Source organism: Curtobacterium sp. MCJR17_043, assembly GCF_003224315.2.
GTDB lineage: Bacteria > Actinomycetota > Actinomycetes > Actinomycetales > Microbacteriaceae > Curtobacterium.
On the sequence record NZ_CP126259.1, the window covers coordinates 2,519,392 to 2,577,062 of the forward strand.

Genomic DNA, 57,671 nt, shown 5'->3' on the forward strand with positions numbered 1-57,671 from the left:
TCCAGGTGCTTCGGCAGCACGTAGACCCCGGTCGGGTAGGCGTCGAGGCGGGTGTGCAGCTCGATCTGCGCGAGCACCTGGTTCGTGAACGAGTTGCTCATCACGAAGGACGGGTGCCCGGTCGCGTTGCCGAGGTTCATGAGGCGGCCTTCACTGAGCACGAGGATCGAGCGGCCGTTCGGCAGGCGCCACTCGTGCACCTGCGGCTTGATCTCGACCTTCTCCACTCCCGGCAGGGTCTCGAGCCCGGTCATGTCGATCTCGTTGTCGAAGTGCCCGACGTTCGCCACGATCGCGAGGTGCTTCAGCGCCAGCATGTCCTCGACCCCGACGACGCCGAGGTTGCCCGTGCAGGTGACGACGATGTCGACCTCGCCGGCGACGTCCTGCAACCGGGCGACCTGGTAGCCGTCCATCGCGGCCTGCAGTGCGCAGATCGGGTCGACCTCGCTGACGATGACGCGCGCGCCCTGCCCACGGAGGGCCTCGGCAGCGCCCTTGCCGACGTCGCCGTAGCCGACCACGAAGGCGACCTTGCCGCCGATGAGGACGTCGGTGGCCCGGTTCAGCCCGTCGGGCAGCGAGTGGCGGATGCCGTACTTGTTGTCGAACTTCGACTTCGTCACGGAGTCGTTCACGTTGATCGCCGGGAACTTCAGCTCGCCGTTCCGGGCCAGCTCGTACAGCCGGTGCACGCCCGTCGTGGTCTCCTCCGTGACGCCCTGCACCTCGGCCGCGATGCGGGTCCAGCGGTCCGGGGACTCCTCGAGCGAGGCGGCGACCGTTGCCAACACGATCTTCCACTCGGCGCTGGCGTCCGCACCGGCCTCGGGCACCCGGCCCGCTGCCTCGGCGTCGGCACCGGTGTGCACGAGCATGGTCGCGTCACCGCCGTCGTCGAGGATGAGGTTCGGCCCGGTCCAGTCGGCCCCGGCCGCCGCGGCCTCGGCGCTCCAGTCGAAGACCTGGGTGGTGCACCACCAGTACTCCTCGAGGGTCTCGCCCTTCCACGCGAACACGGGGACGCCGGCCGGGGCATCGGGCGTCCCGGTCGGGCCGACGGCGACGGCCGCGGCCGCTTCGTCCTGCGTGGAGAAGATGTTGCAGCTGGCCCAGCGGACCTGGGCGCCGAGCGCGACGAGGGTCTCGATGAGGACGGCCGTCTGCACGGTCATGTGCAGCGAGCCGGCGATGCGCGCGCCTGCGAGGGGCTGTGAGGCGCCGAACTCCTCGCGCAGGGCCATCAGGCCGGGCATCTCGTTCTCGGCGAGGCGGATCTGGTGGCGTCCGGCCTCGGCGAGCGTGAGGTCGGCGACGCGGAACGGGACGGCGGCGCGGGTTTCGATCGGCATGGGGACCAGTCTCCCACGGTCTCCGGACCCGGGTCAGGACGGGGTGCGGTCCGGGGTCCTCGGCGGCGGGTCGCGGCGGACGACCTGCCATCCCCGCGGCACCCGGAGCGTCGCGGCGTGCCGGGCGCAGAGGTCGTAGCCGTGCGGTTCGACGCGCGTGGACAGCGGTCCGACGACCACCATGGAGTCGGCGTAGTCGTACGTCAGGGTCGCCGAGGCGCCCGCGCCACAGGCGACCTTGCTGCAGATCCGTACGTCCATACCGTCTGCGACCCTACCGGCAGCCGCCGTGGGGGGCCGCCGCGTACGATGGGCGGATGCGTCGCAAGCCCCCTCCCGTCCCGCGGGTCGACCGTGCTCGCGGGCGTTCCCGGCACGGCCGGGGGGTACCGCTCGAGCGTCACCGGTCCCGAACTCGCACCCGTGACGACCCGCGCCGAGGTCTTCGACCGCGTCGTCGGCGACACCGCGCACTACCTGGTCGGCCTCTGGCCGGAGGAGCTCGCCGGGGTCGTGTTCCAGGTCGCGGACATGCCGCACGACGCGACGCTCCCCGACGCTCTGCCGCGGTGGCGGATCGACCGGGACGGCCGCCGCGTCACGGTGTTCCGGATCCCGGTGGAGCGCGTGACGCACAGCCCGGAGAAGGACGACGTGGACCGGCGCATCGTCGTCGAGACCGCGGTGTTCCGCGCCGTGGCCGAGCTCATCGACAAGGACCCGTGGGACCTGGCACCGGACCGCTACCGGCACTGGTGACCCGGGCCTCCCGGCCGGCACCGCGCGCCGGCGACGACCGCCGGCCGATCCGGCGGACGCACCAGCGGCAGACCCGCCAGCGGCAGACCCGCTAGGGGTAGACCCGCAGCGGGCTGGACACCTCGGTGGACGGCCGGACCGGGAACCCGGCGATGCCGTCGTCGCCCTGGTACGTGACGCCGGCGACCAGTCCCGCCGCGCCGGTGATCCGCAGCTGCTGCGTGCTCGGCACGCTGACCGTCGCGGTCGACCCGGAGGCGACCTCGACCTCCTGGGAGTCCTCACCGGACGCGATCGTGACGGTCGCGTCCTCCCGCGTGGGGTTGACGAGGTTGAGCCTGGCACCGGAACCGGGGGGCGACGGCGGTGACCGTCGACGCGCCGAGCGGTTCCGCCGAGGCGAACCAGCCGAGGTCCGTCCGGCCGTCCTCGGTCGGCGTGGTCGTGCGCGCCGCGGCGACGATCGGCACCGTCGAGGTGATCGTGAACGAGTACCGGCCGTCCGGGAAGTCGTCGAGCGGCACGTCGGTGACGATGCCGGGCTCCGCGGTGGCGTCCACGGTGGTGCCACCGCCGTCCGCCGTCGTGATGCCGAGCGTCACCCTCGCCGCCCGGTCCCCCCGGCACGTAGAGCCGGAGCGCGGGTGCCGCGTCCGCGGTGTCCTCGCCACGCTGCGCCCCCCTCGGCGTCGTCGAGCACGACACCCGGGATGACCTGCGTGCGCGCGGGAGCGGCTCCGCCCGAGACGATGTCGAACCCACCGGGGGGTGAGCGTCCGGACGACGGTCTCCTGCATGTGCGCGACGATCTGGCCCCCGGTCGAGGTGACGTGGACCACCGTCGCGCCCTGGTCGGTGACGAAGCCGGAGAGCGGGACGACCTTCTGGGAGTTCGGGGCGACGACGATGCCGGTCGTGCCGGGCGCGCTGACGGTGCCCTCGGCGTCGGCGATCGCCAGGTCCACGGTCGCGTTGACGTCGGTGGGGTTGGCGAGCGTGACGAGGCTCGTCCGGCCGGTCTCCGTCGAGCCGCCGACCAACCAGGTCGACTGCGACGGGTCGTCGCACGACGCCGCCCCCATGCCGACCAGGTCGCCGTCCGAGACGCTCTGGACGCTGCTGCCGGCGACCTGCGGCGCGGTGTCCCCGGCGGGCGCGGTGAGCAGGGTCGGGTCGCTGCTGCCGGTGCTCGACCCCTCGAGCTGCGTGCGCTCGACGGTCCCACCCGTGGTGGCGCTCGCGATCTCCGGGGAACCGACCGCGCTCGCCCGGGTGGCGTCGTTGCCGGCGTCGTCGGAGAGCCGCAGCGCGCTCCCCGCGCAGACCCGTTCCGCCGCGGCGGGGACGGGCGTGACGGTCCGACCCGCCGGGTGCCCGGGCGTCTCGCTGGTGCCGATGGTGTGCGCGGCGGCGATCGTGCCGGCCGCGACGACGACGGCGACGGCGGTCGCGGTGCCGCGGAGCGCCCAGCGGCGCGCGGTGCTCGTGCTCATTCGTCGCGCTCCTCGTCGAAGGTGGTGGCGGGTTCGTCGGCCTCGATCACGTTCGAGGTGGCACGGCGTCGACGCGGCGCGGTCGGGACGGCGAGCAGTGCGGCGGCACCGAACACGATCCCGATCACCACGAGGTACAGCACGTGCGTGGCCTTCGCGGCGGCGGACCCGGTGCTCGTGCGGTCGACGTCGCCCTCGTAGTGGAAGAGCGCGCCGTTCGTCGTCTCGCCGATGCTCGTGAAGAGCGCGTTCTGGCCGATCGCCCCGGCCGCGCGGTCGTGGACCGCCCGGGCCTCGGGGTCGTCCGGCGCGTCGTCGAGCAGCACGAAGCTGACGCCGAGTTCCCGGAGCGCCGGCTCGGGGTCGTAGCCACTGCGGCTCGCGAGGTTCCCGGCCAGCGTGGCCAACCGCGAACCGGACCGGCTGAGCGACAGCGCGGTCGCGTCGAGCGTGGACTGGTCGTCCAGGGTCGAGCCCTGGCCGCGCTCGAGGGAGACCGCGAGGGACCCGTCGGTCTGGGGCTGCACGACGAGGGTGCCGACGTCCGGGTTGGCCTGCGCCTCGGCGTTGACGTACGCGCTCAACACCCGTCCTGAGGTCGGCTGGATCGCCGCGCGGTCGAGGTAGAAGGCCCCGAACGCAGGCGCGACGGCGACGGCCGCGAAGACGCTCGCGACGAGACCGACGACCGGGGCCGCACGTGGCACGGTGTCGATGCCGATGCAGGCGGCGATCACGAGGGCGAGGGCCATGACGGACAGGGCGCTGCCCGGCCAGACGATCGTCGTCGTGGACCCGACACCGGTGACGGCGAGGTGGGTCGCGCCGAACGCGGTCGCGTACCCGAGGAGTGCGGCGACGAGCGCGGTGCCCGCGAGGGTCCAGCGGTGCCCGAGCACGGCGCCGAGGGCGCTGGCGGCGACCGGGAGTGCCAGGACCGCCATCGCGACGGGCAGCACCGCGCTGCCGAGGCCGAGGGGCGCGGTGGCGGACAGCCAGCCGTTCCAGTCCGGCAGCGGCTGCCCGATGGCGAGCTGGAGTGCGCTCGGCGCGGGTGTGGCCGTCGGTACGCCCGGGTCGGCGAACACGGCGAGCGGGTTCCCCCCTGCCCACCTGCGCGAGGACCAGCGGCAGGAACAGCACGGCTGCCGGGACCGGCACGAAGACGCGTCGGTGCGCGTGCCGGAAGCCGACCACCAGGGCGACCAGCCACCCGACGAGCAGCACCGGCAGGAGCGACGGGGCGCACGCGGCGACGACCGCGAAGAGCAGCGCGGCGCCCGACGCGGACGCCCACGAGCGGTGCGCCTCGACGAGCGTCAGGAACAGCCAGGGCAGCAGCACGTGTGCGATCACGGCGCCGAGGTGACCCGAGGTGACCGCGCCGACGAGCGCGGGGGCGAGCGTGTAGAGCACGGCGCCGATGACCGGGACCCAGGTCCGCGTCGTCACCTTGCGCACGGCCGCCCAGGCGCCGAACGCGGCGAGCGGGAACGAGAGCAGCATCACGACGACGACCGAGGTGGACGGCGACCAGAACGTGATCGACCCGAGGACGGCGAGCACCGCGGCGAACGGGTCCGACGGTCCGGTGGAGCCGGTGCCGAGCGAGTGCCAGCCGTACCCGACGTTCCGCCAGAGGTCACCGACGTCGGTGCTCAGCGGCAGGAGTCCCCCGCCCGTGAGCGCCGGCGAGCCGAGCAGGGGGGAACAGCGTCACGACGCTCAGCACGACCGCGGCGAGCACCACCCAGACGCCGCCGTCCCCGAGGAAGGACGCGCGGGCGACCGGTGCGTCCTCCGCCCGCGCGAGCTCGACGTCACGCGATGTGGTGCGGTGTTCGTGCACCCTCCGCCAGCTCACGCGGAGCGGCTCGATCGCCGCCCACCCGGTCTTCCGGTTCGCGGCCAGCGTCCGACGGGCACGTCGGACGCCACCGCCGAAGGCGACCGCGAGCGCGGCCGCCAGTTCACCGGCGACCGCCGCGGGGTGCTTGGCGACGAGGTGTCCGACCGCGCGGCCGACGGCGAAGGGCAGGAGCGTGAGCCAGTGCAGCCAGAGGACGCCGACGGGCGCGTAGGTGAGGCGCCGGTGCAGCTGTGCCTGCCGGTGCATCCGCACGCGGCGACGCTCGGAGACCTTGGCGCGGCCGAACTCCTCGATCGGCCCGGCGCTGGTGGCGCGGGCCTCGGGCACGACGGCGACGCGGTGCCCCGCCAGGCGCGCGCGGACGGAGAAGTCGAGGGCGGCGTCGACGTCCGGCAGCGCCGGGTCGAACCCGCCGAGGCTGTTCCAGACGGACCGCCGGACGAGCATGCCGCCGGCCGAGACGCCGAGCACGTCGGTCTGGCGGTCGTGCTGCCCCTGGTCGAGTTCGTCCTGCACCAGGGTGACGGAGCGCCCGAGCCGGGTCATGCTCTCGCCGAAGGCGGCGATGCGCGCCGGGTCGTCGACGTGGACGAGCTTCGGCCCGGCGATCGCGACCGACGGGGCGATCTCGACGGCCGCCAGGAGTGCCGCGAGCGTCCCGGGCGTCGGGGTGTTGTCGTGTCCGACGAGCCAGAGCCACTCGTCGACGCCGTCCTCGGCCTCGGCGCGGGGCGCCACCCGCTCGCCATGCCGCACGGCTTCGCCGAACGGCCGGCCGGCCGGGATCCGGGAGAGCTGGGCGCTGCCGCCGAACGAGAGTTCCGAGGTGGACCCGTCGGTGGACCCGACGTCGACGACGACGAGCGCCTCGGGCGGACGGGTCTGCGCAGCGAGGGCGTTCAGCGTGCGGTCGAGGTGGTCAGCCGCATCGGCGGCGACGAGGATCGCTGTGACGCGGCGTGAGGAGGCACTGGGCTGCATGACGGCGCCACTCTACGGGCCGGGAGGCTCGGTTCCGGTGGGCGGCGGCGGCGCGTTGCGAAGGTGGCCGGACCGGCGCCGGCCGGCGGCGACTCAGGCGCGCTTGCGCAGCTTCCGCCGTTCACGTTCGGAGAGGCCGCCCCAGATCCCGAACCGCTCGTCGTTCTCGAGCGCGTACTCGAGGCACTGCGCCCGGACCTCGCACGAGGTGCAGATCTTCTTGGCCTCGCGGGTGGAGCCGCCCTTCTCGGGGAAGAACGCCTCGGGGTCGGTCTGCGCGCAGAGCGAGTCGACCTGCCAGGAGAGCGGGTTCTCATCGTCGGTCTCGGTCGTCCGACGGACTCCCGGCACACCGAGCGCCACCGGGTCGACGTGCCAGTCGTCCGGCACTCCGGCTTCGAAGTCGGATGCACTCACCCTGATCACCCCTTGACGTCTCGGTTGCGGCCCTGACGACGATGCCGTCGGTGTAATTACAGCGGTGTGATTCCCCGGAGTCAAGTCGCGGATCATAGGAGCCCCTCCGCGTTCCGCCGTCGCATGTCCCCCCATTCGGGCGTGTCGCGCCGTGTCCAGACCCGATCCGGGGGGACACGGAACGACCCCCCGCGGCCAGGACGACCACGGGGGCCGACGGCGCGGCGACCGGTCAGGCGGCGTGCCGCCGGGCCTCCCAGGCGCTCGTCACCATGTCGTCGAGCGAGTGCCGCATCGCCCACTCGAGGTCCCGCGCGGCGGCCTCGCCGGTCGCGACGATGCGGGCCGGGTCGCCGGCGCGCCGCGGGGCGACCTCGGGCCGGAAGTCGATGCCGGTCCCCCCGCGCCATCGCGTCCATGATCTGCCGGACACTGACGCCGTCACCGCTGCCCAGGTTGTAGGCGCGCTGCAGCGGTGCACCGGTCTCGAGCTTCCGGGCCGCGACCGCGTGCGAGTGCGCGAGGTCCGCGACGTGGACGTAGTCGCGCACGCAGGTGCCGTCCGGCGTCGCGTAGTCGTCACCGTTGATGCGCGGCGTCCGACCGGCGAGCAGGGCGTCGAAGACGAGCGGGAACAGGTTGTGCGGGCTCGCGTCGTACAGGTCCGGCTGCCCGGAGCCGACGACGTTGAAGTAGCGCAGCGAGGTCGTGGTGAAGCCGCGTGCGACCTCCATGTCCCGCAGCAACCACTCGCCGATGAGCTTCGACTCGCCGTAGGGCGACTCCGGGGCCTTCGGGGTCTCCTCCACGACGACGTCGACGTCCGGCGTGCCGTAGACCGCCGCGCTCGAGGAGAACACGACCTTGTCGACGCCGACCTCGGCCATGGCCCGGAGGAGCGTCGCCATGCCGGTGACGTTCTGCTCGTACGTGTGCAGGGGCCGCTCGACCGAGACCCCGGCGTACTTGAACCCGGCGACGTGCACGACACCGGTCACCGCGTGGTCCCGCATCGTCCGCTCGAGGAGCGTGCCGTCGAGGACGGTGCCCTGGACGAACGGGACGTCCTCCGGCACGAACGCGCGGAACCCGCTCGAGAGGTCGTCGAACGCGACCGTGTCGATGCCCGCCGCACCGAGCGCGCGGACGACGTGGGACCCGATGTACCCGGCACCGCCGGTGACCAACCAACTCATGCCGCCACGCTAGCGGAACGGGCGCCGGCGGCCCGGTGGCCGCCCGTCAGTCGCTGGTCAGGCGCCGATCAGGCGCCGGTGGCGATGAACACCGTCGCGGTGGTCCCGCTGCCGGCGTCGGCCTCGACCGTCACGTCGCCCTCGTCCGGCGTGATGTAGCAGGACTCGCCCCGGCGGAGCAGGGTCGCCGAGTGCGCACCGACCAGGGTCACGACCCCCCTCGGTGCAGATCGCGATCGACGGCCCGTCCAGGGGCGCGGTGCCACCGGCACCGACCGGTCGCCCGTCGTTCGTCACGCGCACCAGTGCGAAGCCGACGCCCTCCGGCGCGAACCGGTCCACCGCGGGCGCGAGGTGCTCCGGCTCGAGGAGCGGTGCCGGGTGTGGGGTGAAGTCGAGCACGCGCAGGAGCTCCGGCACGTCGACGTGCTTCGGCGTCAGGCCCCCCGCGGAGGACGTTGTCGGACGGCGCCATCAGTTCGATGCCGAGCCCGTCCAGGTAGGCGTGGATGTTGCCGGCGGGCAGGTACATCGCCTCGCCGCGGGCGAGCGTCACCCGGTGCATGAGGAGCGACACCACCACGCCCGGGTCCTCCGGGTAGGCACGGGCGAGGTCGGCGGCGGTCGCGGTGTTCGGCGTCACCCGACCGTCCGCGCCTGCGGCGGCGACCGCCTCCGTCGCGAGGTGCCCGACCGCGCCGATGACCGCGCGGGCCGAGTCGTCGGTCTCCTCGAGCCAGCGGACGGTGTCCTCGAGCCCGTGCTGCAGGTGCACGACGAGCGGACCGAGCCGACCGGAACCGGCGTCGAGCACCTCGACCTCGGCGAGCGCGTCGGCGACGGGTCGGAAGCCGCTCAGCGCCTCGAAGCGCTCGCTCAGGGCGACGACGAGCTCGGGCTTCGGGAACGGGTCCTTGTAGTTGCGCGCCGGGTCGTCGAGCGGGACCCCGGCGGCTTCCTCGCGGTCGAAGCCCTCCCGGGCCTGCTCCGGGGTCGGGTGCGCCTGCAGGGACAGCGGGGCCGCGGCGGCGAGGACCTTGAGGAGGAACGGCAGCCCGGACCGGTCCGTGCCGAGGGCGGTCTCGGGCTCGGCGGTGATCCAGTCGAGCACCGTGTCCGCGCCGCCGACCATCGCGGGGTTGACCACCACGCTGGGGCTGCCGGCGTGGGCACCGAGCCAGAGTTCGGCCTGCGGGACGCCGGTGACGGTCCGTCCGAGCAGTTCGGGGATCGCGGAGACGGAGCCCCAGGCGTAGTCGCGCGGGGTGTTCGTGATGCCGAGGAACATGGTCCGAGCGTATCCGGCCGACCCGACGGTCACCGCCCTGCGACGCGGGACGCCGCAGTTCTTCCGTAGACTCTCCCGGATGTCCGAGACGAGCAGTACGCGAGCCCGCCCGACGGACGGCACCCGCTGGGACGTCCAGGCGCTTCGTGCCTTCGCGGTCCTGGCGGTCGTCGTCTACCACCTGTGGCCGCACCGGCTGCCCGGCGGCTTCGTCGGCGTGGACGTCTTCTTCGTGGTCTCCGGTTACCTGATCACCGGTCACCTGCTCCGCGAGCTGCTCGCCTCCGGACGCATCGCACTCGCCCGGTTCTGGTCCCGCCGTGCGCTCCGCCTGCTGCCGGCGGCGTTCCTCGCGATCGCGGCCACCGGGGTCACCGTGCTCCTCGTCGTGCCGTCGGTGCTCTGGGGGCAGTACGGTCGGCAGTTGATCGCGTCGACGATCTACCTGCAGAACTGGCAGCTCGCGTCCGACGCCGTCGACTACCTGGCCGGCGACGACGACCCGTCGCCGTTCCAGCACTTCTGGTCGCTCTCGGTCGAGGAGCAGTTCTACATCGCGCTGCCGCTCGTCCTGATCGGCACCGTCGCGCTCGTCCGGATCCTCGCCCGCCGCGCGGTGTCGCCCGCGGTCGTGGTCCGCGTCGTCCTCCTGGTCGTCGTGGCGGCCTCGCTGGCGTGGAGCGTCGTGCAGACGCAGACCTCGCCCGGGGTCGCCTACTTCTCGACCGCCACCCGCGCGTGGGAGTTCGCCCTCGGTGGCCTCGCCGCGACGCTGCCGGTCCCGACCACCGGTCGCCGACGCGTCGCCCTGCTCCGGGCGACGGGGACGTGGGCGGGCGTCGCGTTCCTGGTGGCGTCACTCGCGGTGCTCGACGGCGGGACGCCGTTCCCGGGGTCGGCCGCGCTCCTGCCGGTCCTCGGGGCGACGCTCGTCGTGCTGCTCGGCGGGGGGGGACGGCGCTCGAGTCGATCGGGCGGTGGGCCCCGGTCGCGCACCTCGGGCGTACCTCCTACGCGATCTACCTCTGGCACTGGCCGGCGATCGTCCTGGCACCGTTCGTCCTCGGGCGGGACCTCGACCTGACGGGCCGCGTCGTCGTGCTGGTCGGGTCGGTCGTCGTCGGGACGCTGTCCACACTGCTGGTCGAGGAGCCGTTCCGCTTCGCGTCCCGCGTCCGCCGCTGGCGTCCTCGTCGCGTCGCGGTGACGGCGATCTGCGCCACGGTCGCGGTGGTGGCGCTCGGCGCGGGCACGCTCGGGACGCTCCAGGTGCAGCAGACGCAGGCGCAGGAGGCCGCCCGGCGGCTCGAGCGCGGCGACGTCCGGTGCTTCGGCGCCGCGGCGGAGATCGGGTCCGCGGACCCGTGCGTGAACCCGGACCTGCGCTCGGTGCGTGTCCCGGCCCCCCGCGAACGCCAAGCGCGACGACGCGAACCGCGACGCCTGCTGGTCCGACGGGGCGGGCCAGTTCGCCCGCTGCACGCTCGGTCCGGAGATCGGCTGGACGAAGCGCTTCATCGCGCTCGGGGACTCGCACAACAACGCCCTGATCGACGTGTACCAGCGCATCGCCGAGGCCAACGGCTGGCGGATCGACGTCGCCGGTCACCCGAGCTGCTACTTCACGGCGGCGGACCAGTCCGCTCCCAGCGCCGGGCTGCTCGCGAGCTGCACCACGTGGAAGCAGCGTGCGATGGCGTACATCGAGGAGAACCACGAGGACCTCACCGCGGTGCTCGTGACGCACTCGGCGACCTCCCGCCCGGTGCTGGCCGCCGGGGACGTCTCGGCCGAGGACGCCACCGTCGACGGGCTCGTGACCGCGTGGCGGACCGCGACCGACGCGGGCGTGCCGGTCATCGCCATCCGCGACAACCCGGTCCCGGCGAAGGGCGTCGTCACCTGCGTCGCCCGGATGACGGGGCCGACCACCACCGCGTGCGACCAGACCCGTTCAGCGGGCACGGCGCCCTTCGACGGCCAGGAGCAGGCGGCCAAGCGGATCGGTCGGCTGGCGCAGGTCGTGGACCTGACCGACCTGTACTGCACGGACACGACGTGCCCGGCCGTCATCGGCGGGGTGCTCGTGTACCGCGACAAGACGCACATCACGAACACGTTCGCGAAGACCCTGCGGCCCTTCCTCGAGCGCGGCATCGAGCGGGCCCTGCAGCGCGCCGAGTGAGCCGGATCGGGGGGTGTGCGGGCCCGTAGACTCTCGGCGATGTCCGCGACCGCCCCCCTCCGACACCGACACCGTCCCCGGCACGCGCTGGGACATCCAGGGGCTGCGCGCGTTCGCCGTCCTCGCCGTGGTCCTCTACCACCTGTGGCCGAACCGCCTGCCGGGGGGCTTCGTCGGCGTCGACGTCTTCTTCGTCATCTCCGGGTACCTCATCACCGGGCACCTGCTCCGCGAACAGATCCGCTCCGGCCGTGTCGAGCTCGGCTCGTTCTGGGCACGGCGCGCTCGTCGGCTCCTGCCCGGTGCGTTCCTGACGATCGTCGTCACCGGTGTGGTGGTCCTGCTGGTCGTCCCGAGTTCGCTGTGGGGGCAGTACGGGCGCGAGCTCATCGCGTCGACGGTCTACCTGCAGAACTGGCAGCTCGCCTCCGACGCCGTCGACTACCTCGCCAGCGACAACCAGCCCTCGCCCTTCCAACACTTCTGGTCGCTGTCGGTCGAGGAGCAGTTCTACATCGCGCTGCCGCTCCTGTTGCTCGTCGCCGGCTGGGTCCTGCGTCGGACCCGCGGCGCGAGCCCCGTCCGCACGGCGCGCCTCCTGCTCGGTGTCGTCGCGGTCGCCTCGCTGGTCTGGTGCGTCGTCGAGACGCGGACCGGACCCGGCATCGCCTACTTCTCCACGGCCACCCGTGCGTGGGAGTTCGCACTCGGCGGGCTCGTCGCGACCGTCCCGCTCGCACTCGCGGACACACCGCGGGTCCGCCTCGTCCGGACGGGAGGCGCGTGGCTGGGCGTCGCGGGACTCGTCGCGTCCGTCGTCGTGATCACACCGGCGACGCCGTTCCCGGGCACGGCCGCACTGCTGCCGGTCCTGTCGGCCGCGCTCGTCGTCACCGCCGGGGGGTCGCAGCGGCCTCGAGGTGCTCGGTCGGCTGGCGCCCGTCGCGTTCACCGGCCGGATCTCGTACGCCGTCTACCTGTGGCACTGGCCCGCCGTCGTCGTCCTGCCGATGGTGCTCGGACACCCGCTCGGCACGCGGAGCAAGCTCCTGGTGCTCGTCGGTTCGTTCGTCCTCGCCGCCGTGACGACGCTCGCCGTCGAGGAGCCGCTGCGGTCCTCGGCCCGGGTCCGACGGCTGCGGCCCCGCCGCGTGGCCCTGTTCGGGCTCGTCGCCACCGTCGCCGTCGTCGCCCTCGGCGCGGGGACCCTCACCGCGCTCCAGGTCCAGCAGCAGCAGGCCGCGGCGTTCGCGGAGCGGCTCGAGCGCGGCGACGTGCCCTGCTTCGGCGCCGCCGCCCGGATCGGCTCGTCGGACCCCTGCGTCGACCCGCGGCTCGCCGACGTCCGTGTCCCGGCGCCCGCTGCGGGTCGCGCGCGACGACGCGAACAGCGGTGCGTGCTGGTCGAACCGCACCGCGGACTTCAACGTCTGCCCGCTCGGGCCGGAGACGGGGTACCGCCGACACCTCCTCGCGGTGGGCGACTCGCACAACAACGCGCTGATGACCGCGTACCGTGCGATCGCGGAACGCGAGCACTGGCGGATCGACGTCGCCGGGCACATCGGGTGCTACCTGACGACCGCCGTGCAGGAGGCCCCGACGCAGGGCTACACGGACAGCTGCCAGGGCTGGAAGCGCGCCGCGACCGCGTGGATCGCCGGGCACGCCGACGAACTCGACGCGGTGGTCGTCACCCACGCGACGACCAAGAGCCCGGTCGTGGTCCCCACCGGCAGCACGAACGACGAGACGGTCGTGCAGGGGCTCGTCGACGCGTGGCGGACCGCCACGGACCGCGGGGTCCCGGTGATCGCGATCCGGGACAACCCGATCGCCCGGGACGACGTCGTGGCCTGCCTCGCGCAGATGCAGGGACCCACGACCGGGGACTGCGACATGCCACGGGAACAGGCCCTCGCCGCCTTCGACGGGAACGAGGAGGCCGTCCGGGTGCTCGGCGACTCTGCGCGGTACGTGGACATGACCGATCGGTACTGCACCGCCACGGTCTGCCCGGCCGTGATCGGCGGGGTGCTGACGCACCGTGACCCGACACACCTCACGGCGACGTTCGCCACGACGCTCGCGCCGGCACTCGGCGACCGACTGCGCGCTGCGCTGGACTCGCTGGCACCGTGACCCCGCGCGCTAGCCTGTCCCCCGTGACGAACACCTGGCCACTCGCCCGCGGCAGCGTCTCCGAGCGCGAGGCGTTCGCCCTGGCGACCACCGTCCTGCTGACACTGTCCGCCGGCGACGCCGTCCCGAACACGATCACCTGGTACGGGGCGGCACTCGTCTGGGCCGCCGAGGGGGGCGTGGGGTGTGAGCGTGGTCGTCCGTGCTCGCCCGCCGTTCGTCCGGGTGCCGCCCGCTCTTTGGCTCTTCCTGGCCTGGTGCCTCGTGACGGTGCTCTGGTCGCACTGGCGCTGGGCGACGCTCGCGAGTCTCGTCGCCCAGGTGGTGTGCGCGCTCGTCGCGTTCGCCATCGCCTCCACCCTGACGTGGCGCCGGATCCTGGACGCGACGAGCCTGGCGTTCCGGTGGGTACTCGGACTGTCGCTCCTCTTCGAGGCCGTCGTCGCCGTCGTGGTCCGGCACCCGATCGCACCGATCTGGACCGACTACGGCGACCGCGACGTCCCGGACGCGTTCTACTCCTCCCGCGCGGAGTTGCTCACCGGCGGACGGATCCAGGGGCTGCCCGGGAACGCGAACCTGCTCGCGATGGTGGCGCTCGTCGCCGCGATCGCCGTGGCGGTGCAGCTCACCGAGGGTCGGATGCGCCGCAACCGCGCGATCGGCTGGCTCGTCGTCGCCGTGCTCGTGCTCGCGCTCACCCGGTCCTCCACGGTCATCGTCGCCGCCGTCGTGGTCGTCGCCGTGCTCGCTGCCGCCCTCTGGATGCGCCGCGTCCCGGACGGTCGCCGCGCTCCCCGGTACGCGGGACTCGTCGGCGTCGCGGTCGTCGTGGGCGGTGCCGTCCTGCTCGCGCGCGGCCCACTCACGGAGCTGCTCGGGCGGTCGTCCGACCTGACCGGGCGCGGGACGATCTGGCAGGCGGTCTGGGGGGCTCGTCGAGCAGCACCCGGTCGTCGGCTGGGGCTGGATCGGCTACTGGTGGCCGGACATCCCGCTGCTCGCGCAGCTCGCGCCGCGGAACGGCGTCACCTACCTGCAGGCACACGACGCGGCCCTCGACGTCTGGATGCAGACCGGCCTGGTCGGGCTGGTGCTGTTCGCCGCCTACGTGCTGACCACCCTGAGCCGGTCCTGGTCGAGCGCGACGCGCGCCGGGTTCGGGCCCGACCTGGCCCCGCGGCCGTTCGACCCGGTGACGCTCTTCCCGTTGCTCGTCGTCGTCGCCCTGCTGGTCCAGTCCGTCGCCGAGTCGCGGCTCCTCTACCAGGGCAACTGGGTGCTGTTCGCCCTCCTCGCGATCAAGGCGCGCACCGTGCTGGTGACCGAGGAGCCGGTGTCCGTGGGCGACGGCGTCCGCACCCCGTCCGCCCGACGCGAGTTCCGGTGGGCCGCACGCCGCTGACCCGGGGACCGTGCCGCCGACCCGGGGACCGTGCGCTGAGCAGCGGACGGACCGGTCGACGGGGGCCGGTCCCGTCGCTGGTACCCGCGATCGCGGCGGACCGGGCCGTCACCGCGGACCGGGCCGTCACCGCGGACGGAGCTGGTCAGCCGCGCCGCAGCGCCCGGACCGGAGTCGCCTCAGCGGTCCCGGAGGACGAGCGCGCAGGGCACGTGGGCATCCCAGGGCAACGCCCGGACACGCAGCACCGCGTCCGGGTCCGCCCGGCACCGGGCCTCGGCGTCCGCGAACTGGGGCTGCCACGCCGGGCCGACGCTCCGTTGCGCGACGCCCGGGAGGTTCGCGACCCACGACGTGACGACGAGCGCGACCACGCACCACCCGGTGGCGGCGAGGACGACGCGCGCCGCGCCTCCCGTCCGTCCCGACACCCGTGACCGGAGGACGTGGCCGTCGACGAGCACCGAGGCGGCCACGACCAGCGCAGCGGTGAGGAGCAGGCCCGCCGCGGCGGCGTAACGGGACGGCGTCGCGTCGACGAGGGACCCGGGTCCGGACCGTGACCAGTGGCCGTCGGCCGAGGCGTTGGCGACGAGTGCCGCGGTCCAGGTGGCGGCGGACCCGACGGCGAGGGCGGCGGCGAGCACCGCCGCCCGACGGCGGCGCGTGACGGCCGCGAGCACCACGGCGATGACGACGACGAGCGCGATCCCCACGGCGGGGAGTGCCACGACCGACCACCCCCCGGTCCAGGACCGCGCGACCGACCGACGCGACGTCGGCTCGCCACAGTCCCCCCGACGGTCTGCAGGAGCCATCCGCTGAGGACGTCCCGCGCCGTCGGGTCGCCCCGTTCGGACTCGCGCTCCGTGGTGAGCGCCGTCACGACCTGCGCGGCCCCCCGTGACCACCGCGGCGACGGTGACCGGCAGCGCCAGGAGGCGGCCGGACGTGCCGCGCCGCCCCGGGGTACCGAGCTGGTCCGGAGAGCCGGGCCGACCCGGGGTCACGGGTCCTCCCGCGGCGGCAGGCGCGACCGACCCGGTCGGCGACGGCAGCCAGGAGAGCACGAGGAGCGGCAGGAAGAGGACCGCCTGCGCCTCGGTGCCGACGACCAGGACCGTGACCGCCGCCAGCGCGACCGCTCCCACCCAGGTCCGGACGCGGTACGCGAACAACCACGGTGCCAGGAACAGGCCGAAGGTGTGCAGGTTCGCGGCCGTGCCGGAGACCTCCCAGGGGGGCGGCCGGCAGGAGCACGGGGACGGCGGCCAGCACGAGGCGCAGCGGCCAGGAGGGCACTGCGTCCCGCGCGAGGACGAACACACCCGCACACACGGCACCGACCAGACAACAGCAGATGGCGGACACGGCGAGCGCGTAGCGGTCGACGGGGAACAGGAGCGCGGCGTCCACGACCGACCGCGGTCCGAGGTGCAGGTACCCCGCGTAGGGCCGCAGGAGCGTGTCGACCGGACCGAACGCGATCCGTTCGCGGAGGAAGAGCCCGCCGTCCTCCGCCCAGGCGGTCCCCCGCGCCACGGCGCCGAGGCGTGTCCAAGCCGTCCAGGCGGCGAGCACGCCGACCAGCAGGACGGCCGACGCCGTCCAGGGGCCCGAGCGTGAGAGAGCCATCCCGCGTGACGGTAGCCGTTCATGGACGATCCGTCATATCGACGCTCCGCGATGACGGACGTCGGCCTCAGCCGGGTGCGACAAGATGGACGGATGACGGACGCCCGGACGACGCGACGCGTGCGCGCGCGCCGGTACCTGTCCGCGTGGATCGGGTTCTCCGCCGGCGGACGGTTCAGCCAGGCCCTCGCCACCGCGATCGTGCTCTTCGCGTTCGCCGAGCCGACGGTCCGCGTCCTGGTCGGTACGGCCGGCACCTGGGCTGTGCTCGTGACCCTGGTCGTGCTGGCCGGACTCAGCCTGCTCGGACAGCGCTACCGCATCGAGTGGCACGGGGTGCTGCCGCTGTCGCTCCTCGCCCTCGTCGGGTACTGCGGCCTGAGCGTCCTGTGGAGCGAGTACTCCTGGGTCGCACTCCGGGGCTTCACCGCGACGGTCGGGTTCGTCGGGCTCGGCCTCTACCTGGCGCTCGGACGCGACCTCGTCCAGGTCATCCGCGCATGCGGCGACGCGTTCCGCATCCTGCTCGTCGTCGCCCTCGGACTCGAGGTCCTGTCCGGGCTCGTGCTCGACGTGCCGATCCCCGCCTTCGGCATCCGTGGCGACATCGCCTACGGCGGCCCGATCCAGGGCATCGGCGGGACCCGGAACTTCATGGGCTTCATCGCCGCCGTGGCCCTCGTGACGTTCGTCGTCGAGTTCCTCACCCGGTCCGTCACGATGTGGCGCGCGATCGGATCGACCGCGACGGCGGTCATCACGCTCATGCTCGTGCAGTCACCGATCACCGGACTCGCGATGATCGCGCTGGCCGTGACGGCGCTCGCGCTCTGGTCCCTCCGACACGTCCGGGCCGGCACACGACCGGTGGTGAACACCGTCCTGGGCTCCGTCGTGGTCGCGATGGGCGTGTTCGTCGTGCTCGCGCGCGACCGCCTGCTCCCCGAGATCGGAGCCGCGGGCGGGACCTCGACGCGCCTCGAGCTCTGGCGGCAGATGCGGGTGTTCATCGACCAGTACCCGATCCAGGGCTGGGGCTGGGTCGGCACCTGGCCGGTCGAGCCGGTCGTCCCCTACGTCACGTTCGTGGACCCCGTCGGCGCCCGCTTCACCTCGGGCCTGGACGCCGTCGTGGACGCCTGGCTGCAGATCGGGCTCGCCGGCATGCTGCTGCTCGTCGGTGCCGCGCTGCTCGCCTTCGCACGCTCCTGGGTCACCGCGACGACGTTCCCGGGCGTCGCCTACGTCTGGCCGGCCGCCGTGCTCGTGCTGCTCGGGGTCACGAGCGCGGCCGAGAGCTACGTCCTGCACGGGGCCGGGCTGATGCTCTTCGTGACCGTGCTCGTCGTGTCCGCCCGACGACGGTCGTGGCGGCGGCGCCTGGCTCCGCTCTGAGCAGGGCCGTCCGCAGCCTCCCGGTGCCCGCTACGCCCGTCGCGTGGCCCCGGGCCGGAACCGGCGCTGCAGGCCCCACTGCGTCGTCCGGACCATCGCCTCGACGATGATGTCCTTGCTCATCTTGGACACGCCGTGGATGCGATCACGGAAGCGGATCGGCACCTCGACGATGCGGCCGCCGAGGTCGTGCGCGCGCAGCGTCATGTCGATCTGGAAGCAGTACCCCTTCGAGTCGATCGACCCGAGGTCCATGCGCGCGATCGCGTCCGCCCGGTAGACGCGGAAGCCCGCCGTGATGTCGTGCACGTCGAGACCGAGCATGAGCCGGGCGTACGTGTTCGCCCCGCGGCTGAGGAACTCGCGGCGCTTCGGCCAGTCGACCACCGACCCGCCACGCATCCACCGCGACCCGATCGCCAGGACGACGTCCTCGGACGGGTCGGCGTCCGCCACGGCGCTGATGAGTGCGGGGAGCCGGTCCGCGGGGTGCGAGCCGTCCGCGTCCATCTCGGTGAGCAGGTCGAAACCGTGTTCGAGGCCCCAGCGGAAGCCGGCGACGTACGCGGTGCCGAGGCCGAGCTTGCCGGTGCGGCGCAGCAGGTGCACCCGCTCGTCCGTCGCGGCCAGGGCCTCGACCAGGTCGCCGGTGCCGTCCGGACTGCCGTCGTCCACGACGAGCAGGTGCGCGGTCGGGACCGTCTCGAGGATGCGTCGCGCGATGTCGTCGATGTTCTCGGCCTCGTTGTACGTCGGGACGATCACGAGGGTCCGGAGGTCGGTGCTGTTGGTCATGTCTCTCTCAGGTTCTGCGGTCGTGCACCGGTCAGCGCGAGCCGTTCCGGTCGATCAAGGTGCAGGGCACGGTGGTCGCCCACTGCGGCCCCGGTGCGATCTCCACCGTCGCGTTCCCGGTGGGCTCCCGGGTACAGGCCGACTCGGACGAGTCCACCTGCTGGTCCCAGAACGGTCCGCCCTGGCGGTTCGCCTTGTCCATCTGGTAGTTGGTGACGAACGTCGTGACGATCGCGAGCGCCACGAGTGCCGCGGCGACCGCCGCGACCACACGTCCGCCCCGCGACCGGGCCGTCCGGGCACGCCGGAGCGCCACGTCGACGACGACGGCGAAGGCGGCGATGACGTAGATCGACGCGGCCGCGCTGTAGCGGAACGTCCACACGCCCAGCCACTTCTCGTCGTCGAAGTGGGCGAACGCGAGCATCTCGTTCGGGTTGAACCAGACGGCCCCGAACCAGACGACCGCGGAGCCCCAGAGCATGGACGCCAGCACCCAGCGCTGGCGGGCGACGCCGGACCACAGCCCGGCGAGGACGACCAGCAGCGCCACGGTGAAGGGCACGAGGACGATGCCGAGGCCGTGCTCCGCGATGAGGCGCCCGACGGTCGGCATGCTCCAGGTGACGGAGCCGGCGACCGGTTGGACCACGTACCCGAGCGCCATGTCGGCGACGGTGTCGTGCGGGACGCTCGCGGGTGCGCGGGGGGTGCATGAGGGTGGTGACGACCTGCGCCGCCCCGCCGACCACGGTGCCGGCGATGACCGGCCACCGGTGTCGGTTCCGGATGCCGAGCAGGAACAGCGGGAAGAAGGCGACGACCTGGATCTCGGTGAGCCCGGCGAGCAACGTCGCGACGCCGAGCAGGATCCCCTTCGTCCACGACCGGACCGGGGTGAGGAGGGCGAACGGGACGAGGAACATCAGGAACCAGTGCAGGTTCGCGACGTTGGCCTGGATCTCCATGGGGCCGAGCGGCACGAGCGCCGGCACGAACGCGAGCAGGACCCGCGCCACCACCGAGTCGAGCACGCCGGCTGTGAGGACGTACACGGCGGCACCGACGGCTCCCGTCACGAGCACGCAGAGGACGGAGACCGTGACGGCGAACCGGTCGATCGGCGCGGCGTGCGAGGCCACCGCGACGAGCAACCGCGGCACGACGTGCAGGTACCCGGCGTAGTCGTGGAACAGCGCTCCGAGGACGCCCATGTCGAACTGTTCCTCGAGGAAGACCTTGCCGTCCTCGGCCCAGACCGTGTTGCGCACCTGCGCCGTCAGGCGGAACCAGCCCGCTACGCTCACGACCACCCAGAGCACGAGCGGCACGCCGATCGCGATCAGCCGGTGACGGAGCCCCGCGGGGTCGTCCGTTCCCCTGGCGGTGGCCACCCCTCGGGCGGTGTCCGCCGAGTCCCCTGTCGGCGGTCTTGTCTCGAGCACCGGATGATCCTCTCACAGCGTCGGCACGGGACCCGGAAGGACCTCCAGGGTGTCTCCCCGGCGGCCGGCGGGCGGGAGCCGGACCGCGGGACTGCACGAGGCCCCGGTCCACACCGGGACCGGGGCCTCGTCGAGCGGGAGCGCCGGGGTCAGCGGACGGTGACCGTCCGGCAACCGAGCGTGGCGTTCGGGCCGCCCTGCGAGTCGATGGCGTACGCGCACACCGACCGCGACCCCTTCTTCGCCGTCAGCTTCACGGACCACCCGTGTTGGGCCCCCGCACCCGGGTACGCGCTGTCGACGTCGTACCGCGTGGCCCGGGCGAGCACGCGCTTGCCGACACCGTCCACGTAGACGTCCACCGAGACCGGGGTCGCCTTCGTGTCCGGGTCGAGCGCCCAGCCGGCGGCCGTCACGGAACCGGTCGCAGCCGTCACGGTGTCGAGGCTGCCGACCGGCAGCGTGTTGCGGACGGTGACCTGCTTGCAGCCGATCGACGCCTTGGCCGGCCCGGCACCGACGCCGTTCGCCGTCACGCACACCTCGTGCGTGCCGATGGCCGCCTTCCAGGTGCCGGAGAACCCGTGGGAGGTGCCCCATGCCGGGTAGGTCTTCCCCACGTCCTGACGGGTGCGGTCGGCGCGGATGCCGTGCCCCACGCCGTCGATGAAGACGCGCACGGTGATCGGGTCGGTGGTGTCGCCGTCGAGCGCCCAGCCGGCGACCCGGATCGAGCTCGACGTGGTGGGCAGGCTCGTGATCTTGCCGATCGGCGTGCTGCCCGGCGAGGTGACGCTCTTGCACGAGCCCACGCGACGGTCCTCGCCGGCCTTCACGTTGACCCCGGTGACGCAGTAGCTGTGCGCACCGACCGTGGTCGGGACCGTGACGACGAACCCGTGCCGTCCGCCGAGGGCGGGGTAGGCGGCGGCGACGTCGGACCGGAGCACGTCGGCGCTGACGCGGGTGACGTACCCGCCGTCGCGGTACACGCGGACGCCGATGGCGCCCTTCGCCTCCGGGTCGACCGCCCAGCCGGTCAGCGTCACGGTGCTGCCCTTGTTCGCCACGACGGAGTCGAGCGACCCGGTGGGCGACCCGTCCTTCACGGTGACCGTCTTGCACCCGAGGGACGTCCCGGTCTTCCCGTCGGCGGACTTCGCCGTGACGCAGACCTGCTGCGATCCGGGCGGCGCGTCGATCGTCGCGGTGAAGCCGTGGGCTGCCCCGAGGCCGTAGGCGGCGGCGATGTCCGACCGCGTCGTGTTCGCCGTGATGGTGCGGTTCGCCGACCCGACGGCGACGACGACCTTCGTGCTCGACTTCGTGGTGGTGTCGAGGGCCCAGCCGTTGACGGTGACCGTGTTCCAGGACGCGGTGACGCCGTCCAGGTTGCCCTTCGCGGTCGTGGGCGAGCCGGTGGTCGACCCGAACCAGTCCGTGTACATCCGCCAGAAGTTGCGGTTGCCGTAGGCGGAGCAGCCGTCACCCGTGCCGTAGAGGTTGTTCAGCGCTGCCGTGTTCGGGGTGTACGGCGTGTAGTAGTACAGCGCAGCGGTGGCCTTGTTCTGCACCGCGACCGACTTCGTGCCGCACGAGGTCGGGACGTTGTACTGGATCGCGCGGGTGCCGCCCGGGTTGAACCAGGTGAAGTAGTTGCTCGTGCCCGGGGGGTTGCCGTACCGCTTCCACTGCCAGGCCGACCAGTAGATCTGGTTGCCGACGCCCGCGTAGGCGGGGTCGCAGTGGCCGCCGACGTTGTCGGGGCACGCGTAGCCCATCGCCCGCTCGAGCACGGCGGCCGACGGGCCGCGGGAGGTGACGAGCCCCTGTTCCTTCTGCAGGGTGACGAGCATGACCTTCGGGCTGATGCCGCAGGCCGCGCCCACGCGCGTCAGGATCTGCGCGGTCGACAGCGACGAGCCGCCGGTCACCGCGCCGCACATGGCGTCGGCCGAGCGGCTGTTCATCGAGTACCGGCCGTTGCGGAGACACCCGCTGTTCGTGCAGGACGACACCTGCGCGTTCAGGAACGACTGCACCTGGTCGACGGTCATCGACGTGCCGTTGTAGAAGTTGGCGTCCGAGATGATGTTCCCGGCCTGGAACGACGAGCCACTCAGGGCGCTGGCGGGTTCCTGGTGCGCGGACGGACCCGCGATCTGGAAGCCGACCAGGACGCTCGCGACGGCGAGCACACTGGCGGCGATGGCGACGAGCTTCTTCACGTCGGAGGCCTTTCCGGGGGGCGGCGACGGGGTGGGTCCGGCACGCGGTTCGGGAGACGTGTCCGTCGACCCCTGATGGCGGCGGAACACACGCGCCACAGCAGCGTACCTGCGCCACAGCGATCACACAGCCCCCCAGCATGACCCCCCGAACGGAGGGCCATGGTCCACCCTGTCCGGGAGGCTCGGCTCAGCCCGCACCGCCGCGTGCGCCCGGTGGTCCCGGGCTTCCCGCCGTCGTCGCCGCCGGCGCCTGAAGGGAGGCTCAGGCGGCCGAGGTGTCACGGCGCGCAGCGCCCTGGAGCGACGCCTCGACGGCGCGGCGTGCCGCCGGGCCCGTCCTGTCCGACCGGCGGAGGCGGCGCGCCCGCCGGAGCGCGGCAGGTGCCTCCCGGACGAGCCGTGCCCACGCGGCCGGGGTGAGCTGTGCCCGACCCGGTCGGAGGAGGTCCTCCAGCATGCGGACGACGGTGCGCGCGACGACCCGGGTGAGCATGCCGGCCGTCGCGTTGCGGGCGGTGACCAGCAGCCGGTTCCGCATGCTCTGGTAGCGGACGAGGGGCGAGTCGCTCCCCGAGCTCGCCGCGTGCCGGTGGACGACGACGGCGTCCGGGGCGGAGCCGATCCGGTGGCCGGCCAGCCGCAGCCGCCAGGCGAGGTCGAGGTCCTCGTAGTACATGAAGAGGGACTCGTCGAAGCCGCCGACCGCCTCGACGGCCTGCCGCCGGAGGAACGCGGCACCGCCGGAGAAGCCGAAGAGCGGCGCGTGCTCGGGGGGCGTCGTCGACCGGTCGGAGCCAGTCCCGGTCGCGGCCGTTGCCGTTGCGGTCGAGCACGACCCCGGTCCCGTTCACCAGGGTCACGCCACCGGTCGCGGTCCGCCGCCACCGGCTACCGTCGGCGGCGACGAGGTCGTCGTCCGAGCGCGGTGCACGGCCGTCGACCGCGACGAACCGCCCCTCGAGCACCGCCGTCGCGGCGACCGCAGCGGTCCCGGCTCCGCCGGCCGCCAGCGCGGCCAGCCCACGGTCCAGGAACCCGTGGTCCGCGACGGCGTCGTTGTTGACCAGCACGACCACCGCCCCCCGTCGACGCCGCCATGCCCCGCGCCACCCCGCCGGCGAACCCGGCGTTCGTCGGCTCCGGGACGACCACGAGCGACGGGAAGTCCGCGCGGTAGTCCCGCACGGTCGCCTCGTCGGCCTCGTTCACGACGAGGACGACCTCGACCGAGGCGTCGACACGCTGCGAGAGCACGGACTCGACGGCCCGGCGGGTGAGGACGGGCTGGTGCCAGTCGACGATGACCACGGAGACGTCCACGCCGACAGTCTCCCAGGCGCACGGGCGCGGGCGAGCACGGCGCACCCCGGGAGGCCCGTGGACTTCTCGGTATAGTGGTGCCGCCTTCCGGGGCACCCGCGGCGCGCCCTCCGCGCTCCGCTGCCAGTCGACGTACGGAGTCCACCCATGTCCTCTTCCGCGCCCCGCGTGTCCGTCGTCGTCATCAACTTCCGCGGCACGGACGACACGCTCGAGTGCATCGCCCGACTGAGCGAGGTCGACTGGCCGGCGGACCGTCTCGAGATCGTCGTCGTCGAGAACGGCTCCGGCGACGACAGCGAAGCACGGCTCCGTGCCGCACTCGGCGACCAGGCGAACGTCCGGATCATCGTCTCGGCGGAGAACCTCGGCTTCACTGGCGGGAGCAACCTCGGTGCCCGCGAGGCCACCGGGGACGTGGTCGCGTTCCTCAACAACGACGCGAAGCCGCACGTCGACTGGGTCAAGGAGGGCATCGCCGGGTTCGCGCCGAGCCCCCGCGTCGCCGCCGTCGCGAGCAAGGTCCTCGACTGGGAGGGCCGCACGATCGACTTCGTCGAGTCCGGGCTCAGCTGGTTCGGGATGGGCTACAAGAACCACATCGCCGAGCTCGACGACGGCCGCTTCGACGAGCCCCAGGACCTGCTCTTCGGCACCGGGTCCGCGCTGTTCGTCCGTCGTGACGTGTTCCTCGAGGTCGGCGGGTTCGACGAGGGCCTGTTCATGTTCTACGACGACGTGGACCTCGGCTGGCGCCTCAACCTGCTCGGCTACCGGGTACGGTTCGCGCCGCGCTCGGTGGTGTTCCACAAGCACCACGGCTCGATGAAGTCGTTCGGCGACCACCGCGAGATGTACCTGCTCGAGCGGAACGCCCTGCACCTGCTCTACAAGAACCTGTCGGACGAGAACCTCGGCGTCTTCCTCCCCGCCGCCCTCGCCCTCCTCGCCCGCCGCGCGGTCGCGAAGAGCGGTCGGGACTCCGAGGAGTTCGACATCCGACGCTTCACCGGCGCGCCCGACGAGTTCGACGCGCTGACGCCGATCTCGAAGGAGACCGTCGCCGGGTTCTTCGCGCTCGACCAGTTCGTGGCGGACCTCCCCCCGCCTGTCCGAGGAGCGTCGTCGGATCCAGTCGCAGCGCGTCCGGAGCGACAAGGACGTCTTCCGCCTGTTCGGCGACGCCTTCAAGCCGCTCTTCGAGGACGGCTACTTCCTGGAGGGCTACCGCGCGATCCTCGAGGCCTTCGACATCGAGGCGCCGATGCACCGCACGAAGGTCCTCGTCATCACCGGGGACGCCCTCGGCGAGAAGATGGCGGGCCCGGGCATGCGGGCGTGGAAGATCGCGGAGGCCCTGTCCTCGGACAACGACGTGCGCCTGGTCACCTGGAACGTCGCCAACCGGAAGTCCGACGCCTTCGAGGTGACGCGCGTGCCGCTCCAGCACGAGCGCGCGATGCGCGAGCACGAGGAGTGGGCGGACGTCATCTTCTTCCAGGGCTACGCGCTGCACCACTTCACGACCCTGCAGAAGTCGAACAAGATCATGGTCGTCGACCTCTACGACCCGATGCACCTCGAGCAGCTCGAGCAGGCCCGGGACAACGGTGACGTCGGCTGGCGCAACCAGGTGACGAGCACCACCGAGGTCATCAACGCGCAGCTCGAGCGCGGTGACTTCTTCCTGTGTGCCTCGGAACGGCAGCGCCTGTTCTGGCTCGGGCAGCTCGCCGCCGTCGGTCGCGTCAACCCGGACAACTACCTGGCGGACGACAACCTCAACAAGCTCATCGCGATCGCGCCGTTCGGCATGGACTCCCGGCCGCCGCAGCACGAGCGCAAGGCGATCCGTGGCGTCACGCCCGGCATCGGCGAGGACGACAAGGTCGTCATCTGGGGCGGTGGCATCTACAACTGGTTCGACACCCCGTCGCTCGTCCGCGCGGTCGCCCAGGTCGCCGAACGCCACGACGACATCCGCCTGTTCTTCCTCGGTGTCGCACACCCGAACCCGGACGTGCCCGAGATGGCGATCGTCGCCGAGACGCGCCGCATCAGCGACCAGCTCGGACTGACCGGCAAGCACGTCTTCTTCAACGAGCAGTGGGTGGCGCTGGACGACCGCCAGAACTACCTGCTCGAGGCCGACGCGGGTGTCAGCACGCACTTCGCGCACATCGAGACGACCTTCTCGTTCCGCACCCGCATCCTCGACTACATGTGGGCGAACCTGCCGATCGTCACGACCGACGGCGACAGCTTCGGCGACCTCGTCGCGGCCGAGGGCATGGGTGTCGCCGTGAAGGAACGCGACGTCGACGCCCTCGCCGCCGCGCTCGAGTCGATGCTGTACGACCCGGAGGCCGCCGCCGCCGCCCGGGCTGCCGTCAGCCGCGTCCGCGACGACTTCACGTGGGAGCGTGCGCTCGCTCCCCTCGTCGAGTTCTGCAAGGACCCGCAGGTCGCCGCGGACCGCGCGCACGACGCCGCCGTGCCGGCGGGATCGGTCACGGCGGGCAGCCGTCCGCGCGTCGCGCTCAGCCCGGCCCGTCAGCGCGAGATGCAGTTCCACGAGATCGCGAACAGCCGCCACGGCGTCGTCCGCGACGTCCGACTCGCGACCTGGTACCTCCGCCAGAACGGCGTGTCCGGTCTCCGGGACAAGGTCCAGAACCGTGTGCGCATCATGCGCGAGAGCAAGAACGGGCGCTGACCGTCGCAGCGGCCCCGCCCGGAGGCCGATGTACAGTTGTCCGTCGCCCCAGCGCACCTACGTGAGGAACCCATGAGCAACATCGTCAGCGAGCGGTTCGAGCGTCTCCGTCAGGAGCGCATGGCCCCCGCCGGTCGTCCTGCGACCGCGGTGCTCGGGTCGATCCGCGAGGTGTTCGCCCACCGGCAGCTGCTCGACCTGCTCATCCGGCGCGACCTGAAGTCCCGGTACAAGGACAGTGCGCTCGGATTCGCGTGGACGCTGATCCGTCCGCTCGTGCAGCTGGCGATCTACTACTTCGTACTCGGCCAGATCCTCGGCGCGTCGCGGAACATCCCGGAGTTCGCCATCTACGTGTTCTCCGGTCTGACGCTCTACGGGCTGTTCAGCGAGATCGTGGCCTCCGGGACGGCGTCCATCGTGTCGAACGGCGGGCTCATCAAGAAGGTCTACCTGCCACGGGAGATCTACCCCCCTGGCCAGTGTCGGTGCCGCGCTGTTCAACTTCGGCGTCCAGCTCGTCGTGCTCCTCGCCGCAGCGGTCCTGCAGAGCGGCTTCGACTGGGTGCGACCCGACCTGCTCTACTTCTTCCCGGCGACGCTCGTCATCCTCATCTGGGCGACGGCGCTCGCGCTCCTGCTCGCAGCCGCGAACGTGTACCTGCGCGACATGCAGTACCTCGTCGAGGTCCTGGTCCTGCTGCTCATGTGGGGCTCGCCCATCGTCTACAGCTGGCAGATGGTGTCGAACGCGGCGAACACCTGGCTGCTCAACCTGTACACGGCGAACCCGATCACGCTCGCGGTCCTCGGGATCCACCGGGCGTTCTGGACGGCGGGCAACGACTCGCAGTACCCGTCCGACCTGCTCCTCCGCCTGGCCGTCGCGGGCGTCGTCGGTCTCGTCGCCCTCGTCGCCTGCCAGCGCGTGTTCGCCAAGCTGCAGGGCAACTTCGCCCAGGAGATCTGATCCGATGAGCATCGACAACGACCTGACGCAGGCCACGACCTCGCCGTTCTCCGACGCCCCCCGCCGTGGTCACGGTGCGGAACGTCTCCAAGCGCTTCACCATCCGGAAGGACAACTCGCTCAAGGAGCGCGTGGTCACGCTCGGTCGCGCCGGCCGCCGGCACAGCGAGGACTTCTGGGCGCTCAAGGACGTGAGCCTCGACATCCCGGCCGGAACCACGATCGGGCTGCTCGGCCCGAACGGCTCCGGCAAGTCGACGCTGCTGAAGACCATCGGCGGCATCCTCGAGCCGACCACCGGCACCGTGGAGCGTCGCGGTCGCCTCGCCGCCCTCATCGAGCTCGGTGCGGGGTTCCACCCGGACCTGACCGGCCGCGAGAACGTCTACCTCAACGCCGCGATCCTCGGGCAGACGCAGGAGGAGACCGAGGCCCGCTTCGAGGACATCCTGCAGTTCTCCGGGATCGGCGACTTCATCGACACCCAGGTGAAGTTCTACTCGTCCGGCATGTACGTCCGGCTCGCCTTCGCGGTCGCGATCAACACCGACCCGGACGTGCTGCTCGTGGACGAGGTCCTGGCCGTCGGAGACGAGCAGTTCCAGAAGAAGTGCCTCGACAAGATCCGCGAGTTCCAGGAGCAGGGCCGCACGATCATCCTGGTGTCGCACTCGCTCGGACAGGTGCAGGAACTCTGCGATTCCGCCGTCGTCCTGCACCACGGCGAGGTGATGTTCCAGGGGTCGGCACGGCTGGCCGTGAAGAACTTCCGCGAGATCCTCGAGGACCGCCGCGTCGCCGAGGTCGAGGCGAACCACCCGGAGGAGACCGCCAGCCCGGGCAAGGTCGAGCACGTCGAGCTCGAGATCCCCGGCAAGCCCGCGGGCGCCGAGCACCGCCACGGCGACGACCTCGTCGTCCGCGCGACGTTCTCCCACACCACGGTCCTGCCCGAGTGGCGCGCGGGCATCAAGATCGAGAACCACCTCGGGCACCCCGCCTTCGGCGTCGACAGCCGGCAGCTCGAGACCCGTCACGACCCCCTGCGCGGGACCGCGACCGTCGAGTGGCACCTGCACGACCTGCGGCTCGGCGGCGGCCAGTACTTCGTGCACGTCTTCCTGGCGAAGCCGAACGGGGAGCACATCGTCATCCAGCGCGAGGCGGCGCGCTTCGTCGTCGTCGACGAGGACACGCAGTCCGGGATCGCCTGGACGCGGACCACCGAGCGCCAGGTCAGCTGAGGTGCGGGCACTCCCCGTGCTCGTCGACGCCACCTCGATCCCGCCGAACCGCGGCGGCGTCGCCCGCTACATCGCCGGGCTGCTGCAGGGCCTCGCCGAGCTGGACGTCCGTGTCGACGTGGTCGTCAAGCCGGGCGACCTCGCCTGGTTGCGCGGGATCGCACCCGGACACCGCTACCACGCGGCACCGCGGTGGACCGCCTCCCGCCCGCTGCGCCTCGTGTGGGAGCAGACGCTGCTGCCGGTGACGGCGCGTCGCGTCGGCGCCGAGGTCCTGCACAGCCCGCACTACACGTTCCCGGTGACCCGGGCCTCCCGGACGGTCGTCACCCTGCACGACGCGACGTTCTTCTCGGACCCGGCCGCGCACTCGCGCCTGAAGGTGCTGTTCTTCCGGACCTGGACCCGTCTCGCACGGCGACTCGCCCGACGGACGGTCGCGCCGAGCGCGGCCACCGTCGCCGAGCTCGACCGGTTGGCGGGTCGGTCCGCGCGTCCCACGGTCGTGGCCCACCTCGGGGTCGACCGCACGCTCTTCCGGGTGCCGACGGCCGCGGAGACGGCCGCCTTCCGTGCGGAGCACGCGCTCGGCGACGACGCGTGGATCGCCTTCCTCGGCACGGTCGAACCGCGCAAGCGGGTGCCGGAGCTCATCGCCGCGCACCGCGCGCTCACCGCACGGGCCGCCGACGGTGGCGGCGCGGCGGTGCCGGCGCTGCTGGTCGCCGGCGGACTCGGCTGGGACGAGGACGCACGCGCCGAGCTCACCGCCGCGGGTGACGTCCCCGGTGCCCCGGTCCGCTACCTCGGGTACCTGCCGGTCGAGGAGCTCCGCGCGTTCCTCGGGGGGGCGCGCGCGTCGTGGTCTACCCGAGCACCGCGGAGGGCTTCGGCCTGCCGGTGCTCGAGGCGATGGCCTCGGGCGCGGACGTCCTCACCACCCGTCGACTGGCGATCCCCGAGGTCGGCGGCGACGCCGTGACCTACACCGAACCGGACGCCGGCCCGATCGCGGACGCCCTCGCGGCGCTGCTCGCCGAGGCGCCGGAGGTCCGCGCCGAGCGGGTCGCACGCGCCGAGGCCCGCGCCGCGACCTTCACGTGGGCCGCGTGCGCCGAGCGCCACCTGGAGGTCTTCGCATGAGCACGGACACGCACCCCGCGCGGGTCGCCGTCGTCACGGTCACGTACGAGTCGGTCGACGTCCTCCCCCCCGTTCCTCGCGTCGGTGCCGGCCGCCAGCGGACGCGACGTCGAGGTCGTCGTCGCGGACAACGACTCCACGACCGCCGACGAGCTCCGCGCGGTCACCGAGGCCGCCGGTGCCCGGTTCGTCGCCGTCGGTGCGAACCTCGGCTACGGTGCGGCCGTCAACCGGGCCGTCGCCACCCTCGCCCCCGAGGTGCGCTGGGTGCTCGTGTCGAACCCGGACGTCGTGCTCGAACCGTCCGCCCTCGACCGGATGGTCGCGACGGCGGAGTCGGACCCGACGATCGGCGCCGTCGGCCCGAAGCTGCTGGAGACGGACGGGCAGGTGTACCCGTCGGCGCGGCTCGTGCCGTCCCTCCGCACCGGTCTCGGGCACGCCGTGTTCGCGAACGTCTGGCAGGACAACCCGTGGACGAGGCGGTACCGGCAGGACGGCGACCACACCGGCCGCCGTGACGCGGGCTGGCTCTCGGGCGCGTGCGTGCTCGTCCGCCGCGACGTGTTCGACCGCCTCGGCGGGTTCGACGAGGGCTTCTTCATGTACTTCGAGGACGTGGACCTCGGCTGGCGGATCGGCCGGAGCGGCTACCGGAACGTGTACGAACCGGCCGCCGTCGCCACGCACGTCGGTGGGACCGCGACCCAGGGGTCCTCGGACCGGATGCGCCGTGCGCACCACGAGAGCGCCTACCGCTTCCTCGCGCAGAAGTACTCGGCCTGGTGGCTCTGGCCGCTCCGCGTCGCGCTCCGGGTGGCGCTCACCGTCCGCGCCCGCGCCACGCACACGCGCTGAACCCCGATAACCTCTCAGGGAGCATCCCCACCCGAACCGGAGCGCACCCCATGATCCTCGCCGTCACCCTGATGGTCCGCGATGAAGCGGACGTCATCACCGCCTGGCTCGACCACCACGTCGCCCAGGGCTTCGACGTCTTCGTCATCACCGACAACGGGTCGGTGGACGGCACGGCCGAGCTGCTCGCCGCCTTCGCCGAGCGGGACGACGTCACGGTGGACCTGCGACACGACCCGGTGCACCGGAAGCAGCAGGGCGTCGTCGTCACGACGATGGCGCGCGAGGCCGCATCGGTCCACGGCGCGGACTGGGTCGTCAACGCCGACGCGGACGAGTTCATCGTGCCGGTCGACCGGACGCGGACGGTCCGGCAGGTCTTCGAGGAGCTCGACCCGGTGGTCGGCGCGTTCTTCGTGCCCGTCGTCAACCTCACCGGCGCGATGGCCACGTCCGGTGCCGGCCTCGAGCGTCTCCACTGGCGGGACGAGCGCTCCGTCGACGAGCTGCGTGCCGCCGGCCTGGTCGCTCCCCCCGACCCCGAACACCGTCCACGTCGGCGACCCGGGCGTCACCGTCGTGCAGGGCAACCACCGGGCGAGCGTCGCGAACGGCGCCCCCGTGCCGGCCGGGCTCGAGCTCGAGGTCCTGCACCTGCCGTGGCGGTCCTGGGCGCAGTACGAACACCGTGTCGACGTGAGCGGTCGGAGCTACGAGGCGAACCCGGACCTGACCCCGAGCCCCCGGCACCACGGCATGCGCGACTACCGGCGGCTGCAGGAGGGGGTGCTGCAGGCCGTGTTCTCGCTCCGCTTCGTCACCGACGAGGACGCCGCGGCCGGCCCCTTCACCCGCGACGACACGATCGCCGAGGTGCTGCGTCGGGCCGGTTCGACGGCGCTCGACACCCCGGCCGAGCCCCTCGTCCCGGCCGACGAGCTCCACGAGCTGCAGGCCCTCGGGCGTGCCGTGGCGTCACGCGACCAGCGGATCGACGAGCTCGAGGACGCCGTGCGCGCGGCCGAGGCGACCGCGACGACGCTGCGGGAGACCGTGCAGTTCGAGCGGGAGCGCGCCGAAGCCGCCCGGGCCGAGACTGCGGCGTTCCGCCAGCGCCGGATCGTGCAGGTGGCCGACCGGGCCGCCGGTCTGGCCCGCCGGGTCCGCTCGCGCTGACGTCGGACAGCGCCCGGGCCGAGCCCGGCTCGATGCGGGCCGGACCCGGTCAGGTCGTCCGGTGCTGCCGGTGCTGCCGGACGGCGTCCACCAGCGTCTCCGCTCGCCGGCGGAAGGAGTGCTCGGTCCCGATCCGCGCACCGCGCTCGGCGCGTTCGTCGTCGGAGGCCGTGTCCCGCCGACCCAGCAGCGTCCGCAGTTCGGCGACGTCGCGGTAGGGCAGGACCGCCCCGCCGAACAGCTCCTCGACGCCGGGCACCGGGTCCGTCACGACGAGCGCACCCGACGCGGCGGCGTCGAACAGCCGGTTCGACAGGAAGCCGTCCCGTGCCATGTCGTCCCAGTGGTCGTTGAGGACCACCCGGGCGCTCCGGTACAGGGCCGGCAGGTCCTCGTTCGGCACGAACGTCCCGCGGTGCACCCCCCTCCGGCACCCGGCCGGCCCAGCCCTCGCCCCACACGGCCAGGTCCGCCCCCGCCTGCAGCGCGTCCGAGACGACCGGCCGGAACACCTGCCGGGTCTTGCCGACGAACACGGTGTCCAGGCCGGCGTACGCGTCCTCGGCGGCACCGGGGTGGAAGCGGGCCGGATCGGTCGCCTGCAGGAGCGGGGCCACCGGCAGGCCGGTCGCCGCCTCGGTCCGCTCGGCCCACACGGGCCCGGCCGCGAACCGCAGGTCGTACCGGGCGAGTTCCGCGGGCGTCACGAGGTCAGGGTGCGAGATGACCCAGAGCACGTTGGTGGCCGAGGGGTGCACCGGGGTGTCGTCGAGCCCGCGCAGCGTCAGGGTGACGTCGTCCAGGTGCTCCGACAGCGGACGGGCGTGCGACTCGCGGTGGTCCACCACGACCTCCTGCCCGAGGGACCGCAGGGCCGCGGCCAGGTCGCGCGCGAAGAACGTGTCCCCCCCAGTCGTCGCCGCGCGGGCCGGGGTGTGCGGCGATCCGGACCGACCACCGGAGCCGCTCGCCGCGCTCACGCGCCGTCAGGCGCGACGGGCCGCGTTCGGCTCGGAGGACCGGTTCGCGGAGGGCCACCGGTGCCGCGGCGGGGTCGGCGGCCACGGTGCCCACGGCGAGCTCGAGCGCGGCGAGCACCCGCTCGGCGCTGTCGTCGACGCGGTCCCGCCACACCACCAGGGCGTCCGCGCCGTCGGTGTCGATGCGCCGCTCACGGACGGTCCCGGTGCGGTAGACGCGACCGAGCGGGAGCACGACGCACGTGCCGCCGGCGGCGTCGGCGGTGTCCCGGGTCAGTCGGGCGACCGCGGTGCGGGTGTCGACGGTCCGGACCGGAAGCGCGAGGTGCGCTGTGCGTGCCGCGAAGCAGGGCTCGTCGCCGGCGAACACCGCGACACCGTCGGGGAGCCGCTCGGCGTCCTCCGCCGGGTGCCCGCGCAGCAGGGCGGCCACCGGAGCGGTGCCCTGCACCAGCGCCGTGCCCGCACTCGCCACCACGTCGTCGGGGGGTGCGGACGACGGGGACGGCGACGACGGCCTCCCGGTCGGCCGGGACGGTGCCTCCCGGTCCCGCTGGCGCGACGGCGGCGACCAGTGCGGCCGCGGCGCCGTCCGGCAGCGCGATCGACGCGTCCTGCACGAGCACCAGCGGGGCGCGCAGCAGCGGCCGGGCGGCGGCGACCGCGCCGCCCCAGGTCGCCGCGACGGTGTCCCGGGACACGGTCCAGCCGTCGCCCGCCGTGACCGGCGGGTACGTGCTCGTGGGCCCGGCGTGGACGTCGTACACGGTGACGACGACGCGCGCGGCCCCCGCCGCTGTCAGCGCCCGCACGGTCGGCACGTGGGCGCCGTCCCGGTACGCACCCTCGGCCACCGTGACGACGGCGTCGAACGCCCCGGCCAGGCCTTGCTCGACGACGGGGGGGCGCCGTCTCGAGGGAGGTGTCGACCGGGAGGCGCGGCCCGCTCCCGTCGGACGCCCCTGCGTCCACAGCGCGTGCGTCCGACGTCGGCCGGACACCGACCAGGGTGCGCCGGAGCCGGCCACGCAGCGCCACGGTCAGCCGCGGAGCAGGTTCTGCAGGTAGACGCCGTAGCCGCTCTTCGCGAGCGGGGCGGCGAGCGCCGCGAGGGCGTCGTCGTCGATCCACCCGTTGCGCCAGGCGATCTCCTCGATGCACCCGATCTTGTGGCCCTGGCGGTCCTCGATGACCTTGACGTACTCGGACGCCTGCATCATCGACTCGAAGGTGCCGGTGTCGAGCCACGCGGTGCCGCGGTCGAGGACCTCGACGCCGAGCGTGCCCGCCTCGAGGTAGCGCTCGTTGACGGTGGAGATCTCGAGCTCACCGCGGGCGCTCGGTTCGATCGTCTTCGCGATCTCGACCACGTCGTTGTCGTAGAAGTACAGGCCCGGGACGGCGTAGTTCGACTTCGGTTCGGTCGGCTTCTCCTCGATCGAGACGGCGGTGAAGTCGTCGTCGAACTCGACCACGCCGTACGCGGTCGGGTCGGCCACGTGGTACGCGAAGATCGTCGCGCCCTGGACGGTGTTGTTCTTCTGCAGGCTCGTGCCGAGGCCGGTGCCGTGGAAGATGTTGTCGCCGAGGACCAGGGCGACGCTGTCGTCCCCGATGAACTCCTCACCGATGACGAACGCCTGCGCGAGGCCGTCCGGGGGAGGGCTGCACGGCGTACTGGATGTCCATGCCGAGCGCCGACCCGTCACCGAGCAACGCCCGGAACTGGTCGTTGTACTCCGGCGTCGTGATGACGAGGACCTCGCGGATGCCGGCCATCATGAGGGTCGACAGCGGGTAGTAGACCATCGGCTTGTCGTAGATCGGCATGAGCTGCTTGCTGATGCCCTTGGTGATCGGCCAGAGACGCGTGCCGGATCCCCCCGGCGAGGATGATGCCCTTCATCGGCTGCCCCTCCTAGTTCTTCGTCCGGAGCGACTCGGTGTAGGCGATGCACTCCTCGTACGTCGGGAGGAGCCCCTGCTCCGCGGCCTGCTCGAGGGTCGGAGCGCTCGTGTCCTTCTCGGACAGGACCGGCTCGCCGATGCCGTCCGGCAGCTCCAGGCCCACCGTGGGGTCGAGGATGCTGATGCCCTTCTCGCGCTCGGGGTCGTAGTGCGCGCTGACCAGGTAGTTCACCGTGCTCTGGTCCTCCAGCGCGACGATGGCGTGGCCGAGTCCCTCGGACAGGTAGACGGCACGGCGGTCGACGTCGTCGATCCGGACCGCGTCCCACTGCCCGAACGTCGGGGAGCCGACGCGGATGTCGACGATGTAGTCGATGAACGCGCCGCGGACGGCGGTGACGTACTTCGCCTGGCTCGGTGCGACGAGGGCGTAGTGGATGCCGCGGGCGACGCCCTTCGACGAGATCGACATGTTCACCTGCCGCAGGTCGAGCGGGTGTCCGACCGTCTCCTCGAGCACGTCGGCGCGGTAGGCCTCGAGGAAGGCACCTCTGGCGTCGCCGTGCTGGACGGGCGTGAACTCCCACGCGCCGGGGATCTTCAGTTCGCGGATCTGCACCGCTGCAGCCTAGCAAGGGGCAGGTCCGCCGCGGGGAGCGCCCCCGCACGCCGTGCGGACGCCTCGCCCCGGCGACTCAGGACAGACCGAGCGCAGCCCGCCAGGCGCGTTCGCCGGGCTGGTCGACCCCGACCGTGCGCTCCGTCAGGACGTACCGGCGAGCGCGCGCCACCCGGTCGTCGGCCTCGCGGATGGCGGTGCGCAGGGCCTCCCGCCACGCCGCCGGGTCGTCGCCGGCGAGCAGGCCGCCGTGCCGGTCCGCGCCGCGGTAGGACGGCCGGTCGGACCCGACGAAGGGCAGCCCGAGCATCGTGTACTCGAGGAACTTGAGGTCGCTCTTCGCGTCGTTGAACCGGTCCTCGGTGAGCGGGGCGACCCCGGCGGACCAGCGTCCGGCGTGCGCGCGGAGGAACGCGACGAAGTCCGGGTAGTGGGTGGCGTCGCCCGGCAACGGCAGGCGGTCGAACCAGGTCGCGTCGTCCCCGGTCACGCCCACGACCTCGAGCCGGACCGGACGGCCATCGTCGTCCGTCGCCTCCGCGAAGACCGGGCGCAGCAGGTCGAGGTCGCCGCCGTGCGTGGCGCTCCCCATGTAGAGCACGCGACGGGTCCCGCCGGTGTCACGGGCGCGCGCCTCGTGCGCGTCGGCGTCCCAGAGGCCGGGTTGCACACCGTTCGGCACGACCACCGCGTCGACGCCCTCCGCGGCGAGCACCCGCCGGAGCGGCTCGGTGGACACCACGACCGCATCGGCGGACCGCACCACGCGGTCGACGGCGGCGAGGCGGTCGGGGTCGTACTCGGCCTGCGCCAACCGGGCACGGGCCTCCGGGGTGAAGAAGTCGTCGTCGACCTCCGCGACGACCCGGGTGCCCTCCCGCGCTGCGCGGGCGAGGGCGGCGTCGAGCGCGGCGAGCGGGAACGCGTCGCGCTGCACCAGGAGCACGTCGAGGTGCGCGGTGTCGGAGCCGTCCGCCCAGCGCACCGGGTCCACCTGCGCGACCCGTGCAGCGCCGGAGGCGGCGAGTGCGGTCATCCTGCCGGTCACGCGGACGTGCGCGGAAGCGGGGTGCACGCCACCTGCGCCGTGCACGACGAAGCCGACGAGCGGCGGGGTCGGAGCGGACGGGGTCGGAGCGGACGGGGTCGGGGTGGTCCGCCCCAGGAGACGGGCGACGGTCGACCGGAGGGCTGCCATGGCCCCATCGTGGCACGCGGGCACATGAGGCTGCATAGACTTGGCAGTCTGTGCGCCCACGTAGGATGGTCGCCGACTTCCCACACCCGGATCACCGCGCCGGCCGACGACACCAGGGACCCACCGACTCGTGAAACTGTTCGTCCAGATCCCCTGCCTCAACGAGGAGCAGACGCTCCCCTCGGTCCTCGAGACGATCCCGACCTCGATCCCGGGCATCGACGAGATCGAGGTCCTGATCATCGACGACGGTTCGACCGACCGCACGGTCGAGGTCGCGAAGGCGCACGGCGTCCGGCACTTCGTCCGGCACACCACCAACATGGGCCTCGCACGCTCGTTCCGCGACGGCGTCGACTACGCGCTCCTGCACGGTGCGGACATCGTCGTGAACACCGACGGTGACAACCAGTACCCGCAGGCGCACATCACCGAGCTCGTGCAGCCGATCCTGCGCGGCGAGGCCGACATCGTCATCGGTGACCGGCAGACCCGCACCATCGAGCACTTCTCCGGCTTCAAGAAGGCCATGCAGCAGTTCGGCTCCTGGGTCGCCAGCCGGGCCGCGGGCCTCGACCTGCCGGACGCCGCGAGCGGGTTCCGCGCGTACTCGAAGTACTCGCTCATCCGGCTCAACATCGTCACGCGCTTCAGCTACTGCATGGAGACCATCGTCCAGGCGGGCTACAAGCGCCTGGCGATCGCCAGCATCCCGATCACGACCAACGCGAAGACCCGCGAATCGCGGTTGTTCAAGAACATCTGGCAGCACATGTTCCAGTCCGGGTCGGCGATCGCCCGCGTGTACCTCATGTACCGCCCGATGGCCCTGTTCGCCTGGGTCAGCGCGGTCTTCGGCGTCGCCGGGCTCATCCCCTTCGTCCGGTACCTGGTGCTCCTCTGGACCGACAGCGGCGGCAACCACCTGCAGTCGCTCATCCTCGGCATGGTGCTGATGATCAGCGCCCTGCTCTCGATCACCATCGGTGTGGTCGCGGACCTGACCCGGTTGAACCGGACGCTCGCCGAGGAGCAGCTCGACCTGCAGAAACTCGCGCGGTACGGGGACTGAGCGCCTCCTCCCCGGCGGCACGCCTCCCCCCACTAGACTGCTGGCCGACCGCCGTCGGCTCCTCCGCCGACGCCCATCGGCCACCGAAAAGGAAACCAGCGTGAAGATCCTCGTCACCGGAGGGGCCGGCTTCATCGGCTCCAACTTCGTCCGTCGGACCCTGGAGGACGCCTACCCGGGTCTCGAAGGCGCCGAGGTCGTCGTCTACGACGCCCTGACCTACTCGGGCAACCTGGAGAACCTGGCCCCGGTGGCCGACTCCCCCCCGCTACACCTTCGTGCAAGGCGACATCCGCGACGCCGCGAAGCTCGACGAGGTCGTCCCGACGGTCGACGCCATCGTGCACTTCGCCGCCGAGTCGCACGTCGACCGGTCGGTCCGCGACTCCGGGATCTTCGTCGAGACGAACGTCGTCGGCACCCAGCGCCTGCTCGATGCGGCCCTGCGCCACGGCACCGAGCGCTTCGTGCACGTCTCGACCGACGAGGTCTACGGCTCGATCAGCGAGGGCTCCTGGGCCGAGGACCGTCCGCTCGAGCCGAACTCGCCGTACTCGGCGTCGAAGGCCGGCAGCGACCTCCTCGCCCGCAGCTACCACCGCACGCACGGGCTGAACCTGTCGATCACGCGCTGCTCGAACAACTACGGCCCGTACCACTTCCCCGAGAAGGTCATCCCGCTCTTCGTCACGAACCTCATCGACGACCGGCACGTGCCGCTCTACGGCGAGGGCGACAACGTCCGTGACTGGCTGCACGTCGACGACCACACGCGCGGCATCGCGATGGTCCTGACCCGCGGTCGCGCGGGCGAGATCTACAACATCGGCGGCGGCACCGAACTCACGAACAAGGAGCTCACGCAGCTCCTCCTCGACGCCACCGGCAAGGACTGGTCCTACGTCGACCGCGTCGCCGACCGTCTCGGGCACGACCTGCGCTACTCGGTCGACATCTCGAAGATCCAGGCCGAGCTCGGCTACGAGCCGCAGGTGCCGTTCGAGCAGGGTCTGGCCGACGTGGTGCAGTGGTACCGCGACAACCGCGCCTGGTGGGAGCCGCTCAAGGAGCGCGCGGCCATCGCATGACCCGGTACCTGATCACCGGGGCGGCCGGCATGCTCGGCCAGGACCTGCAGCAGGCGCTCGCCGGTCGTGACGTCACCGCGCTGTCCCGGGCCGACCTCGACATCACCGACCAGGACGCAGTGGCCGCCGCCGTCGCCGGACACGACGTCGTCGTCAACGCCGCCGCGTACACCAAGGTCGACGACGCCGAGTCGCACGAGGACGACGCCGCCGCGGTGAACGCGCGGGGGGCCGGCGGTGCTCGCCGACGCCGCGGTCGCTGCCGGTGCCCGGCTCGTGCACGTGTCGACCGACTACGTGTTCGACGGCAACGGGACGTCGCCCTACCGCGAGGACGAGCCGACCGATCCGATCGGCGCCTACGGCCGCACGAAGGCGGCCGGCGAGGCAGCGGTCCGCCGCATCGCTCCCGACTCGTCCATGGTCATCCGGGCCGCCTGGCTCTACGGTGCCGGCGGTCCGAACTTCGCGAAGACCATGATCCGGCTCGCCGGGTCGCACGAGACCGTGAGCGTCGTCACCGACCAGGTCGGGCAGCCGACCTGGACCGGCGACCTCGCCCGTCAGATCGTCGCGATGCTCGACGCCGAGGTCCCCGCGGGGATCTACCACGGCACGAACGGCGGGCAGGCGTCCTGGTACGACTTCACCCGTGCGATCTTCACCGAGGTCGGCCTGGACCCGGAACGCGTCCGGCCGACGGACAGCTCCGCGTTCGTGCGGCCCGCGCCGCGACCGGCGTACAGCGTGCTCGGGCACGACGCCTGGGCGCGGGTCGGGGTCCCGGCGATGCGGGACTGGCGGGAGGCCCTGCACGCGGCCGCCGAGGCCGGTGTCCTGACGGCCTGACGGCACACCACCGCGACACACACGAGCGGGGCGCCCGACCGACAGGTCGGGCGCCCCGCTCGTGTGCTGTGGTGCGCGGAGCGGTCGGGCGGACGCCGACCCGGCCGCGCACTCGCGGCGACCGGCGCTCCTCGACGTTCCCGGGCCTCCCGGCCGGCTGTCGGGTCGTCCGTCAGCCCGCGACGCGGAAGGTCATGTCCGCACGGACCTGCCGACCGTTGTCCGCGATGAACTGCAGTCGGGTCGTGCCCGCACGGGTCGGTGTCCCGGTGATCGTCTGCGACGCCGAGTCCCAGGTCAGCCCGGCCGGCAGCGGCTTCGAGAACGCCGTGACGATCGCGGGGAACGGGCTCTCCGCCTGCAGCTGGACCGATGCCGGCTCCCCGACCCGCAGGGACACGGTCGACGGGACGTCGAGCTGCGGCGGCAGCTTGACCTCGACGTTGCGGGTGTAGTTCAGCGTGTTGTCGTAGCTCGCGGCGGTGGTCAGGGTGCACTTCACGCCGTTGTCGCCCGGGTAGTAGAGCCCGACGCGCTTCGTGCAGCTGTTCGTCTCGATGCCCGGCTGGGTCCCGGACGTGATGGTGACCGGCACCGCGTCGTCCCCGTCGACCCACTCCGAGTACTCGGACGCGGCCAGGACTGTGTCCTCGATGACCATGCCGTTGATGCCCGCGCGGGTGAAGTCGGTGTCGGACAGCCGGGCACCCGTCAGGTCGGCCTTCGTCAGGTCGGCCTCGCGGAAGCGTGTGCCGGTCAGGTCGGCGCCGGTCAGGTCCGCGCCGTACAGGATGGCGCCGCTCAGGTCGGCGCCGCTCAGGTCCGCGCCCGACAGGTCGGCCAGGCGCAGGTCCACCCCGGCCAGGTCCTGTCCGGCCAGGTCGTCGCCAGCGCATTCGCTGTGTTCGCTCGTGGACGCGCCGGGCACGATGCGGCAGGCGCCCACGGTGTGCACGCTCGGTGCCGACAGGAACTCGTACGCGACGGCCAGCACGACGAGCAGGACGACGACGAGCGCGATCGACCAGTGCAGGCGCGTCAACCGTGGTCGGACGGACCCGGTCCGGGTGGTGGAGCCGTCGCCGGCCTCCGGTGCGATCGCGTCGCTCAGGTCGGGCCCGGGGGGGCATCGGTCGGTCGTCGGTCATGAGGACACCCCCCGTCAGGAAACCGGGCAACAGGTGGAGGGCCATCGGCGTGTACCAGGACTCGCCCCGCGCGTAGGTGAAGAAGGCCACGGGTCCGGCGTACGTGACGAGCACGACGACGGCGAGGACCGCTGCCGGCACCGCGACCGTCCGGCGCAACCCCGGGGGGCAGGGTCCGCCAGAGCGCGACCGCCGCGAGCACCGCGAACGCGAAGACGAGCGGCAGCACCGGGATGAGGTAGCGGCCGGAGAAGGCGTACTCGTTGTCCAGCCGCAGGAACGTCCGCAGGTTGAACAGGAACATCGCGACCACGTAGCTGCCGGCGACGACCATGCCCCAGATCAACGCCCGGGTACGCACGAGCGACCGGAAGGACACCAGGGTCGCGATCACGGCGATGACGAACGTGAGGGCGCCGGCGACCTGCACCCACGTCTCGACCTGCCAGGTCGTGTTCCGGCCCCGGTAGAAGAACATGCTCTGGAAGTAGGCGCTGATCCAGCTGCCCACGAACTCGAACACGTCGAACGGGGTCTGCGGCACCTGGTCGGCGATCGCCAGGTCGTGCGTCCGCTCCGCCCAGTAGTTGCGGCGGTAGATGTCGAAGGACAGGCACTCCTGGTGCGTGTGCAGCTTCGGGCAGGACGGGTTGAACTGGCCGTACAGCAGCAGGTTGCCGCCGATCCGTTCGACGAGCACCGCCATCGTCACGACGAAGAGCGCGGACCAGAGCGCCGAGGTCACCGGGTGCTCGACGAACGCCCGCCGGAACCGCTGCAGGGGGTGGGCGAAGGTCCGGAGCCCGTCGCGCTGCACGACGAGGACGACCGCCACCGCGACCGCGACGAGCACGAACGGAACGAACGTGTACTTGACGACGATCGCGGTCGCGCCGAACACGAGTGCCCGGAACAGGTCGGCGTACCCCTGTGCACTCGACCGGATGAGCCGCGCGCAGTACAGCAGACAGAGGAAGAACAGCGTGTTCGCCGGGGTGTCGTAGGTGACGGCGGCGGCCTGCCACTCGTAGCGGCCGGTCCCGGCGAGCAGGAGTACGACGAGGGTGGCGACCCAGAGGGACATGCCCATCGAGCGGACCAGGCGGTGCACCACGAGGAGCCCGGCGGCTGCGATCAGGACGTTGAGGAAGCGGAGGGCCACGACGATGACGGAGTAGGGCGCGCCGACGTCGAGCATCGCCTTCACCGGGAAGCTCGTCACGTAGTAGTAGACGTAGCTCGGGAAGCGCTCGATCTCCCCCATCGACAGCAGCTGCGCGGGTGCGTCGGTGATGACCGGCCCGGCCCAGACGCTGCGGCCCGCGTAGTACAGGATGTTCGCGATGTGCCGGTTCTCGTCCGGGGCGATGGTGCCGACGTACGGCACGTGCCCGACGCCGTCGACGACCGGCATGTGGATCGCCACGGACAGCACCGCCCCCCACGACGACGAAGAGTGCGATGGTGACGCGGGTCGTCCAGGGGTTCTCGAGGAGCCGGACGAGCCGGTTGACGTCGGTCAGGCCGCGGAGGTGCCGCGGTGCGATCGTGGTTGCCAAGGGTCCCCTTCAGTCCGTCCAACTCTAACGAACGACACGTCGTCGGCAGAACCGGGCCGAGGAGGTCGCTCCGGTCCGGCTGGTAGGGTCGGGGTCCGTTCACCAGCACCACGAGGAGCCGCCCATGCCCACACTCCGCGTGATCGTGGACCAGGTGATCGCACCGGTCCCCGGCGGGATCGGCCGCTACGCGGAGGAACTCACCCGGCAGCTCGTCGCCACCGCACCGGACGGGTGCGACGTCGAGGCCGTCGTCTCCGCGGCGTCCGGAGCGGAGCTCCAGCGGCTCCGCACGCTGCTCCCGGGCCTGAGCGGGCTGCAGCGGCTCGCCCTCCCCCCGACGGGAACTCGCACTGGCCTGGCAGGCGGGTCTCGCCCGCGGCGCCTCCGCCGGCATGGTCCACGCCCCGAGCGTCCTGGCACCCCTGGTCAAGCACGACCGGTTCCAGGACCTCGGCCACCAGACCGTCGTCACGGTGCACGACACCGTGCCCTGGACGCACCCGGAGACGCTCACCCCGCGCGGCGTGCACTTCCACAAGGCCATGGTGAAGCGGGCGTGGCGGCACGCCGACGCGGTCGTGGTCCCCACGCACGCGGTCGCGGCCGACCTCAACGCCATCCACCGGTTCGACGACCGGATCCGGGTCATCGGCGGCGCACCGGGCGGACGGCTCACGGTCCCCGTCGACGCGGACCTGCGGGCGGAACGCCTCGGCCTGCCCGAACGGTACGTCCTCGCCGTCGGGACGCTCGAGCCGCGCAAGGGGCTCGCGTACCTGATCGAGGCGATGGCGCACCCGGACGCGCCCACCGACGTCCCGCTCGTGATCGCCGGCCCCGACGGCTGGGGCGACGTCGACGTGCACGGCACCGCCGAGCGGGTGGGTCTGGCTCCCGAGCGCGTCAAGGTGCTCGGGCGGGTGGACGACGCCGACCTCGCCGTCGCGTACGACCGCGCGTCGGTGTTCGTGTTCCCGAGCCTCGCCGAGGGCTTCGGGCTGCCCGTGGTCGAGGCGATGAGCTTCGGCACCCCGGTCGTGCACTCCGACGACGCGGCCGTGCGCGAGGTCGCCGCCGACGCGGGCGTCACCGTCGCCCGGAACGCGCTCGAGAGCTACCCGGAACGACTCGCGCAGGCGGTGTACCAGGTGGTCAACGACCCGACCCTCGCCGCCCGGCTCGCGGTGGCCGGCCCGGACCGAGCCCGCATGTTCACCTGGCAGGACTCCGCCAACGAGGTCTGGCAGCTGCACGCCGACCTGTGACCGCACCGGGCACGCCGGTACGCGCGGTCGCCCGGCGCGGTGCTCGGGTCACGGGACGGCATCGCTTCCGTCGGCGGCCGTGTCGGGTTCCCGGACGACGCCGACCGGCTGTCATCATCGCTGGCATGAGCCGCTCTCGTCGCACCCCGGTCCTCCTCACCTCGTTGACGCTCGCCGTCGGGCTGACGACCGTGCTGACCGCGTGCGCCGGTCCGGACCAGCCCGCGCCGACGCGGTCGGCGAGTGCGACCAGCACGCGGACCGCGACGCCGACCAGCACCCCCTCCGCCTCGGCCCCGACCGCCCCCCGCGCCGACGACCGGGGGCGACGGCGCGTCCGCGGCGCCGGACACCGGTGGCACCGCGCCCTCGACCGGTACCGGCGACGGCGGCGGTCAGAGCGACGGCAGCGGCCAGGGCACGGGCAACGGGAGCGGTGTCGACACCCCGGTCAGCGTGGACTGGTCGACGGTGACGGCCCAGGGCATCGCCGCGGCGGGCGGCGGCACCGTGGTCTCCCTCGCCGGCTCGGGTGACCAGTGGACCGTCCTGGTCGCGGGTCCGGACGGGTCGCTGACCCAGTCGGTCGTCTCCGCGACGCTGGGTCGCGTGACCTCGGGCCCGTTCCCGAAGGACGCCGACGCTGCCACGAAGGCCGCCAACGTCGCACGGACGGCGAACCTGCAGACCCGGGCGGACGCCGCCGCGGAAGCGGCGACCGGTGCCGTCGCGGGGAGCACCCTGAGCTCGCTCACGCTCGCGGGCACGGCGGCGACGCCCTCGTGGACCGCCACGGTCAGCGCATCCGGCACCACGAGCACCGTCCGCGTCGACGGCAGGACGGGCGCCGCCAGCGTCGGCTGACGCCGGGACACCGCCGGGAGGCGCGCCACCGTCGAGCGCACCGCCCACCCTCGCCGGGTCCAGCACGCGCCGCGCCGGACGTGCGCGGCGCGCGGACGTGCGGCGGGCCTCCCGTCCGGCTCCCGCTCCCCCGGCGGACGCCGGTCCTGGCCGCTGGCCGCGGGGAGCACCCCGGACGACGGACACGCCCGGTACCATCGCTGCCGGAACGGCGGCGATCAGGGCCGCCACGACCGCAGCGACGACGCTGCGTCCTGGGGAGGACGACATGGGAACTCGACCACGCTTCCGTCGACGGTCCACGCTCGGGTTGACGCTCGTCTGCGCGTCGGCACTGGTCGGTGGGCAGGTGCTCGTGCCGGGCTTCGGCGCCGGCGCCGAGCCCGCCGGTGCGGCGACCGCGCCGGCCACGGCGACCACCGTCGCCGCCACCACGGGCCGGCCCGACCCGTCCCTCGCGACCATGGACGCCGTCGGCGACCACGCGATGGGTGCGAGCATCGCCGCGCACGCGGCCCAGACCGGTGACGCCGCCGGCCGGGCCACGACCGTGCCGCAGGGGACGGTCGCACCCGAGGCGACGACCGCGGCCGGCGGCCCGCCCCCGGGCAAGGTGCAGGGCATGGACGTCAGCGCGTGGCAGCCCGACGTCGACTTCCGCGCCGCCTACCGCAACGGCGCGCGGTTCGCCTACGTGAAGGCGACCGAGGGCGTCACCTACCAGAGCCGGACGTACGTGCAGCAGTACGAAGCGGCGCGCGCAGCGGGGCTCGTCCGCGGCGGCTACGTCTACGCGCAGCCGAGCCAGGCCAGTGGGCGCGCGACCGCCGAGTTCTTCTTCAAGTCCATGGGCCAGTGGAACCCGGACGGGTGGACGCTGCCCCCGTTGCTCGACATCGAGTACGGCAGTGCCGCGCAGGGCACCTGCTACGGCCTGAGCTGGGAGCGGATGCGCACCTGGATCCGGAGCTTCTCGGACACCGTGCACCAGCGGACCGGTCGCTACCCGGCGATCTACACCACCACCGACTGGTGGAAGCAGTGCACCAACAACAGCATCCGGTTCGCCTCGAACCCACTGTTCGTCGCGATCTACCCCGTGCACGACTTCACCTCGCCGGGCACGCTCGGCCGGAGCTGGAAGCGGTGGACGTTCTGGCAGTGGGCCGCGAGCGGGGTGTTCCCCGGCGACCAGGACGTCTACTGGTCGTCGATGTCGAACCTGCGCGCGTTCGCCGCCGAGCGGGAGTGAGGGCGGGCCGCGCTGCGCCGCCGCCGCCGGCTCAGAGTGCGTCGCGCAGCGCCTGCGCCTTCCGCTCGACGACCTGCTCGAGGTCGGCCGCGTGCTCGCGCAGGGCTGCCGCGACCGCTGGGTCCGTGGAGCCGATGATCCGTGCGGCGAAGAGCCCCGCGTTGGCGGCACCGTTGATCGCCATCGTCGCGACGGGGATGCCCGCCGGCATCTGCACGATCGACAGCAGCGAGTCGAGACCGTCGAGACGAGCGAGCTGCACCGGCACGCCGATGACCGGCAGCGTGGTGACCGAGGCCACCATGCCCGGGAGGTGCGCGGCGCCCCCGGCCCCGGCGATGACGACCCGGATCCCGCGGTCGGCGGCCTCCCGTCCGAAGCGGATCATCTTGTCGGGCGTGCGGTGTGCGGAGACCACGTCGGCCTCGAAGGGGATGCCGAGCGCGTCGAGGGTCTCGGCGGCTGCGCGCATGGTGGGCCAGTCGGAGTCCGAGCCCATGATGATCGAGACGAGCGGTGCGGCGGTGGTGTCGGTCACCCGTCGAGCCTAGCCGCGCGGCTCCCCTGCCAGCGGCATCGTCTCCGCCGGGCGGTGAGCGGTCTGCGGTCCGCGCGGTCAGCGGACCCGGACCGTGTGGCAGCCGAGCGACCGGTCGCCACCGGCCCCGATGCCCGTCACCGTGACGCAGACCGAGCGCCGCCCGGTCACGGCCGGCACCACGGCCGAGAAGCCGTGCGCCGTCCCGACGCCGTAGGAGCGGTCGACGTCCGCGCGCTCCGCGTCCGCGGTCACCGTGACGGCGGGACGACCCGAGACCCGGACGACGACCGCGGTGGCGCGGTCGGTCCCCTCCCGGTCGAAGGCCCAGCCGGAGACGGTGACCCTGCGGTGGCTCGCGGACACGACCTGCTCGAGCCGTGCGCGGGGCGCACTCGCGGCCACCACCACCCGCGTGCAGGTCCCCGTCGTGTCCGCGCCCGGGCCGACGTTGGTCGCACGGGCGCAGACCGTGTGCGTGCCGGCGCCCGCCGGGACGACGGCGTCGAAGCCGTGCGCGGTGCCGAGTCCCGCGAACGCCATCACGTCCGGGCGGGACCGGTCCGCGGCGACACTGCGGGCGGCCTTCCCGCCGACGAGCAGTGCGGTCTGCACCGGGCTCGTCGGGTCGTCGGCGTCGGCGGCCCACCCCCCGGACGCGGATGCCGCCCGCCACGACCGTCGCGGACTCGAGCACGACCGCGGGGTCGTGCCCGGTGACGCTCACCGTCTGGCACCCGAGCCGGGTGGTGACCCCCCGCGACGGAGGTGGTGCTGACGCAGACCTCGTGACTCCCCGCAGCGGCGGGGAGCGTCAGGTCGTAGCCGTGGTCGGCGCCGACGCCGTAGGAGTCCGCGACGTCCTGCCGTGGCCGGTCGGCCGTCGTCGTGCCGGCGGTGGACCCGTCGACCCACACCCGGACGGGCAGCGGCGTCGTCGACGCCGTCTGGTCCGCCGCCCAGCCCGAGACACGGACGGTGGAGACACCACCGTCGACGCGGTCGACCGTCCCGATGGCGCTGGACGTCGTGGCGGTCGCGAGCGCGGCGTTCGCCACAAGGGCCTGTGCGTACGCGGAGTACCACTTGCCCGCTGCCGGTCCGCCGTTGCACGTGCCGTCGCTCGCGCCGGGTGTCTTCACCCAGAGCAGCGCGTCGAGTGCGGTGCCGTCCGTGACCACCCGCGGTGCGGTGCCCAGGCCGGCGCCCGGCGCGTTGCACCAGGTGCCGCGCCAGCCCTGCCCGTTCCGCGACGTGTCGATCACGTAGTGCGCGCCGCCGGTGAGCGCCGACACCTTCTGCGCGTACGCCTGCTCCTGCGCCGTCGGGTAGTAGTTGGCGACGTTGGTCGAGAACCCGCGCGCGTCCTGCACACCGGCCCGCTGCAGTCGCGCGGCCATCGTCGCCGGGGGGCACCCAGTTCGAGTTGCCGGCGTCGAGGTAGGCGGGGACACCCGCCGCGGTGAAGGCGGCGACCGTGCGGGAGAGGATCCGGTAGCGCTGCTCGTCGAGCGTGGAGGTGCACGCCGCGTTGCTCAGCATCGCCAGCGAGTCCGGCTCGACGACCACCGCGGCCCGCTTGCCGGCCAGTCGGGCGACGATCTGGTCGACCCAGCCGTCGTACGAGCGCTCGTCGAAGCCACCCGCCGAGTAGCCGCCGCAGTCCCGGTCCGGGATCGCGTACACGACGAAGACCGCGGTCGTGCCGTTCGCCGCGGCGCCGGCGGTGGCGGTGTCGATCGTCTTCGTGAGCACCGAGCCCGTCGCCCACTCGCCCAGCCAGGTCGCCACCGGGTACTGCGCGATGGTCGCCGCGGCGCGGGCACCGGCCGGGTCGGTGGTCTGCAGTGCCGTCGCGGCCTTCGCCGCCTCGCTCGTCGGGGAGCGGTACTGTCCGGCGCCGTAGAGCTGTGTCGACGTGGCCGTGCGCACGTCACGTGTCGCCGAGACCGCGGGGTCGGCCGGGACGACGGCGCCGACGAGCGACACGGCGGCCATGGCGGCGGCGGCGCCGACGACCAGGCGCGGGACGGAGGAGACGCGACGGAGGGTGCGGCGGGACACGGTGGGCTCCAGGACGGCGGACACGGACCGTCTCATCGCACCACTCCGGCCGGCACCTGACGAGTTCCCAGACCGGGTGCCACCCGCGCGGGTGACGTCGACGCGGGCGGCCCGCGAGTTCCCGTCCGACCGTCAGTCGTCGAAGTGCGCCGCGGCCGCCCGGGCCCGGTACACGACGTCGTCGACGTCCTGTCCGACGACCGTCACGTGGCCGACCTTGCGCCCCGGACGCGGGTCCTTGCCGTAGAAGTGGTACTTCGCCTCGGGGAACGCCTCGAGCGCCGCCGGGTAGCGAGCGGCCAGGTCACCGTCGGCGGGACCACCGAGCACGTTCACCATGACCACGGCCGGCGCGTGCATCCCCGTCGCACCGAGCGGCAGGTCGAGGACCGCGCGGAGGTGCTGTTCGAACTGGCTGGTCGTCGCGCCGTCGATCGACCAGTGGCCGGTGTTGTGCGGCCGCATGGCGAGCTCGTTGACCAGGATCCGCTCGTCGTCGGTCTGGAACAGCTCGACCGCCAGCACACCGGTGACGCCGAGTTCCTCGGCGATCCGGACCGCGAGCGACTCGGCCTCGTCCGCGAGCCGCCCGGCACTCGACGGTGCCGGCGCGACGACCTCCGCGCACACGCCGTCGCGCTGCACGGTCTCGACGAGCGGCCAGGCGACGACCTGCCCGGAGGGGCGCCGGGCGACGGACTGCGCGAGTTCCCGGGTGAACGGCACGAGCTCCTCGACGAGCAGGGCCTGCCCGGAGGCCGACTCGGCCACGGCGAGGAACCAGTCGTCGACGTCCGACGGGTCGTGGACCACCCGGACGCCCTTGCCGTCGTAGCCGCCGCGCGGCGTCTTCACGACCGCACGGCCGCCGTGCTCGTCGAGGAACGTGCGGAGCTCGGCCGCGTCGTGCACGACGGCCCAGTCCGGGACGGGCACGCCGAGGGCGGTCAACCGGGTGCGCATCACGATCTTGTCCTGCGCCACCGCGAGCGCGTCCGGCCCCGGGTGCACAGCGACACCGGCGTCGACGAGCGTGCGGAGGACGTCCTGCGGCACGTGCTCGTGGTCGAAGGTCAGGACGTCGACGTCCCGGGCGAACGCGAGCACGGTCGCCGCGTCACGGTGGTCGCCCTCCGCGGTGGCGGCGATCGCGGCGGACATCCCGGGACCCTCCGCGAGCACCCGGATGTCCAGACCGAGTTCGACGGCCGCGGGGACCATCATCCGGGCGAGCTGCCCTCCACCGACGACTCCGACGCGCAACGCCATCCTGTGTGTTCCTTCCGCCGTTCCCCGCGTGCTCCGGAGACCCGCTCGACTACACTCCTCCGAGGCCGATCGTCGATCCGCCTCGTCCCGACCCCGCTGGTCGGCCAGCGACAACTCTACGGACCAGGAGACCCCGTGCGCCGACTCATCGCACAGCTCGCGCGCTTCGGCGTCGTCGGAGCGGTCGGCTTCGTCGTCGACTTCTCGGTGTTCAACCTCCTCCGCGCCACCGTCCTCTCCCCCGAGCACGTGCACTCCGGGCCGTTCTGGGCGAAGGTCGTCTCCACGGCCGTCGCGATCGTCGTGAACTGGGTCGGCAACCGCTACTGGACGTTCCGGCACCAGCGCCGTTCGGTGGCCGCACGCGAGGGCGTCGAGTTCGTGATCGTCTCCCTCGGCGGCATGGTGATCTCGCTCGGCTGCCTCGGCGTCTCCCACTACGTGCTCGGCTTCACCTCGGCGCTCGCCGACAACATCTCGGGCAACGTCATCGGACTCGCGCTCGGCACGGTGTTCCGCTTCTGGCTCTACAAGGTCTGGGTATACCACCCCGACCGCGTCGAGCAGGAGACCGCGCGACGCAGCACGGCCGGCACCGAGCCGGAGCGCGAACGGATGTCGGTCCGGGAGGGCTGACCGCCCGGCCAGGGCCCCATCGCGACGGTCCGCGTCGTGCTCTTCCGGCAGCCCCGAGGCGGCCGGACCGTAGGATGGCCCGGTGCTGACGACGACCGGACGCCGAGCCGACCACCCGCCCGCGACCCGGGCGGAACGGATCGCCGTGGCCGTCGTGACGGTGACCTTCGGCCTCTGGCTGCTCGTCTGGGCCCTCGTCGTCCCGGTCTTCCAGGCACCGGACGAGACCGCCCACATCGACGCGACCGTGCACCTGGCGATCGGCGATCCGTGGGTCGCGCCCGGCGAGATGCACGTCCTCAACGCCGTGCAGGCCGCCGCCGCACAGCAGGCGACCCTGCCGAAGTCCGAGTGGTCTGACTTCGCGGAACTGCTCGGCGGCGCTCCGGGCGAGTCGAGCACCGTGGACCAGATGACGCAGCACCCCCCGACCGCCTACCTCGTCGGTGCCGTCGTCCTCAAGGCGCTGCACTTCGCCGACCTCCGCTGGGACCACGCCGTCCTCGCCCTCCGGCTGGTGGACGTGGCCGCGGTGACCCTCCTGCCGCTGCTGACCTGGGCCTCCGTCCGTCGGCTCACCCGGTCCCCACGGGCCGCGCTGATCGGTGCGCTCGCGCTCTTCGCCACCCCGCAGCTCGCCTCGATCGCGTCCTCCGTCTCGAACGACGCCCCGGTGATGCTGTTCGCCGGCGTCGTCGTCTGGCTGTCCGTGCGGCTGCTCACGGGCGACCTGCGGTGGCGCACGACGGTCGCGCTCGGCGTCGCGCTCGGCGCTCTCATCTGGATCAAGGGCACGGGCCTGCCCGCGGTCCCCTTCGTGGCGCTGGTCGCGCTCGTCGCCGGCGCCGGGGCGCTGACGCTGCGTCGCCGACTGCTCCGCACCGTCGTCACCGTCGGTGTCGCGGGCCTCATCGGGGCGTGGTGGTGGCTGCACAACATCGTCACGTACGGACGCGTGCAGCCGAACGGCTACACCGCCATGCGACCGCCCAAGGACTTCCCGCCCGGCGAGCACCCGACCCTCGCGCACTTCCTCGACGTCAGCTGGGGCACGCTCGCCAGGACCTTCTGGGGCAGCCCCGGGATCAAGGCGCAGGTGAGCATCGGTGACCTGCTGACGAGCCTGCTCACGCTGGTCGCGCTGGTCGTCGTCCTCGCCTTCGCCTTCCGACGCGCCCCCCGACCGGCGCACCGTGCTGGTACTCGCCGTGTTCCCGGCGCTCCTCATCGGCATCCAGACGTACACGAGCGCCCACGCCTACCTGACCACGACCGAGGTCGCCGCGACCCAGGGACGCTACTACTTCCCGGCGATCGTCTGCCTCGTGGCCCTCAGTGCGGTGGCCTGGCGCCGCCTCGCGCCCCGCGGTCGCGCGGGCGACGGCCTGGCGGTCGGGCTCGCGGTGGTGCTGCCCGGCATCGGGCTCTACGGCCTCGGCGTCGTCGCGAGCTGGTTCTGGAACGCCGCTCGGTCCCCCCTGACCGCCGCCGGCGTCGCCCGGTACGAGGCGCTCGGCCCGGTGCCACCGGCGCTCGTCGCGGTCGTGCTGCTGCTCGTCGTGGCGGGTCTCGTCGCGACGGTGGTCGCGGTCGTCCGGACGGGAGGCCCGGCCCGCCTCCCCGACGCCACTGAGCGTACGACGACGATCGTCTGAGACCGACGCTCCGCAGAGCGCCCGGCACGGAGCCCGCCGCCGAGCACCCGTCGTCGAGCAGCCGGAGCGGAGCGGAAGTGCTGACCGGGGTCGGCCGACGCGGCGCCGCTCAGTGGCCGGGCGCCGGCTCCACGTCGGCGGGTCCGACCTCGTCCTCGTGGCGTCGCCGCGCGAACCACGTCGGGACCGCCGCCGTCAGCAGGAACAGTGCGTCGACCGCGAGGCTCCAGACACGGGTGACGACCACGACCACGAGCGCGATCGGCACCGGCATGACGAGGCCGAGCAGCAGCGCCTGGACGCCCTCGCGGACGCCGAGCCCGCCCGGGGCGAACACCGCGAGCATGCTGATGGCCGACGCCATGCTCGCGGCACCGATGACGAACGCGGCGTCGCGCACGTCGAGTCCCGGGTAGACCGCGAGCGTGATGAAGTAGTACGCCGTGCCGGACAGCACCGCGCCGGCCACGTAGAGACCGGCGCCGCCGAGGACGGTCCCCCAGGTTCGGCGCGACATCGGCGTCGAGCGGCGGACGGCGGAGGATCCGCAGTGCCGTGCTGATGAGGAAGACGAACACCTTCGGGACGAGGCACACGACGCAACCGACGAAGGCGATGACCATCAGCACGATGATCCACGGGTCCAGCTCGTGCGTCCGCGGGTCGATGAGCAGCAGCACCAGCGCGAGCGCGAGCGTGGCCGCGATCTGCAGTGCGCCCTCGAGCAGGCCGCTGACCCCGAGACGGGCGCGCGAGACGCCGTGCTTCGACGCGAAGTACACCTTGCCGATGATCCAGGTCGCGGCGCCCGGGATGTAGCGACCCATCCAGGACTTCGCGTAGACGAACGTCAGCGCGACGCCGCTGCCCTGCAGACCGGTGGCACCGAGCCGACGGAGCAGGAAGAACCAGATCCCGACGCCCCAGTAGCGGAAGCCGAGGCTGATCGCCGTCGCGACCGCGACCCACCACCAGTTCCACCGGATGCCGGCGAGCTGGCCCCAGTCGACACTGCGGACGTAGAGGAACAGGAAGAGCGCGAGCAGGACGTAGAAGACGATCGGGGCCGCGCGCCGCAGGACCTTCTTGGTCGTCGGACTCACGCGCCGCCCCCCGGTGCCGCGCGCGAAGTCGGCGTGCAGCGCGTCGGTCATCCGGGTCACTCCGGCGGCGAGGTCGGTGACGACCCGGTCACGGTGCTCGTCGAGGTCCTCGAGCGACGCGACGACGTCGGCGACGAACGTCGGCGTGAGGGCGTCCTCGATCGGGCGGGCGTAGCGCTGCTGGCCGATCTGCTCGAAGAACAGCCGGCCCTTGTCGACGTAGTAGAGGACCGTGGCGGGCACGCCGGCGATGGTCGCGACGATCGCCGAGTGCAGACGGCTGGCGATGAACAGGCGGCTCCGCGACATCAGGCCCGCGTACTCGGCGGGCGAGAAGTCGTCCGCCTCGACGACGAACGTCCGGTCGCCGTGCCGCATGCCGGCGATGACCTCGCGGGCGAAGGCGGCGTCGCCCTCGGACGCCTCCATGTGCATCGGGTAGAACACGACGTCCGCGTCCCAGCGTTCCACGACGGTGTCGACGAGCTCGGCGAGTGCGGCACGGTAGGTCAGGAGGTCCGCCGACTCCTCCTGGGATCGGCGGAGGGCCTTCGGGATGAAGCGGAACGGGATCCAGCCGCTGCGCTTGTAGTGGAACCAGCGACGCACGCCGATGCCGACCGACCCGTCGAGGCGCTCTGCGGTGAGACCCGTGGCGCGTTCGAGGCGCGCGAGGACGTCGGCGTCGGGAGCGGTGACGGTGCCCACCACGGCCGGGTCGAAGGACGAGATGACCGGCGTCCGCACGCCCCAGGACAGCAGCTTGTCGCGCGACTCCTCGTCGCGCACGATGAACACCTCGGTCAGGTCGACGGTCGCGCGGATGAGCCGCTTGCTGATCGACGCCGTGGTCGGGCCGATGCCCTGGAAGGCGCCGACGACGTGCCGGTTGACCAGGCGCACGAGCAGGAACTTGAGCAGCCAGTACACGAGGCCGAGCTTGTTCGTGTAGTCCTTGAGGATCTCGCCGCCGCCCCACAGGACGACGTCGGCGGTGCGCGCGGCCCGCAGCAGCAGGAAGAGGTCGCCGATGCCCGTGCTGTACGGCGAGATCGGCAGGAAGCGGATGCCGAACCAGGCGCGGTCGCGGTCCGGGTACTGCGAGAGCGACACGATCTCCGCGCCGGGCCAGCGGCGCCGGGCGAGTTCGATGTTCCCGGCGAGGATCGCCCGGTCGCCTCGGTTGTGGGGCGAATCGCTATTGTGGATGAGTACGCGCACGGGTCTCCTGCTCCGGATCCGGCCGCGCCGCACACCGGTCGCGCCGCGGGCCTCCAGCAGGGTACCAACCCGACCAGGGCCGCCCGACCGCGATCGTCCGACGACCGGGAGGTCCCCCCCTTGTCCGAACCCGCCCGCCCGGCCACCGCTCGGCCGCGCCTGCTCGTGCTCGCCTCGACGTTCCCGTCGCACCCCGACGACGGCGTCCCCGCGTTCGTGCTCGACCTCGCCCGACAGGAGGCCGTCGAGTTCGACACCGCCGTGCTCACACCGCGCGTCGCGGGTGCCGCCCGCGCCGAGACCGTCGACGGCGTCCGGGTCCGCCGGTTCGCCTACTTCCCGCGACGGTTCGAGGACCTCGCGGACGGCGCGATCCTCGACAACCTCAAGGCCGACCGGAAGCGTGTCCTGCAGGTCCCGGCGCTCGTGGCCGCGCAGTGGCTCGCGGTCCGTCGTGCCGTCCGCGCCGGGAAGCCCGACGTCATCCACGCGCACTGGGCGATCCCGCAGGCCTTCGTCGCGGCGCTCGCGGCCCCGGGCGTCCCCCCTCGTCGTCACCACCCACGGCGGGGACGTCTACGCGCTTCGCGCCGCCCCGCTCGTCCGGCTCAAGCAGTGGGTGTTCGGGCGCTCCGCCCACGTCACGACGGTCAACGACGAGATGCGCGAGCGTCTGACGGAGTGGGGCGTGCCGGAGGACCGGTCGAGCGTGATCCCGATGGGCGTCGACCTCGGACCGGCCCGCGCCGCCCGCGAGCAGGCGACCCGCCGACCGGGGCACGTGGTGGCGGTCGGTCGTCTCGTCGAGAAGAAGGGCTTCGGGAACCTCATCGAGGCCCTCCGGGGCGTCGAGGACGTCCCGTGGTCGCTCACCGTCGTCGGTGACGGGCCGTGGCGGGAGCGCCTGGAACGGCAGGCCGCCGGTCTGCCGGTGACCTTCCTCGGGCAGCGCGGCAAGTCGGAGGTGCTCGCCACGCTCGCATCGGCGACCGTGGTCGCACTGCCCTCCGTCGCCGCCGCGAACGGCGACCAGGAGGGACTGCCGGTGACGCTGCTCGAGGCCGCCGCGGTCGGGGCCGCGATCGTCGCGAGCGACCTGCCCGGCATCCGTGAGGTCGTCCGGGACGACCGGTCCGGGCTGCTCGTGGCCCCCCGGCGACGTCGACGCCCTGCGGGCCGCGCTCGTCCGGGAGTTGACCGACGACGAGGCACGGACGCGCCACGGGGCAGGCGCTGCCACTGCCGCCGCCGAGTACGCGACGGAGCGGATCGGCGCACGCTACCGCGACGTGCTCCGCTCGGCGCTCCGTGGCGGTCGGCGCTCCGGCTGACCCGGACGTCCTCGGCTGCGGGGCCACCCGACGGTGGTCCCGCAGCCGGTGACCGGTGCTGCGGTCAGCGCCCCATGCCGCGGTAGGTGAAGCCGGCGGCGCGCCAGGCCTCGCGGTCCAGGCAGTTCCGACCGTCGACGACGACCGGCGAGGACACGAGGGCCGCCACCGCCATCGGGTCGAGTTCGCGGAACTCGTTCCACTCGGTCAGCACGAGCACCAGGTCGGCACCGGTGAGGGCGTCCGTGGCGGTCTCGGCGTAGTCGAGCTCGGGGTGCACGCGGCGTGCGGTGACCACGGCCTCCGGGTCGTACGAGGCGACCGTCGCCCCGAGGTCGCGCAGGCGTGCGGCGATGTCGAGGGCCGGCGAGTCGCGGACGTCGTCGGAGTTCGGCTTGAACGCGAGGCCGAGGACCGCGATCCGCTTGCCCGCGACGGCACCGCCGAGCAGCTCCTGCGCGAGCTCGACGACGTGCGCGCGACGACGGAGGTTCGTGGCGTCGACGTCGGCCAGGAACGCCAGCGACTCGCCGACCCCGAGCTCGTCGGCCCGGGCCTGGAACGCACGGATGTCCTTCGGCAGGCACCCACCGCCGAAGCCGAGGCCGGCGTTAAGGAACTTGCGGCCGATGCGGGCGTCGTGTCCGATGGCGTCGGCGAGCGCCGTGACGTCCGCGCCGACGACCTCGGCGATCTCGGCCATCGAGTTGATGAAGGAGATCTTCGTCGCGAGGAACGCGTTCGCGCTGATCTTCACGAGCTCCGCGGTCGCCAGGTCGACGACCAGGCGCGGGGTGCCGTCGGCGAGGGCCGTGGCGTAGACCTCGTCGAGCGCGGCGACCGCGCGCTGGCCGTCCTCGCCCTCCGGGACGCCGTACACGAAGCGGTCCGGCGTGATGGTGTCCTGCACGGCGAAGCCCTCGCGGAGGAACTCGGGGTTCCAGACGAGCGTGGCACCGGGGACGGCCGCGGTCAGGTCGGCGCCGAGTCGGGCGGCCGTGCCGACGGGCACCGTGGACTTGCCGACGACGAACTCGCCGGCGGAGACGAACGGCGTGAGCGAGGCCATCGCCGCGTCCACGTAGCGGAGGTCGGCGGCGCCGGTCGGGCCCTGCGGGGTGCCGACGGCGAGGAAGTGCACCTGGGCCCCGGCCACCTCGGCCATGTCGGTGGTGAACCGGATGCGCCCGGACGCGATCGCTTCGCCGAGGATCTCGGGCAGTCCCGGCTCGAAGAACGGTGCCTCACCGGCGGCGAGCCGTTCGATCTTCTCCGGGTCGACGTCGACGGCGACGACGTCGTGTCCGAGCTTGGCCATGGAGGCGGCATGCACGGCACCGAGGTAGCCGCAGCCGATGACAGAGATACGCACGCCACGACGCTACCGGTTCCCGGGCCGGTCCACGTGACGGTGGTCCGCGCGGCCGGCCACCCGACCCACGGAGCACTCACGCGTCGCGCGGTGCGGTGCCCCTGACGATGTCGTCCCAGTCCGGTTCCCGGTGCCGACGACGGGCTTCGTGCGCCTCGACGAGGTCGTGCAGCACCGCGACCACGAGGTCGGCGTGCGGGACGTCGGCGAGCACGAGCGCGGGGTCGTCCCCCCGGGAACACGAGTACGTCCCCGGACCGGAACAGGCCCTGCGCACCACGGCGTCGCACGGTCACGTCGTACCCGCGGGAGTGCAGGAGCTCACGCCTCGTGCGCGTCCCGAGACCCTGCACGACGACGAGTCGCCTCGTGGTGACGACGTACCGCTGCGACAGCCAGCGCAGGAGCGGGACGACCCCGCCGAGCACGACGAGCGCGAGGGCCACCACGGCGACCACCACGTTCAGCCAGGCCAGCTCGGCCCGGAACACCCCGAAGCCGAACCCGCCGGCCGCGGCCGCGAGCACCACCGTCACCGCCGGACGGACGAGCCGTCGGGCGTGCGGTCGGAGCCGCGCCACGACCAGCTCGGGCGGCGGTTCGTCGGTCATGCCGTCATGCATAGCGCAGGTGGGTGACGTCCCCCCACCGCGACGCCCCT

The 57,671-nt window shown here is 72.9% G+C and carries 51 protein-coding genes and 10 pseudogenes (2 of these 61 only partly in view); 26 read left to right on the plus strand and 35 right to left on the minus strand.

What is annotated here, in order from left to right; translation table 11 throughout:
- On the minus strand, positions 1–1,352 hold the 5' portion of the coding sequence (gene ahcY, locus DEJ15_RS13005) for an adenosylhomocysteinase (protein WP_110824494.1). It extends 127 nt beyond the left edge of the window; the window shows 1,352 of its 1,479 coding nt (coding positions 1–1,352); it begins with the start codon at positions 1,350–1,352; its stop codon lies beyond the left edge, outside the window.
- Positions 1,353–1,385: 33 nt separating this feature from the next.
- Entirely contained in the window at positions 1,386–1,613 is a 228-nt protein-coding gene (locus tag DEJ15_RS13010) for a DUF3499 family protein (protein WP_110824495.1), read from the minus strand.
- Positions 1,614–1,775: 162 nt separating this feature from the next.
- Here DEJ15_RS13010 and DEJ15_RS13015 point away from each other — a divergent pair, with 162 nt between their 5' ends.
- Positions 1,776–2,111: a metallopeptidase family protein gene (locus DEJ15_RS13015; protein ID WP_284175090.1), complete on the plus strand. Its 336-nt coding sequence runs from the start codon at positions 1,776–1,778 to the stop codon at positions 2,109–2,111.
- Between the two features lie 91 nt (positions 2,112–2,202).
- Here the strand turns inward: DEJ15_RS13015 and DEJ15_RS13020 are convergent, their stop codons facing one another.
- The 8 genes and pseudogenes from DEJ15_RS13020 to manA all read right to left on the minus strand — a co-directional run bounded on the left by DEJ15_RS13020 (position 2,203) and on the right by manA (position 9,356).
- Positions 2,203–2,343, minus strand: a complete 141-nt coding sequence (locus tag DEJ15_RS13020) for a hypothetical protein (protein ID WP_284175091.1) — start codon at positions 2,341–2,343, stop codon at positions 2,203–2,205.
- Between the two features lie 49 nt (positions 2,344–2,392).
- A complete protein-coding gene (locus DEJ15_RS13025) occupies positions 2,393–3,604 on the minus strand; it encodes a DUF5719 family protein (protein WP_284175092.1) in 1,212 nt (403 codons plus the stop codon).
- Positions 3,601–4,692 carry a hypothetical protein gene (locus DEJ15_RS13030; protein WP_284175093.1) on the minus strand — a complete coding sequence of 364 codons (1,092 nt, stop codon included), beginning with the start codon at positions 4,690–4,692 and terminating at the stop codon, positions 3,601–3,603. Before DEJ15_RS13030 ends, DEJ15_RS13025 begins: the two co-directional genes overlap by 4 nt.
- A 554-nt stretch (positions 4,693–5,246) precedes the next feature.
- Positions 5,247–6,455 carry a glycosyltransferase family 2 protein gene (locus tag DEJ15_RS13035; protein WP_284175094.1) on the minus strand — a complete coding sequence of 403 codons (1,209 nt, stop codon included), beginning with the start codon at positions 6,453–6,455 and terminating at the stop codon, positions 5,247–5,249.
- Between the two features lie 93 nt (positions 6,456–6,548).
- Entirely contained in the window at positions 6,549–6,881 is a 333-nt protein-coding gene (locus DEJ15_RS13040) for a WhiB family transcriptional regulator (RefSeq protein ID WP_375232109.1), read from the minus strand.
- Between the two features lie 223 nt (positions 6,882–7,104).
- A pseudogene (galE, locus tag DEJ15_RS13045) lies at positions 7,105–8,068 on the minus strand (UDP-glucose 4-epimerase GalE).
- A 68-nt stretch (positions 8,069–8,136) separates the two neighbouring features.
- Positions 8,137–8,280, minus strand: coding sequence for a hypothetical protein (locus DEJ15_RS13050; RefSeq protein ID WP_284175095.1), 144 nt, complete (start codon positions 8,278–8,280; stop codon positions 8,137–8,139).
- Positions 8,277–9,356: a mannose-6-phosphate isomerase, class I gene (gene manA / locus DEJ15_RS13055; protein WP_284175096.1), complete on the minus strand. Its 1,080-nt coding sequence runs from the start codon at positions 9,354–9,356 to the stop codon at positions 8,277–8,279. Before manA ends, DEJ15_RS13050 begins: the two co-directional genes overlap by 4 nt.
- Between manA and DEJ15_RS13060 the strand changes: the two genes are divergently transcribed.
- The 4 genes from DEJ15_RS13060 (at position 9,355) to DEJ15_RS13075 (ending at position 13,683) form a co-directional block, all read left to right on the plus strand.
- The gene (locus tag DEJ15_RS13060; protein WP_284175097.1) at positions 9,355–10,440 is read left to right on the plus strand and encodes an acyltransferase family protein; all 1,086 of its coding nucleotides are present in this window, start codon (positions 9,355–9,357) and stop codon (positions 10,438–10,440) included. The genes manA and DEJ15_RS13060 overlap by 2 nt on opposite strands.
- A gap of 309 nt (positions 10,441–10,749) precedes the next feature.
- The gene (locus tag DEJ15_RS13065; RefSeq protein ID WP_284175098.1) at positions 10,750–11,541 is read left to right on the plus strand and encodes an SGNH hydrolase domain-containing protein; all 792 of its coding nucleotides are present in this window, start codon (positions 10,750–10,752) and stop codon (positions 11,539–11,541) included.
- A gap of 13 nt (positions 11,542–11,554) precedes the next feature.
- Positions 11,555–13,045 (plus strand): acyltransferase family protein, encoded by a 1,491-nt coding sequence (locus DEJ15_RS13070; RefSeq protein WP_284175099.1) that lies wholly within the window; start codon positions 11,555–11,557, stop codon positions 13,043–13,045.
- On the plus strand, positions 13,018–13,683 hold the full coding sequence (locus tag DEJ15_RS13075; RefSeq protein ID WP_284175100.1) for an SGNH hydrolase domain-containing protein: 666 nt from the start codon (positions 13,018–13,020) through the stop codon (positions 13,681–13,683). The genes DEJ15_RS13070 and DEJ15_RS13075 overlap by 28 nt, the downstream gene beginning before the upstream one ends.
- 515 nt (positions 13,684–14,198) lie before the next feature.
- Here the strand turns inward: DEJ15_RS13075 and DEJ15_RS13080 are convergent.
- Entirely contained in the window at positions 14,199–14,384 is a 186-nt protein-coding gene (locus DEJ15_RS13080; RefSeq protein ID WP_284175101.1) for a hypothetical protein, read from the minus strand.
- Between the two features lie 368 nt (positions 14,385–14,752).
- Between DEJ15_RS13080 and DEJ15_RS13085 the strand changes: the two genes are divergently transcribed.
- A complete protein-coding gene (locus DEJ15_RS13085; protein ID WP_349814711.1) occupies positions 14,753–15,088 on the plus strand; it encodes a hypothetical protein in 336 nt (111 codons plus the stop codon).
- A 179-nt stretch (positions 15,089–15,267) separates the two neighbouring features.
- Here the strand turns inward: DEJ15_RS13085 and DEJ15_RS13090 are convergent, their stop codons facing one another.
- Positions 15,268–15,819 carry a hypothetical protein gene (locus DEJ15_RS13090; protein WP_284175102.1) on the minus strand — a complete coding sequence of 184 codons (552 nt, stop codon included), beginning with the start codon at positions 15,817–15,819 and terminating at the stop codon, positions 15,268–15,270.
- Positions 15,820–15,970: 151 nt separating this feature from the next.
- Positions 15,971–16,723, minus strand: a complete 753-nt coding sequence (locus DEJ15_RS13095; RefSeq protein ID WP_284175103.1) for a hypothetical protein — start codon at positions 16,721–16,723, stop codon at positions 15,971–15,973.
- A 120-nt stretch (positions 16,724–16,843) separates the two neighbouring features.
- Here DEJ15_RS13095 and DEJ15_RS13100 point away from each other — a divergent pair, with 120 nt between their 5' ends.
- Positions 16,844–18,118: an exopolysaccharide production protein gene (locus DEJ15_RS13100; protein WP_284175104.1), complete on the plus strand. Its 1,275-nt coding sequence runs from the start codon at positions 16,844–16,846 to the stop codon at positions 18,116–18,118.
- Between the two features lie 30 nt (positions 18,119–18,148).
- Here the strand turns inward: DEJ15_RS13100 and DEJ15_RS13105 are convergent, their stop codons facing one another.
- The 5 genes and pseudogenes from DEJ15_RS13105 to DEJ15_RS13125 form a co-directional block, all read right to left on the minus strand.
- The gene (locus DEJ15_RS13105) at positions 18,149–18,913 is read right to left on the minus strand and encodes a polyprenol monophosphomannose synthase (RefSeq protein WP_110824506.1); all 765 of its coding nucleotides are present in this window, start codon (positions 18,911–18,913) and stop codon (positions 18,149–18,151) included.
- Positions 18,910–20,358 carry a glycosyltransferase family 87 protein gene (locus tag DEJ15_RS13110; protein ID WP_284175105.1) on the minus strand — a complete coding sequence of 483 codons (1,449 nt, stop codon included), beginning with the start codon at positions 20,356–20,358 and terminating at the stop codon, positions 18,910–18,912. The genes DEJ15_RS13105 and DEJ15_RS13110 overlap by 4 nt, the downstream gene beginning before the upstream one ends.
- Before the next feature lie 149 nt (positions 20,359–20,507).
- A complete protein-coding gene (locus DEJ15_RS13115) occupies positions 20,508–22,586 on the minus strand; it encodes a hypothetical protein (protein ID WP_110824508.1) in 2,079 nt (692 codons plus the stop codon).
- A gap of 265 nt (positions 22,587–22,851) precedes the next feature.
- Positions 22,852–23,367: pseudogene (locus tag DEJ15_RS13120) on the minus strand (glycosyltransferase family 2 protein); the annotation flags it as partial.
- Positions 23,368–23,477: 110 nt separating this feature from the next.
- Positions 23,478–23,909 (minus strand): glycosyltransferase family 2 protein, encoded by a 432-nt coding sequence (locus tag DEJ15_RS13125; RefSeq protein WP_284175106.1) that lies wholly within the window; start codon positions 23,907–23,909, stop codon positions 23,478–23,480.
- A 147-nt stretch (positions 23,910–24,056) separates the two neighbouring features.
- On the opposite strand from DEJ15_RS13125, the gene DEJ15_RS13130 reads away from it, so the two are divergent.
- The 9 genes and pseudogenes from DEJ15_RS13130 to DEJ15_RS13175 all read left to right on the plus strand — a co-directional run bounded on the left by DEJ15_RS13130 (position 24,057) and on the right by DEJ15_RS13175 (position 32,016).
- The gene (locus DEJ15_RS13130; protein WP_284175107.1) at positions 24,057–25,523 is read left to right on the plus strand and encodes a glycosyltransferase family 2 protein; all 1,467 of its coding nucleotides are present in this window, start codon (positions 24,057–24,059) and stop codon (positions 25,521–25,523) included.
- Complete coding sequence (locus DEJ15_RS13135; protein ID WP_284176211.1) at positions 25,420–26,625, plus strand: glycosyltransferase family 4 protein; 1,206 nt, start codon at positions 25,420–25,422, stop codon at positions 26,623–26,625. Before DEJ15_RS13130 ends, DEJ15_RS13135 begins: the two co-directional genes overlap by 104 nt.
- A gap of 523 nt (positions 26,626–27,148) precedes the next feature.
- A complete protein-coding gene (locus tag DEJ15_RS13145; RefSeq protein ID WP_284175108.1) occupies positions 27,149–27,595 on the plus strand; it encodes an ABC transporter permease in 447 nt (148 codons plus the stop codon).
- Positions 27,596–27,660: 65 nt separating this feature from the next.
- The gene (locus DEJ15_RS13150; RefSeq protein WP_284175109.1) at positions 27,661–28,839 is read left to right on the plus strand and encodes an ABC transporter ATP-binding protein; all 1,179 of its coding nucleotides are present in this window, start codon (positions 27,661–27,663) and stop codon (positions 28,837–28,839) included.
- Position 28,840: 1 nt separating this feature from the next.
- Positions 28,841–29,821 carry a glycosyltransferase gene (locus tag DEJ15_RS13155; protein ID WP_284175110.1) on the plus strand — a complete coding sequence of 327 codons (981 nt, stop codon included), beginning with the start codon at positions 28,841–28,843 and terminating at the stop codon, positions 29,819–29,821.
- Positions 29,752–29,982 (plus strand): hypothetical protein, encoded by a 231-nt coding sequence (locus DEJ15_RS13160; protein ID WP_284175111.1) that lies wholly within the window; start codon positions 29,752–29,754, stop codon positions 29,980–29,982. The genes DEJ15_RS13155 and DEJ15_RS13160 overlap by 70 nt, the downstream gene beginning before the upstream one ends.
- A gap of 84 nt (positions 29,983–30,066) precedes the next feature.
- The gene (locus tag DEJ15_RS13165) at positions 30,067–30,840 is read left to right on the plus strand and encodes a glycosyltransferase family 2 protein (RefSeq protein WP_284175112.1); all 774 of its coding nucleotides are present in this window, start codon (positions 30,067–30,069) and stop codon (positions 30,838–30,840) included.
- Positions 30,841–30,911: 71 nt separating this feature from the next.
- Positions 30,912–31,175, plus strand: a pseudogene (locus tag DEJ15_RS18655) (glycosyltransferase family 2 protein); the annotation flags it as partial.
- 175 nt (positions 31,176–31,350) lie between these two features.
- Positions 31,351–32,016 (plus strand): hypothetical protein, encoded by a 666-nt coding sequence (locus tag DEJ15_RS13175; RefSeq protein ID WP_284175114.1) that lies wholly within the window; start codon positions 31,351–31,353, stop codon positions 32,014–32,016.
- Between the two features lie 49 nt (positions 32,017–32,065).
- On the opposite strand, the gene DEJ15_RS13180 is transcribed toward DEJ15_RS13175, so the two are convergent.
- From DEJ15_RS13180 to DEJ15_RS13200, 5 genes and pseudogenes are all read right to left on the minus strand, one after another.
- The gene (locus DEJ15_RS13180; RefSeq protein WP_502866108.1) at positions 32,066–32,587 is read right to left on the minus strand and encodes a glycosyltransferase family protein; all 522 of its coding nucleotides are present in this window, start codon (positions 32,585–32,587) and stop codon (positions 32,066–32,068) included.
- A gap of 140 nt (positions 32,588–32,727) precedes the next feature.
- Positions 32,728–33,471: a hypothetical protein gene (locus tag DEJ15_RS13185; protein WP_284175116.1), complete on the minus strand. Its 744-nt coding sequence runs from the start codon at positions 33,469–33,471 to the stop codon at positions 32,728–32,730.
- A gap of 565 nt (positions 33,472–34,036) precedes the next feature.
- Positions 34,037–34,902 (minus strand): annotated as a pseudogene (rfbA, locus tag DEJ15_RS13190) (glucose-1-phosphate thymidylyltransferase RfbA).
- Between the two features lie 12 nt (positions 34,903–34,914).
- Positions 34,915–35,523, minus strand: a complete 609-nt coding sequence (locus DEJ15_RS13195; protein WP_110824517.1) for a dTDP-4-dehydrorhamnose 3,5-epimerase family protein — start codon at positions 35,521–35,523, stop codon at positions 34,915–34,917.
- A gap of 76 nt (positions 35,524–35,599) precedes the next feature.
- Positions 35,600–36,721 carry a glycosyltransferase family protein gene (locus DEJ15_RS13200; RefSeq protein ID WP_110824518.1) on the minus strand — a complete coding sequence of 374 codons (1,122 nt, stop codon included), beginning with the start codon at positions 36,719–36,721 and terminating at the stop codon, positions 35,600–35,602.
- A gap of 130 nt (positions 36,722–36,851) precedes the next feature.
- On the opposite strand from DEJ15_RS13200, the gene DEJ15_RS13205 reads away from it, so the two are divergent.
- The 3 genes and pseudogenes from DEJ15_RS13205 (at position 36,852) to rfbD (ending at position 39,730) form a co-directional block, all read left to right on the plus strand.
- The gene (locus DEJ15_RS13205; RefSeq protein ID WP_110824519.1) at positions 36,852–37,793 is read left to right on the plus strand and encodes a glycosyltransferase family 2 protein; all 942 of its coding nucleotides are present in this window, start codon (positions 36,852–36,854) and stop codon (positions 37,791–37,793) included.
- Between the two features lie 100 nt (positions 37,794–37,893).
- Positions 37,894–38,881 (plus strand): annotated as a pseudogene (gene rfbB, locus DEJ15_RS13210) (dTDP-glucose 4,6-dehydratase).
- Positions 38,878–39,730 (plus strand): annotated as a pseudogene (gene rfbD / locus DEJ15_RS13215) (dTDP-4-dehydrorhamnose reductase). Before rfbB ends, rfbD begins: the two co-directional pseudogenes overlap by 4 nt.
- A gap of 172 nt (positions 39,731–39,902) precedes the next feature.
- Here the strand turns inward: rfbD and DEJ15_RS13220 are convergent.
- Together DEJ15_RS13220 and DEJ15_RS13225 are read right to left on the minus strand one after the other, a co-directional pair.
- Positions 39,903–40,772: a pentapeptide repeat-containing protein gene (locus tag DEJ15_RS13220; protein ID WP_284175117.1), complete on the minus strand. Its 870-nt coding sequence runs from the start codon at positions 40,770–40,772 to the stop codon at positions 39,903–39,905.
- Between the two features lie 65 nt (positions 40,773–40,837).
- Positions 40,838–42,304 carry a hypothetical protein gene (locus DEJ15_RS13225; protein ID WP_284175118.1) on the minus strand — a complete coding sequence of 489 codons (1,467 nt, stop codon included), beginning with the start codon at positions 42,302–42,304 and terminating at the stop codon, positions 40,838–40,840.
- A gap of 528 nt (positions 42,305–42,832) precedes the next feature.
- Here DEJ15_RS13225 and DEJ15_RS13230 point away from each other — a divergent pair.
- From DEJ15_RS13230 to DEJ15_RS13240, 3 genes are all read left to right on the plus strand, one after another.
- Positions 42,833–43,705, plus strand: a complete 873-nt coding sequence (locus tag DEJ15_RS13230) for a glycosyltransferase family 4 protein (protein ID WP_284175119.1) — start codon at positions 42,833–42,835, stop codon at positions 43,703–43,705.
- 456 nt (positions 43,706–44,161) lie between these two features.
- The gene (locus DEJ15_RS13235) at positions 44,162–44,569 is read left to right on the plus strand and encodes a hypothetical protein (protein WP_284175120.1); all 408 of its coding nucleotides are present in this window, start codon (positions 44,162–44,164) and stop codon (positions 44,567–44,569) included.
- A gap of 268 nt (positions 44,570–44,837) precedes the next feature.
- The gene (locus DEJ15_RS13240; protein ID WP_146232869.1) at positions 44,838–45,821 is read left to right on the plus strand and encodes a GH25 family lysozyme; all 984 of its coding nucleotides are present in this window, start codon (positions 44,838–44,840) and stop codon (positions 45,819–45,821) included.
- Positions 45,822–45,852: 31 nt separating this feature from the next.
- Here DEJ15_RS13240 and purE read toward each other — a convergent pair whose 3' ends face one another.
- From purE to DEJ15_RS13260, 5 genes and pseudogenes are all read right to left on the minus strand, one after another.
- Positions 45,853–46,359, minus strand: a complete 507-nt coding sequence (purE, locus tag DEJ15_RS13245) for a 5-(carboxyamino)imidazole ribonucleotide mutase (RefSeq protein ID WP_258365940.1) — start codon at positions 46,357–46,359, stop codon at positions 45,853–45,855.
- Positions 46,360–46,437: 78 nt separating this feature from the next.
- Positions 46,438–46,974 (minus strand): hypothetical protein, encoded by a 537-nt coding sequence (locus tag DEJ15_RS13250; protein WP_284175121.1) that lies wholly within the window; start codon positions 46,972–46,974, stop codon positions 46,438–46,440.
- Entirely contained in the window at positions 46,902–47,759 is an 858-nt protein-coding gene (locus DEJ15_RS18660) for a glycoside hydrolase family 6 protein (protein WP_349814892.1), read from the minus strand. Before DEJ15_RS18660 ends, DEJ15_RS13250 begins: the two co-directional genes overlap by 73 nt.
- Positions 47,760–47,784: 25 nt before the next feature.
- A pseudogene (locus DEJ15_RS18665) lies at positions 47,785–48,459 on the minus strand (glycoside hydrolase family 6 protein); the annotation flags it as partial.
- A 96-nt stretch (positions 48,460–48,555) separates the two neighbouring features.
- The gene (locus DEJ15_RS13260; protein WP_110824528.1) at positions 48,556–49,692 is read right to left on the minus strand and encodes a 5-(carboxyamino)imidazole ribonucleotide synthase; all 1,137 of its coding nucleotides are present in this window, start codon (positions 49,690–49,692) and stop codon (positions 48,556–48,558) included.
- Positions 49,693–49,827: 135 nt separating this feature from the next.
- Here DEJ15_RS13260 and DEJ15_RS13265 point away from each other — a divergent pair, with 135 nt between their 5' ends.
- Positions 49,828–50,328, plus strand: coding sequence for a GtrA family protein (locus DEJ15_RS13265; protein ID WP_110824529.1), 501 nt, complete (start codon positions 49,828–49,830; stop codon positions 50,326–50,328).
- 82 nt (positions 50,329–50,410) lie between these two features.
- Positions 50,411–51,961, plus strand: a complete 1,551-nt coding sequence (locus DEJ15_RS13270) for an ArnT family glycosyltransferase (protein ID WP_284175123.1) — start codon at positions 50,411–50,413, stop codon at positions 51,959–51,961.
- A gap of 1,356 nt (positions 51,962–53,317) precedes the next feature.
- Here the strand turns inward: DEJ15_RS13270 and DEJ15_RS13275 are convergent.
- Positions 53,318–54,340 (minus strand): annotated as a pseudogene (locus tag DEJ15_RS13275) (polysaccharide pyruvyl transferase family protein); the annotation flags it as partial.
- Here DEJ15_RS13275 and DEJ15_RS13280 point away from each other — a divergent pair.
- Both DEJ15_RS13280 and DEJ15_RS13285 read left to right on the plus strand, forming a co-directional pair.
- A pseudogene (locus tag DEJ15_RS13280) lies at positions 54,294–54,980 on the plus strand (hypothetical protein); the annotation flags it as partial. The pseudogenes DEJ15_RS13275 and DEJ15_RS13280 sit on opposite strands and share 47 nt — an antisense overlap.
- Positions 54,981–55,091: 111 nt before the next feature.
- Positions 55,092–55,724, plus strand: coding sequence for a glycosyltransferase (locus tag DEJ15_RS13285; protein WP_284175125.1), 633 nt, complete (start codon positions 55,092–55,094; stop codon positions 55,722–55,724).
- Here the strand turns inward: DEJ15_RS13285 and DEJ15_RS13290 are convergent.
- The 4 genes and pseudogenes from DEJ15_RS13290 to DEJ15_RS13300 all read right to left on the minus strand — a co-directional run.
- Positions 55,703–57,010, minus strand: a complete 1,308-nt coding sequence (locus DEJ15_RS13290; protein WP_110824534.1) for a UDP-glucose dehydrogenase family protein — start codon at positions 57,008–57,010, stop codon at positions 55,703–55,705. The two genes, DEJ15_RS13285 and DEJ15_RS13290, sit on opposite strands and share 22 nt — an antisense overlap.
- Positions 57,011–57,086: 76 nt before the next feature.
- The gene (locus DEJ15_RS13295) at positions 57,087–57,224 is read right to left on the minus strand and encodes a hypothetical protein (RefSeq protein ID WP_284175126.1); all 138 of its coding nucleotides are present in this window, start codon (positions 57,222–57,224) and stop codon (positions 57,087–57,089) included.
- Between the two features lie 52 nt (positions 57,225–57,276).
- Positions 57,277–57,633 (minus strand): annotated as a pseudogene (locus tag DEJ15_RS19640) (PH domain-containing protein); the annotation flags it as partial.
- A protein-coding gene (locus DEJ15_RS13300; RefSeq protein WP_284175127.1) for a biotin--[acetyl-CoA-carboxylase] ligase crosses the window boundary here: on the minus strand, positions 57,618–57,671 show its 3' end. Its footprint extends 729 nt past the window's final position; 54 of the gene's 783 nt are visible here — the last part of the coding sequence; its start codon lies off the right edge, out of view; its stop codon occupies positions 57,618–57,620. The gene DEJ15_RS13300 and the pseudogene DEJ15_RS19640, both read right to left, overlap by 16 nt.

Bases quoted from the DNA above. Each gene is read 5' to 3' on its own strand.
- DEJ15_RS13035 (WP_284175094.1), bottom strand. From the start codon at position 6,455: ATGCAGCCCAGTGCCTCCTCACGCCGCGTCACAGCGATCCTCGTCGCC.
- DEJ15_RS18660 (WP_349814892.1), bottom strand. From the start codon at position 47,759: ATGGCCGCGCGACTGCAGCGGGCCGGTGTGCAGGACGCGCGCGGGTTC.
- DEJ15_RS13010 (WP_110824495.1), bottom strand. From the start codon at position 1,613: ATGGACGTACGGATCTGCAGCAAGGTCGCCTGTGGCGCGGGCGCCTCG.
- DEJ15_RS13200 (WP_110824518.1), bottom strand. From the start codon at position 36,721: ATGGCAGCCCTCCGGTCGACCGTCGCCCGTCTCCTGGGGCGGACCACC.
- DEJ15_RS13240 (WP_146232869.1), top strand. From the start codon at position 44,838: ATGGGAACTCGACCACGCTTCCGTCGACGGTCCACGCTCGGGTTGACG.
- DEJ15_RS13060 (WP_284175097.1), top strand. From the start codon at position 9,355: ATGGTCCGAGCGTATCCGGCCGACCCGACGGTCACCGCCCTGCGACGC.
- DEJ15_RS13085 (WP_349814711.1), top strand. From the start codon at position 14,753: ATGCAGACCGGCCTGGTCGGGCTGGTGCTGTTCGCCGCCTACGTGCTG.
- manA (WP_284175096.1), bottom strand. From the start codon at position 9,356: ATGTTCCTCGGCATCACGAACACCCCGCGCGACTACGCCTGGGGCTCC.
- DEJ15_RS13230 (WP_284175119.1), top strand. From the start codon at position 42,833: ATGGTCCACGCCCCGAGCGTCCTGGCACCCCTGGTCAAGCACGACCGG.
- DEJ15_RS13260 (WP_110824528.1), bottom strand. From the start codon at position 49,692: ATGGCGTTGCGCGTCGGAGTCGTCGGTGGAGGGCAGCTCGCCCGGATG.
- DEJ15_RS13025 (WP_284175092.1), bottom strand. From the start codon at position 3,604: ATGAGCACGAGCACCGCGCGCCGCTGGGCGCTCCGCGGCACCGCGACC.
- DEJ15_RS13095 (WP_284175103.1), bottom strand. From the start codon at position 16,723: ATGGCTCTCTCACGCTCGGGCCCCTGGACGGCGTCGGCCGTCCTGCTG.
- DEJ15_RS13105 (WP_110824506.1), bottom strand. From the start codon at position 18,913: ATGACCAACAGCACCGACCTCCGGACCCTCGTGATCGTCCCGACGTAC.
- DEJ15_RS13160 (WP_284175111.1), top strand. From the start codon at position 29,752: ATGGCCTCGGGCGCGGACGTCCTCACCACCCGTCGACTGGCGATCCCC.
- DEJ15_RS13130 (WP_284175107.1), top strand. From the start codon at position 24,057: ATGTCCTCTTCCGCGCCCCGCGTGTCCGTCGTCGTCATCAACTTCCGC.